The organism is Ruegeria sp. CL7, assembly GCF_056536445.1.
In genome coordinates this window covers 1-55,892 of record NZ_JBQFPQ010000010.1, presented here as the reverse complement: position 1 = coordinate 55,892, position 55,892 = coordinate 1, and the positions used below count along the sequence as shown (strand labels likewise).

The 55,892-nt window shown below is 59.2% G+C and carries 56 protein-coding genes (1 of these 56 running past the window's edge); 34 read left to right on the top strand and 22 right to left on the bottom strand.

From position 1 onward, the window contains the following. On the top strand, positions 1-157 hold the 3' portion of the coding sequence (locus ACR0LI_RS18515) for a TIGR03862 family flavoprotein (protein ID WP_209835445.1). 1,028 nt of this gene lie to the left of the window's left edge; 157 of the gene's 1,185 nt are visible here — the last part of the coding sequence; its start codon lies beyond the left edge, outside the window; its stop codon occupies positions 155-157. 1 nt (position 158) lies between these two features. Here the strand turns inward: ACR0LI_RS18515 and holA are convergent, their stop codons facing one another. From holA to ACR0LI_RS18495, 4 genes are all read right to left on the bottom strand, one after another. Continuing rightward, positions 159-1,187: a DNA polymerase III subunit delta gene (gene holA / locus ACR0LI_RS18510; protein WP_210093829.1), complete on the bottom strand. Its 1,029-nt coding sequence runs from the start codon at positions 1,185-1,187 to the stop codon at positions 159-161. Continuing rightward, positions 1,184-1,675 carry an LPS assembly lipoprotein LptE gene (gene lptE, locus ACR0LI_RS18505; protein WP_171724912.1) on the bottom strand — a complete coding sequence of 164 codons (492 nt, stop codon included), beginning with the start codon at positions 1,673-1,675 and terminating at the stop codon, positions 1,184-1,186. The genes holA and lptE overlap by 4 nt, the downstream gene beginning before the upstream one ends. Further along, complete coding sequence (gene leuS, locus ACR0LI_RS18500; RefSeq protein WP_480718995.1) at positions 1,662-4,199, bottom strand: leucine--tRNA ligase; 2,538 nt, start codon at positions 4,197-4,199, stop codon at positions 1,662-1,664. The genes lptE and leuS overlap by 14 nt, the downstream gene beginning before the upstream one ends. A 72-nt stretch (positions 4,200-4,271) precedes the next feature. Then, positions 4,272-4,754, bottom strand: coding sequence for a DUF3576 domain-containing protein (locus ACR0LI_RS18495; RefSeq protein ID WP_152459265.1), 483 nt, complete (start codon positions 4,752-4,754; stop codon positions 4,272-4,274). A gap of 285 nt (positions 4,755-5,039) precedes the next feature. Between ACR0LI_RS18495 and ACR0LI_RS18490 the strand changes: the two genes are divergently transcribed. Both ACR0LI_RS18490 and ACR0LI_RS18485 read left to right on the top strand, forming a co-directional pair. Further along, the gene (locus tag ACR0LI_RS18490; protein WP_171637765.1) at positions 5,040-6,089 is read left to right on the top strand and encodes a porin; all 1,050 of its coding nucleotides are present in this window, start codon (positions 5,040-5,042) and stop codon (positions 6,087-6,089) included. 101 nt (positions 6,090-6,190) lie between these two features. Next, positions 6,191-6,850: a YggS family pyridoxal phosphate-dependent enzyme gene (locus ACR0LI_RS18485; protein ID WP_209835449.1), complete on the top strand. Its 660-nt coding sequence runs from the start codon at positions 6,191-6,193 to the stop codon at positions 6,848-6,850. Here the strand turns inward: ACR0LI_RS18485 and ACR0LI_RS18480 are convergent. Then, positions 6,834-7,334 carry a L,D-transpeptidase family protein gene (locus ACR0LI_RS18480; RefSeq protein ID WP_171637761.1) on the bottom strand — a complete coding sequence of 167 codons (501 nt, stop codon included), beginning with the start codon at positions 7,332-7,334 and terminating at the stop codon, positions 6,834-6,836. The two genes, ACR0LI_RS18485 and ACR0LI_RS18480, sit on opposite strands and share 17 nt — an antisense overlap. Then, entirely contained in the window at positions 7,331-8,422 is a 1,092-nt protein-coding gene (gene ribA, locus ACR0LI_RS18475) for a GTP cyclohydrolase II (RefSeq protein WP_152459261.1), read from the bottom strand. Before ribA ends, ACR0LI_RS18480 begins: the two co-directional genes overlap by 4 nt. A gap of 162 nt (positions 8,423-8,584) precedes the next feature. On the opposite strand from ribA, the gene ACR0LI_RS18470 reads away from it, so the two are divergent. Further along, on the top strand, positions 8,585-9,271 hold the full coding sequence (locus ACR0LI_RS18470; RefSeq protein WP_171724917.1) for a response regulator transcription factor: 687 nt from the start codon (positions 8,585-8,587) through the stop codon (positions 9,269-9,271). A 216-nt stretch (positions 9,272-9,487) separates the two neighbouring features. Here the strand turns inward: ACR0LI_RS18470 and ACR0LI_RS18465 are convergent, their stop codons facing one another. Beyond that, positions 9,488-10,306: a DUF2189 domain-containing protein gene (locus ACR0LI_RS18465; protein WP_171637758.1), complete on the bottom strand. Its 819-nt coding sequence runs from the start codon at positions 10,304-10,306 to the stop codon at positions 9,488-9,490. Positions 10,307-10,549: 243 nt separating this feature from the next. Here ACR0LI_RS18465 and ACR0LI_RS18460 point away from each other — a divergent pair, with 243 nt between their 5' ends. From ACR0LI_RS18460 to ACR0LI_RS18445, 4 genes are all read left to right on the top strand, one after another. Beyond that, complete coding sequence (locus ACR0LI_RS18460; RefSeq protein ID WP_480486497.1) at positions 10,550-11,338, top strand: exodeoxyribonuclease III; 789 nt, start codon at positions 10,550-10,552, stop codon at positions 11,336-11,338. Positions 11,339-11,413: 75 nt separating this feature from the next. Next, positions 11,414-12,328, top strand: a complete 915-nt coding sequence (gene trxA, locus ACR0LI_RS18455) for a thioredoxin (RefSeq protein WP_171637754.1) — start codon at positions 11,414-11,416, stop codon at positions 12,326-12,328. Between the two features lie 27 nt (positions 12,329-12,355). After that, positions 12,356-12,997 carry an LON peptidase substrate-binding domain-containing protein gene (locus ACR0LI_RS18450; RefSeq protein WP_209835452.1) on the top strand — a complete coding sequence of 214 codons (642 nt, stop codon included), beginning with the start codon at positions 12,356-12,358 and terminating at the stop codon, positions 12,995-12,997. Further along, the gene (locus tag ACR0LI_RS18445) at positions 12,994-13,179 is read left to right on the top strand and encodes a Trm112 family protein (protein ID WP_171119907.1); all 186 of its coding nucleotides are present in this window, start codon (positions 12,994-12,996) and stop codon (positions 13,177-13,179) included. The genes ACR0LI_RS18450 and ACR0LI_RS18445 overlap by 4 nt, the downstream gene beginning before the upstream one ends. Here ACR0LI_RS18445 and ACR0LI_RS18440 read toward each other — a convergent pair. Beyond that, on the bottom strand, positions 13,176-14,438 hold the full coding sequence (locus ACR0LI_RS18440) for an FAD-dependent monooxygenase (protein ID WP_480718994.1): 1,263 nt from the start codon (positions 14,436-14,438) through the stop codon (positions 13,176-13,178). The genes ACR0LI_RS18445 and ACR0LI_RS18440 overlap by 4 nt on opposite strands. A gap of 52 nt (positions 14,439-14,490) precedes the next feature. Here ACR0LI_RS18440 and ACR0LI_RS18435 point away from each other — a divergent pair, with 52 nt between their 5' ends. The 4 genes from ACR0LI_RS18435 to ACR0LI_RS18420 all read left to right on the top strand — a co-directional run bounded on the left by ACR0LI_RS18435 (position 14,491) and on the right by ACR0LI_RS18420 (position 20,681). Further along, positions 14,491-15,819 carry an amidase gene (locus ACR0LI_RS18435; RefSeq protein ID WP_171724919.1) on the top strand — a complete coding sequence of 443 codons (1,329 nt, stop codon included), beginning with the start codon at positions 14,491-14,493 and terminating at the stop codon, positions 15,817-15,819. Positions 15,820-15,927: 108 nt separating this feature from the next. After that, positions 15,928-17,109 (top strand): aminotransferase class I/II-fold pyridoxal phosphate-dependent enzyme, encoded by a 1,182-nt coding sequence (locus ACR0LI_RS18430; protein ID WP_480718993.1) that lies wholly within the window; start codon positions 15,928-15,930, stop codon positions 17,107-17,109. A 14-nt stretch (positions 17,110-17,123) separates the two neighbouring features. Then, complete coding sequence (locus tag ACR0LI_RS18425) at positions 17,124-20,045, top strand: DNA translocase FtsK (RefSeq protein ID WP_480718992.1); 2,922 nt, start codon at positions 17,124-17,126, stop codon at positions 20,043-20,045. Between the two features lie 39 nt (positions 20,046-20,084). Continuing rightward, complete coding sequence (locus ACR0LI_RS18420) at positions 20,085-20,681, top strand: LolA family protein (protein ID WP_170345603.1); 597 nt, start codon at positions 20,085-20,087, stop codon at positions 20,679-20,681. 14 nt (positions 20,682-20,695) lie between these two features. Here ACR0LI_RS18420 and ACR0LI_RS18415 read toward each other — a convergent pair whose 3' ends face one another. Both ACR0LI_RS18415 and ACR0LI_RS18410 read right to left on the bottom strand, forming a co-directional pair. After that, positions 20,696-21,277 (bottom strand): transglycosylase SLT domain-containing protein, encoded by a 582-nt coding sequence (locus tag ACR0LI_RS18415; RefSeq protein WP_152459251.1) that lies wholly within the window; start codon positions 21,275-21,277, stop codon positions 20,696-20,698. 61 nt (positions 21,278-21,338) lie between these two features. Continuing rightward, the gene (locus ACR0LI_RS18410) at positions 21,339-22,220 is read right to left on the bottom strand and encodes an AEC family transporter (protein ID WP_480718991.1); all 882 of its coding nucleotides are present in this window, start codon (positions 22,218-22,220) and stop codon (positions 21,339-21,341) included. Positions 22,221-22,300: 80 nt separating this feature from the next. Here ACR0LI_RS18410 and hspQ point away from each other — a divergent pair, with 80 nt between their 5' ends. Beyond that, the gene (gene hspQ, locus ACR0LI_RS18405; protein WP_050604943.1) at positions 22,301-22,627 is read left to right on the top strand and encodes a heat shock protein HspQ; all 327 of its coding nucleotides are present in this window, start codon (positions 22,301-22,303) and stop codon (positions 22,625-22,627) included. Positions 22,628-22,662: 35 nt separating this feature from the next. Here hspQ and ggt read toward each other — a convergent pair whose 3' ends face one another. From ggt to ACR0LI_RS18390, 3 genes are all read right to left on the bottom strand, one after another. Beyond that, entirely contained in the window at positions 22,663-24,240 is a 1,578-nt protein-coding gene (gene ggt / locus ACR0LI_RS18400; RefSeq protein ID WP_171724923.1) for a gamma-glutamyltransferase, read from the bottom strand. A 216-nt stretch (positions 24,241-24,456) separates the two neighbouring features. Continuing rightward, positions 24,457-24,906, bottom strand: coding sequence for an ATP-binding protein (locus ACR0LI_RS18395; RefSeq protein WP_171637737.1), 450 nt, complete (start codon positions 24,904-24,906; stop codon positions 24,457-24,459). A 21-nt stretch (positions 24,907-24,927) separates the two neighbouring features. Further along, a complete protein-coding gene (locus ACR0LI_RS18390) occupies positions 24,928-25,266 on the bottom strand; it encodes an STAS domain-containing protein (protein ID WP_171637735.1) in 339 nt (112 codons plus the stop codon). Positions 25,267-25,368: 102 nt separating this feature from the next. Between ACR0LI_RS18390 and ACR0LI_RS18385 the strand changes: the two genes are divergently transcribed. The 13 genes from ACR0LI_RS18385 to rarD all read left to right on the top strand — a co-directional run bounded on the left by ACR0LI_RS18385 (position 25,369) and on the right by rarD (position 39,290). Beyond that, positions 25,369-26,541 (top strand): thiolase family protein, encoded by a 1,173-nt coding sequence (locus ACR0LI_RS18385; RefSeq protein WP_171724924.1) that lies wholly within the window; start codon positions 25,369-25,371, stop codon positions 26,539-26,541. Positions 26,542-26,613: 72 nt separating this feature from the next. Then, a complete protein-coding gene (locus ACR0LI_RS18380; RefSeq protein WP_480718990.1) occupies positions 26,614-27,069 on the top strand; it encodes a GAF domain-containing protein in 456 nt (151 codons plus the stop codon). A gap of 141 nt (positions 27,070-27,210) precedes the next feature. After that, positions 27,211-27,960 carry a hypothetical protein gene (locus ACR0LI_RS18375; RefSeq protein ID WP_171637729.1) on the top strand — a complete coding sequence of 250 codons (750 nt, stop codon included), beginning with the start codon at positions 27,211-27,213 and terminating at the stop codon, positions 27,958-27,960. Between the two features lie 333 nt (positions 27,961-28,293). After that, a complete protein-coding gene (locus ACR0LI_RS18370; protein WP_171331727.1) occupies positions 28,294-28,863 on the top strand; it encodes a helix-turn-helix domain-containing protein in 570 nt (189 codons plus the stop codon). Beyond that, positions 28,863-29,486 (top strand): LysE family translocator, encoded by a 624-nt coding sequence (locus ACR0LI_RS18365; RefSeq protein WP_480492413.1) that lies wholly within the window; start codon positions 28,863-28,865, stop codon positions 29,484-29,486. Before ACR0LI_RS18370 ends, ACR0LI_RS18365 begins: the two co-directional genes overlap by 1 nt. A gap of 4 nt (positions 29,487-29,490) precedes the next feature. Next, on the top strand, positions 29,491-29,871 hold the full coding sequence (locus ACR0LI_RS18360; protein ID WP_171637723.1) for a GFA family protein: 381 nt from the start codon (positions 29,491-29,493) through the stop codon (positions 29,869-29,871). 15 nt (positions 29,872-29,886) lie between these two features. Next, positions 29,887-32,334, top strand: a complete 2,448-nt coding sequence (locus tag ACR0LI_RS18355) for a GcvT family protein (protein WP_480718989.1) — start codon at positions 29,887-29,889, stop codon at positions 32,332-32,334. Positions 32,335-32,350: 16 nt separating this feature from the next. Beyond that, positions 32,351-32,593 (top strand): cupin domain-containing protein, encoded by a 243-nt coding sequence (locus tag ACR0LI_RS18350; RefSeq protein WP_171637719.1) that lies wholly within the window; start codon positions 32,351-32,353, stop codon positions 32,591-32,593. Between the two features lie 45 nt (positions 32,594-32,638). Then, positions 32,639-33,691: an alcohol dehydrogenase family protein gene (locus tag ACR0LI_RS18345; RefSeq protein ID WP_216600251.1), complete on the top strand. Its 1,053-nt coding sequence runs from the start codon at positions 32,639-32,641 to the stop codon at positions 33,689-33,691. 11 nt (positions 33,692-33,702) lie between these two features. Then, on the top strand, positions 33,703-34,596 hold the full coding sequence (locus ACR0LI_RS18340) for a homocysteine S-methyltransferase family protein (protein WP_171724929.1): 894 nt from the start codon (positions 33,703-33,705) through the stop codon (positions 34,594-34,596). Between the two features lie 5 nt (positions 34,597-34,601). Further along, positions 34,602-35,579 carry a GlxA family transcriptional regulator gene (locus tag ACR0LI_RS18335; RefSeq protein WP_171637714.1) on the top strand — a complete coding sequence of 326 codons (978 nt, stop codon included), beginning with the start codon at positions 34,602-34,604 and terminating at the stop codon, positions 35,577-35,579. A gap of 89 nt (positions 35,580-35,668) precedes the next feature. Next, positions 35,669-38,122: a GcvT family protein gene (locus tag ACR0LI_RS18330; RefSeq protein ID WP_480718988.1), complete on the top strand. Its 2,454-nt coding sequence runs from the start codon at positions 35,669-35,671 to the stop codon at positions 38,120-38,122. Positions 38,123-38,384: 262 nt separating this feature from the next. Then, entirely contained in the window at positions 38,385-39,290 is a 906-nt protein-coding gene (gene rarD, locus ACR0LI_RS18325; protein ID WP_171119891.1) for an EamA family transporter RarD, read from the top strand. Here rarD and ACR0LI_RS18320 read toward each other — a convergent pair. Further along, a complete protein-coding gene (locus ACR0LI_RS18320; protein WP_480492407.1) occupies positions 39,281-39,991 on the bottom strand; it encodes an SGNH/GDSL hydrolase family protein in 711 nt (236 codons plus the stop codon). The genes rarD and ACR0LI_RS18320 overlap by 10 nt on opposite strands. A gap of 2 nt (positions 39,992-39,993) precedes the next feature. Beyond that, positions 39,994-40,404, bottom strand: coding sequence for a nuclear transport factor 2 family protein (locus tag ACR0LI_RS18315; protein ID WP_171637706.1), 411 nt, complete (start codon positions 40,402-40,404; stop codon positions 39,994-39,996). A gap of 96 nt (positions 40,405-40,500) precedes the next feature. Between ACR0LI_RS18315 and ACR0LI_RS18310 the strand changes: the two genes are divergently transcribed. Beyond that, positions 40,501-41,148, top strand: a complete 648-nt coding sequence (locus tag ACR0LI_RS18310) for an RluA family pseudouridine synthase (RefSeq protein WP_480718987.1) — start codon at positions 40,501-40,503, stop codon at positions 41,146-41,148. A gap of 2 nt (positions 41,149-41,150) precedes the next feature. Here ACR0LI_RS18310 and ACR0LI_RS18305 read toward each other — a convergent pair whose 3' ends face one another. Continuing rightward, the gene (locus ACR0LI_RS18305; RefSeq protein WP_170345624.1) at positions 41,151-41,342 is read right to left on the bottom strand and encodes a hypothetical protein; all 192 of its coding nucleotides are present in this window, start codon (positions 41,340-41,342) and stop codon (positions 41,151-41,153) included. A gap of 106 nt (positions 41,343-41,448) precedes the next feature. Between ACR0LI_RS18305 and ACR0LI_RS18300 the strand changes: the two genes are divergently transcribed. The 4 genes from ACR0LI_RS18300 to ACR0LI_RS18285 all read left to right on the top strand — a co-directional run bounded on the left by ACR0LI_RS18300 (position 41,449) and on the right by ACR0LI_RS18285 (position 44,421). Next, a complete protein-coding gene (locus tag ACR0LI_RS18300) occupies positions 41,449-42,141 on the top strand; it encodes a helix-turn-helix transcriptional regulator (protein ID WP_171637703.1) in 693 nt (230 codons plus the stop codon). A 126-nt stretch (positions 42,142-42,267) separates the two neighbouring features. Then, on the top strand, positions 42,268-42,939 hold the full coding sequence (locus ACR0LI_RS18295; RefSeq protein WP_171230628.1) for a YiaD family glycine zipper/OmpA-like lipoprotein: 672 nt from the start codon (positions 42,268-42,270) through the stop codon (positions 42,937-42,939). Between the two features lie 132 nt (positions 42,940-43,071). Then, complete coding sequence (locus ACR0LI_RS18290; protein ID WP_480718986.1) at positions 43,072-43,614, top strand: NADPH-dependent FMN reductase; 543 nt, start codon at positions 43,072-43,074, stop codon at positions 43,612-43,614. Between the two features lie 15 nt (positions 43,615-43,629). Further along, positions 43,630-44,421, top strand: a complete 792-nt coding sequence (locus ACR0LI_RS18285; protein WP_480718985.1) for an HTD2 family dehydratase — start codon at positions 43,630-43,632, stop codon at positions 44,419-44,421. On the opposite strand, the gene ACR0LI_RS18280 is transcribed toward ACR0LI_RS18285, so the two are convergent. Next, positions 44,413-45,447: an NAD(P)/FAD-dependent oxidoreductase gene (locus ACR0LI_RS18280; RefSeq protein ID WP_480718984.1), complete on the bottom strand. Its 1,035-nt coding sequence runs from the start codon at positions 45,445-45,447 to the stop codon at positions 44,413-44,415. The two genes, ACR0LI_RS18285 and ACR0LI_RS18280, sit on opposite strands and share 9 nt — an antisense overlap. 55 nt (positions 45,448-45,502) lie before the next feature. On the opposite strand from ACR0LI_RS18280, the gene mnmC2 reads away from it, so the two are divergent. Beyond that, positions 45,503-46,168, top strand: a complete 666-nt coding sequence (mnmC2, locus tag ACR0LI_RS18275) for a tRNA (5-methylaminomethyl-2-thiouridine)(34)-methyltransferase MnmC2 (RefSeq protein WP_480486529.1) — start codon at positions 45,503-45,505, stop codon at positions 46,166-46,168. After that, positions 46,165-47,034 carry a DMT family transporter gene (locus ACR0LI_RS18270; protein ID WP_480718983.1) on the top strand — a complete coding sequence of 290 codons (870 nt, stop codon included), beginning with the start codon at positions 46,165-46,167 and terminating at the stop codon, positions 47,032-47,034. The genes mnmC2 and ACR0LI_RS18270 overlap by 4 nt, the downstream gene beginning before the upstream one ends. Here ACR0LI_RS18270 and ACR0LI_RS18265 read toward each other — a convergent pair. Further along, positions 47,008-48,981: a lytic transglycosylase domain-containing protein gene (locus ACR0LI_RS18265; protein WP_480486531.1), complete on the bottom strand. Its 1,974-nt coding sequence runs from the start codon at positions 48,979-48,981 to the stop codon at positions 47,008-47,010. The two genes, ACR0LI_RS18270 and ACR0LI_RS18265, sit on opposite strands and share 27 nt — an antisense overlap. Positions 48,982-49,115: 134 nt before the next feature. Between ACR0LI_RS18265 and dapA the strand changes: the two genes are divergently transcribed. Further along, positions 49,116-49,988, top strand: a complete 873-nt coding sequence (gene dapA, locus ACR0LI_RS18260; protein WP_171637693.1) for a 4-hydroxy-tetrahydrodipicolinate synthase — start codon at positions 49,116-49,118, stop codon at positions 49,986-49,988. A 134-nt stretch (positions 49,989-50,122) separates the two neighbouring features. Here dapA and ACR0LI_RS18255 read toward each other — a convergent pair whose 3' ends face one another. The 4 genes from ACR0LI_RS18255 to pta form a co-directional block, all read right to left on the bottom strand. Continuing rightward, positions 50,123-50,995, bottom strand: coding sequence for a dimethyl sulfoxide reductase anchor subunit family protein (locus ACR0LI_RS18255; RefSeq protein WP_171637691.1), 873 nt, complete (start codon positions 50,993-50,995; stop codon positions 50,123-50,125). Continuing rightward, positions 50,995-51,744: a 4Fe-4S dicluster domain-containing protein gene (locus ACR0LI_RS18250; protein ID WP_171172200.1), complete on the bottom strand. Its 750-nt coding sequence runs from the start codon at positions 51,742-51,744 to the stop codon at positions 50,995-50,997. Before ACR0LI_RS18250 ends, ACR0LI_RS18255 begins: the two co-directional genes overlap by 1 nt. Positions 51,745-51,853: 109 nt before the next feature. Continuing rightward, positions 51,854-54,673 (bottom strand): molybdopterin oxidoreductase family protein, encoded by a 2,820-nt coding sequence (locus tag ACR0LI_RS18245; protein WP_480718982.1) that lies wholly within the window; start codon positions 54,671-54,673, stop codon positions 51,854-51,856. Between the two features lie 90 nt (positions 54,674-54,763). After that, a complete protein-coding gene (gene pta, locus ACR0LI_RS18240) occupies positions 54,764-55,771 on the bottom strand; it encodes a phosphate acetyltransferase (protein WP_209835471.1) in 1,008 nt (335 codons plus the stop codon). Positions 55,772-55,892 lie beyond the last annotated feature (121 nt).

The following is a 55,892-nucleotide window of genomic DNA, read 5'->3' as shown; positions in this document are numbered from 1 at the left end:
TGACGGGCTGATGCTGACGGCCCTGCCGGGTGTGTTCTGCGCTGGGGAAATGCTGGACTGGGAGGCCCCGACCGGGGGCTATCTGCTCACGGCTTGCCTTGCGACCGGGCGCTGGGCCGGTCGGTCTGCCGCCGACTGGCTGGAAAAGGCTGAGTGACCTAGCGGGATCGTGCCAACATCGCCAATCGGATCATCGCGCGTTCCACCAGCGCCATGGCAGGGGCTGTCTGACCGGCCGACCGCAGCGCCAAATCTGTATCGGTCAGAACCGTCAGCGCGGTTTGCAGCTTGGTCGCGCCCCAACCTTGTGCCTGCCGCAGGATACGGTCACGCCGTTTGCCGTAAACCGGTGGACGCAGCTTACCGATGCCCTGCGCAGCACCGCCGGGATCGGACGCGCAGGCATAGAGTGTCCGAAAATGCCGCATCGCTCCGATGCACAGAGTCACGCCGTTGGTGCCCTGCGCCTGCAACCTCCGGATCAGCGGCCCGATCTCACCGGCGCGGCCTTCGGCAACGACGTTGAGAACATCATCCAGCGCCGCCTCGGTCGAGCGCGGGGCGCAGGCCTCAATATCTTCGATCGTCAAATCAGCGCTGTCACCGCGCTTGTAAAGAGACAGTTTTTCAATCGTTTGGGCGAAATCACCGGGGCTGAGGCTGACGGCCAATTCACTGATTGCAGACATGACATCTCGGGGCACGTTTTTCATACCCGACTCGGCAAGAACCCGTTCCACTTCGGCGCGTGAGGGCGGGTCGTCATAAATGCCGACTGCGTAGGCGGCAGGGTGGCCTTCGAACGCCTTGCGGATTTTCGAGCTGGGTTTCAATTGCCCCGAGGTCACGATGATCTGGGCGTCTCCGGGGGCCCAATCTTCGAGTGCGGCCAGAATTGCCGGCGCGGCGGTTTCGGTTGCGTCTTCCACGAAAACGGCACGTGGGCCGGGAAAGAAGCCGACCGCCTTGACCGCGTCCAGCAGCAGGGCGGGATCACCACGCAGATCGCCACCGGGCATGCGGGTCAGGCGCATTTCTTCTTCGGCTTGGGCGCCAAGCAGAGCGGCCAGCACCTGTTGCCGCTTGAGCGCAACCCGCATCGCATCCGCGCCATAGATAAGCAGCCCTGTCTTGTCCGCGTCCGGCTTGGCAAAATACCCCTCAGCCTCGCGCGGGCTCAACTTCATGCAGCCAGACCCGGTGTGGCGTAAAGACGGTTCATGATCTGACCCGACAGAATCATCATCAGCCGTCTCTTGGCATCGCGCTCATCCGCCAAGGTGGAAACGGTCGATCCTGCGGCAGAATATGACACAAAATCCGCCACCGAGCCCGAGGCGATGATCTGACCGGTTGCGTTGGACCGCAGCGTGTATTGCGCGCTTCCGTCGATGGTGTAGCGTTGCGTTTCGTTTGTGGTGGTGATTGCAGCGCCACGCGTCACGGTCGAAACCTGAACGTCCAGCTTGTAGTCGTTGACCGACCCGGCGCTTCGCCCCAGTTGCTGTTCCAGATTTTGGACCAGCAAATAGCTTTCCACGGTGTTGGGCGCCGACACCTCGACGCGGCCATACAAGGCCGAACCCGATCCGCCAGGTGCATAGACGGGCTCGAAGCCGCAGGCGGCCAGCGCCAGCGGCATCAGCAAAAACGTTCTGCGATCAAACGACAACATTCACAATCCGGCCCGGAACGACGATCACTTTCTTCGGCGCATTCCCTTCCAGCGCCTTTTGAACAGCTTCGGTGCTGAGCGCAATTTTTTCAACCTCGGCTTTATCCAGATCCTTGGCCACGCTGATTTCCGCGCGACGCTTGCCGTTGATCTGGATCGGCAAGGTGACGGTGTCATCAACCAGCATCGCCTCGTCGGCGACGGGCCATGGCGCAACGGCCACAAGGCCTTCGCCGCCCTGATGGGCCCAAATATCTTCCGCCAGATGCGGTGTCATCGGCGACATCAGCTGTGCCAGCGTTTTGATGGCCTGCTTTTGGGCCGCAGCACCTGCCTTGGATTTCGCCAGCGTGTTGGTGAAGGCATAAAGCTTGGCGATGGCCGCGTTGAAGCCAAAGCTTTCAACACCCAATGTCACGTCGCGGATGGTTTTGTGCATCTCGCGCAGCAGTTCCTCATCGCCTTCACCCGTGGCATTCGGGTCCATGTCGCCGATCTTGTCGCAGAGGTTCCAGACACGGTTGAGATGCTTGTACGCGGCCTCGGCCCCCGCAGCCGTCCATTCCACGTCCCGTTCGGGTGGCGAATCGGACAGCACGAACCAGCGCGCGGTATCTGCGCCGAAGGCCGAGATGATGCTGACCGGGTCGACAACGTTCTTCTTGGACTTTGACATTTTGGCCGATGGGATGATCTCGACCTGTGTGCCGTCAGCCAGTTTTCCGTCCGTGACCTCTTCGGGCAGGTGATAGACCGGACGACCGTTGGCATCGCGGGTCTGGTAGATCTCGTGCGTCACCATGCCTTGGGTGAACAGCGCGTCGAAGGGTTCGATGGCTTTGTCCGGCAAATGCCCGGTGATGTTCATCGCGCGGGCGAAGAACCGCGAATACAGCAGGTGCAGAATCGCGTGTTCGATCCCGCCGATATACTGGTCTACATTCATCCAGTATTCCGCCTCGGCCAGATCGGTGGGTGTTTCCGCGCGCGGAGCGGTGAATCGGGCGAAATACCATGACGAATCCACGAACGTGTCCATCGTGTCGGTCTCACGCTTGGCCGGAGCGCCGCAGTTTGGGCAGGCGCAATCGCGCCAGGTCGGGTGGCGATCCAGCGGATTGCCAGGTTTGTCGAACGTGACATCGTCGGGCAGACGGACCGGCAGGTTCTCTTTTTTCTCGGGCACCACGCCGCAGGATTCGCAGTGAACGACAGGAATCGGACAACCCCAATAGCGCTGACGGCTCAAGCCCCAGTCTCGCAGGCGATATTTCGTGACCCCTTCGCCCCAACCGGCTTTTTCGGCGAAATCGATGGTGGTGTTGATCGCCTCTTCTCCGGTTGCTTCGGTCAGGCCCGCGAAATGGTTCACCCAGCGGACTTTCTGCTCTTTTGGTGGGACAAAGGCGATCTTGTCGACCGGCGTGTCGTCGTCCAGCGCAAAGAAGGTGTCGATCACCGGCAGATCGTATTTGCGGCAGAAATCAAGGTCGCGCTGGTCATGGGCCGGGCAGGCGAAGATCGCGCCGGTGCCGTAATCCATCAGGATGAAATTGGCGATCCAGACCGGCAGTTCCCAGTTCGGGTCCAGCGGATGCTTGACACGGATGCCGGTGTCCAAACCCAGCTTTTCGCCGGTTTCGATGGCCTCTTCCGTGGTGCCGCCCTTGCGGCATTCGGCAACGAATTCAGCGACTTCCGGGTTTTCGGCCTCAAGCTGTTTGGCGATCGGGTGATCGGGCGAGATCCCAACGAAGGACGCGCCCAGCAGCGTGTCGGGGCGAGTCGTGTAGACAGTGATCGGTTCCCCACCATCCGTGCGCTCGAACCCGAATTGCAGGCCGCGCGACTTGCCGATCCAGTTTTCCTGCATCAGTCGAACCTTGGCGGGCCAGTTTTCCAGCGTGTCCAGAGCGTTCAGCAGTTCTTCGGAATAATCCGAGATCTTGAAGAACCACTGCGTCAGCTCGCGCCGTTCCACCAGCGCACCCGAGCGCCAGCCGCGCCCGTTTTCCACCTGTTCATTGGCCAGAACGGTCATGTCGACCGGATCCCAGTTCACCACGGCATTCTTGCGATAGACCAGCCCGGTCTCGAGCATGTCGAGGAACAGCGCCTGCTGCTGGCCATAGTATTCCGGATCACATGTGGCGAATTCACGGGACCAGTCGATCGACAGGCCCAGTGGCTTCATCTGGGCGCGCATGTCGGCGATATTGCCGTAAGTCCACTCTTTGGGGTGGCCGCCGATCGCCATGGCAGCGTTTTCCGCCGGCATCCCGAACGCGTCCCAGCCCATGGGGTGCAGAACATTGTGCCCGGTGGCCAGCTTGTGCCGCGCGATGACGTCGCCCATCGTATAGTTTCGCACATGCCCCATATGGATTCGGCCGGACGGGTAGGGGAACATCTCAAGCACATAGTATTTCGGCTTGTCCGCCTTGTGGTTGGCGGTGAAGATTCCTGCCTTGTCCCAGGCTTCTTGCCATTTTGCTTCGATTTCGGTGGCCGAATAGCGCGACATTGTGCGGTCCTTCGTGAATGAAAACGCCGGGTAGGAACCCGGCGTGGTATTAGTGTGATTTTCGGCGGAGTGCTAGAACTTGTTGTCCGCGATGCGCAGCTGACGCGCGCGGGACAGAATCGCATCCTCCACCGCACGGGTTGTTGCCGCGCTTACCGGGGCGCCACCGCTGGATTGCAGGGCGACGGACAAAGACCGGGCCGCAAGCGCCGGATCACTGATGTGTACGGTCGCCCTGTATGACCGTCCTCCGCCCGGAGGAGTGCCGTAACCTGTTACGATCACTCCGGTAAACGGATCGACCTCCTGCACAGGCAAGAAGTTCAAAATGTCCAGCGAAGCTGCCCACAAGTACCGGTTTACATTGGTGGTCTGCTCGGCCGTGCTGCGATCGAAAATGTCCCACAGCGTTGTACGTTCAGGATCGTTCAGCTCGCGTTCATCGGAATTACCGCTGGCGGGATTGGGGGAATATGTCGAAGTGCTTCGATTCTGCCCGCATGCCGCAATAGTGGTGGTCAGCATGATTAATCCCAAAATCGTAGGCAGGCGCATTGTCAGCAGGTCCTGTTTCACTTGTTGTGCAGTATTCAGGGCATACTCCTAGCCAAGGACCCTCGCTGCAACAAGCCTATTCTTCTGAAATGTAAGCGTGTCAGCCTGATCCGGGCAAAAACGAACTGTGGCATCCTTGCACCAATCTGACCCCAATGACGTGACCGGGTTTATGCCAAGCTTGCGCAATGGGGGCAAAAAGAGCGAAACGGTGTCCGTGCTGAGACATATGCCGAGGCATGTGTCGAGTAGATAACTCTTTTGAATGAAACCGAGGGAAACAAGATGAAAAAAGTTCTCTTCGCATCGACGGCGCTGATCGCGACCGCAGGCGTTGCGGCAGCTGAGATTAACTTCAGCGGTTACGGCCGTTTTGGTATCGGCTACGTTGAAGACCGTACCGCAACCACAACCGTTAACGGACCTGGTGCAGACGGCCTGATGGGTACAGCCGATGACGTCTCCGCAACTTCGACCGCGCAGTCTGACGACGCTATCCTGGTCTCGCGCTTCCGTCTGAACATCGACGGCATCGCAGAAACCGACGGCGGCGTTCGTTTTGAAGGTCGTGTTCGTCTGCAAGCCGACGAAAACAGCAGCACCGGTGAAGCAAACTCGGCCGGCCTGAACGGCGCACGCTTCTCGGTCATCTACGGCGGTCTGCGTGTTGACGCGGGTAACGTCGCAGGTTCGTTTGACAACCTGGCAAACTACTACGGCAACGAAGTAGGTCTGGAACTGTTCGCAGGTCAGTACTCGGGCGTTGACTACAGCTTCCTGGGTTACTCGTCGACCGGTTCGGGTTCGAACGCTGTGTTCTTCCAGTATTCGGTTGGTGACTTCTCGTTTGGTGCATCTTATGACCAAGCGCAGGTTACAACTGTTGCAGCTGGTGGTACCACTTCGACCACCGCTGACGCAGACCGCTGGGACATCAGCGCAACCTACACCTTCAACAACATCACTGCCGCTCTGGCCTATGGTCAGACCGACGCAGGTGCAGGCAGCGATCCGAGCCTGACCGTTCTGACCCTGGGTGGCGAATGGGGTGACTTCTCGGGTACTCTGTTTGTCGCGGACGACGCAACCAATGTTGCAGCGACCGACGGTACTGCATGGGGTCTGTCGGCCGCCTACAACCTGGGCGCTGCAACCACCCTGCTGTTCACCTATGGTGACGGTAACGCCTCTGCTGACCTTCAGCAGGTTGCTATCGGTGCGATCTACGACCTGGGTGGCGGTGCATCGCTGCGCGGTGGTATCGGCCGCAACGACTGTGACAGCTGCGCAAGCGACACAATCGTTGCTGACTTCGGTGCTCAGTTCAACTTCTAAGCTGATCTGAACCGCAAGGTTTGAGGGCGGGTCTTCGGACTCGCCCTTTTCTTTTGCGTCGACTTGGTGTTTTTCTGCGCCAAAGACAGATTGAGGGCCCCATGTCGTTGCAAGAAATCACCGCACGCATTGCAAATGCCGAAGCCAGATCGGACCGCCCTGCCGGTTCCGTCAAACTGATCGCTGTATCCAAAGTACAACCGAATGAGCGGGTTCAGGCGGTGCTGGAGCAGGGCCACAGGTGTTTTGGTGAGAATCGCGTACAGGAGGCGGCCAGCAAATGGCCCGCTTTCAAAGAGCAGTTCGATGCCGTCGATCTGCATCTCATCGGCCCGTTGCAGACCAACAAGGCCAGGCAGGCGATGGAACTGTGCAATGCGATCCATTCGGTCGATCGCCCCAAACTGGCCAAAACCCTGGCGCGGCTGGCGCAAGAGGTGGGATACTGCCCCGACCTTTTCATTCAGGTCAATACGGGGGAAGAAGCCCAGAAGGCAGGCGTTCTTCCTGCGGATGCGGACGGGTTTATCGCGGAATGCCGATCGCTGGATCTACCGGTACGCGGGCTGATGTGCATCCCGCCGGTCGATGAAGAACCCACTTTGCATTTCGCCCTCTTGGCCAAGATCGCAGCCCGCAATGGGCTTGAGGGGTTGTCGATGGGGATGAGCGGTGATTTCGAGCAGGCCATCGCCTTGGGCGCGACCCATGTTCGTATCGGGTCGGCCATTTTCGGCGAGCGGGTCAAGCCTCAGGAATAATCAGGCGCGTTCCAAGGGAAATTCGCCCTGCAATCCAGTGCAGATGGTCCCGACGGAAGGCAATGCAGCCCTCGGTGGGGTAGCCGGGCCTGCGCCACTGATGCAGAAAAATCGCCGATCCCTTGCCGGGAACGGCATTCGGCCAGTTCCAGTCGGTCAACAGGACCAGATCATAAAGCGGATCAGCCCGGCGCAGTTTCTCATGACTGAACGCATAAGGGGCAAGCACCAAGTGATTATAGTGGCTGTCTTCGACGTCATCAGACCACAAGTCCTGCGGCCCAATCGGGATCGCCCAGAAGTTGGGGGCGACCAGCCGGTCGGGCCGGTAGAGCATGCCGACGATTCGATGGCATCCGGTAGGTGTCGCCCCATCGCCCTCGTGTTTCGTGTTGCTCAATCCGCCTTTTCCAATCGAGCAGGGGAACGTCCTGCCACGAAAGCGAACACCACGCGGGGTGAGCACAAGATCGTCTGGGGTCACAACAGGTGCCCGGATTTCGCGGCTTTCGTGGCCAGGTATCCCCTGTTGTGCGCGGTTTCACCCACTTTCAAAGGAACGCGCTCGGTCACGGCGATCCCTGTGCGTTCCATCATCGAGATCTTGGCAGGGTTGTTGGTCAGCAGGCGCACCGAGTTAAAACCCAGAGATTTCAGGATATCCGACCCGAGTCGGAAGTCGCGCTCATCATCCTCGAAACCCAGCCTGTGGTTTGCTTCTACCGTGTCAAAACCCTGATCTTGAAGAAAATAGGCACGCATCTTGTTGGCCAGCCCGATACCACGCCCTTCCTGGTTCAGATACAGAAGAACGCCAGCCCCTTCGGCCCCCATTTGCGCCAGTGCGCCCCGCAATTGCGGACCGCAGTCGCATTTCAGGCTGCCCATCAGATCGCCCGTGAAACAGGCGGAATGCAATCGGGCCAGCACTGGTTTGTCCCGATCCGGGCGGCCTATTTCGACTGCGTAATGTTCTTCTCCGCCATCTTCGGGGCGGAAAACATGCAGACGGCCGGCCTCGGATACTTCCATCGGAAGACGCGCGGCAACCACCTCGTGCAGGGCGCTGCGGTCCGCCAGATGCGGGGCGGCGCGCGTGTGGTCAATGCAGGTCAGGCCGTGCGATACCGCAAAGGCCCGGCCATCTTCGACCGGCACGACGACCGCGGCAGGAAGAATGCGCGCGGACTTGGCCAACGCAATCGCGATGCGGTGCAAATTGGCGTTACCGTGGCGCTCGGTCATCAACGGCCCTTTCATCGGCGCGTTCAGATCGTCAGAGGGATCAGCAACCGCCTGCACCCAAGTGATATCTGCATCGGCGGGAATTGAAACGCGTGCAAGATCGCCGTCATAGGCCCGCGCCTTGAGTGTTTCGGCCCGCCGCCCGGTAATGGCCACCACCGGGTCTCCGAGCTTTTTCAGATCGGCCAGGCGCTGCGGGTTGAGCGTTTCCGCAGAGATCGCCACAACGCTAAAGCCGCTGTCATCGGTCAGAACCACTGGAACGCCCATGCGCAGATCGGCCCGGGCCCGGGCAAGAAGTTCGGTGATATCGGGAATGAGGCTCATCTATGTTACCCTATAACGCTCAGCCCTTCTCCTAGCTGTTTCCAAAGGAAATGTGAAACATTTCTGCCAACTCTGACACGATGGCGTGAAACCGTTGCAGCAAATCTTGTTGATTGCATATTCCGCGCGCAAGTGATGGAAAAGCGTTTGGAGGATCGGGAAATGGCTCAACTCAAAAAAATCCTGTTGGTGGACGATGACGAGGATCTGCGTGAGGCGCTCAGCGAGCAACTTGTCATGACCGAAGACTTTGACGTTTTCGAAGCGTCAGACGGCCACTCCGCTATGGAGCGCGCACGCGAAGCGATCTATGATCTGGTCATTCTTGATGTGGGTCTGCCGGATACCGACGGGCGGGAATTGTGCCGCCTGATGCGTAAACAGGGCGTGAAGAGCCCGATTCTGATGCTGACCGGTCATGACAGCGATGCCGATACGATCTTGGGCCTGGACGCCGGCGCGAACGATTATGTCTCCAAACCCTTCAAATTTCCGGTATTGCTGGCCCGTATCCGCGCTCAGCTGCGGCAGCACGAACAATCCGAGGACGCGGTATTTGTTCTTGGCCCCTATACGTTCAAGCCGGCGATGAAGATGCTGATCACGGAAGAAGACCGCAAGATCCGTCTGACCGAGAAGGAAACCAACATCCTCAAGTTCCTGTACCGATCAACCGATGGTGTCGTGGCGCGGGATGTGCTGTTGCACGAAGTGTGGGGATACAATGCCGGGGTCACGACCCACACGCTGGAAACCCACATCTATCGTCTGCGTCAGAAGATCGAGCCCGATCCGTCCAATGCGCGCCTTTTGGTCACAGAATCGGGTGGATATAGGCTCGTGTCTTAACTGGTTGTGGATTGATGTGGATCAAAGTGATACTCTGTACTCATAATTAGGTTACTCCCAACCCGTGCATGTCCGGGTTATGACATGTACCTCCCTGTTGGACTGCCGGGCCGAATGGCCCGGCTTTTTTTGCTGCTGAGGGGCGGCTTCCACACGAAGGCAGACAGCAGCACTGACCGATATTCGCCCAATGACGGAGGTGAGCTCTGCCGCGGTTCACCCTTCCGCCGGGGCAACGGCGCGCTGGTAAAGGTGCCACGTGGTGTGGCCAAGGATCGGAAGGGTAAAGATCAGGCCCAGAAACGCTGGAACCAGCGACAGCAGTATGGTGACCGAGATGATCGCCGCCCAGCCGAGCATGACCGCCGGGCTTTCGGATACGACGCGCAAAGAGGTCAACATGGCAGAGATGAAGTTGGTTTCCCGGTCCAGCAGCAAGGGCATGGCGACGACGGTCACCGAAAACAGTACGGCTGACAGGAACGCGCCGACACAGGTGCCAATGGCAAGGAAGATCCAGCCCTGCGGCGTGAAGAAAACGGTGTTCAAAAACCCGTCGAAATCCGAGAAGGATGCGTTCTGAAGGGTGATCGCCAGCCAAAGCCGAACCTGGTAGATCCACACCCAGAAAATGAAAAGTGTGACAAAGGCCATCCAGCCCAATTCGCGTTTGCGTTGATTGGCCATGACGCTGAGGATTTCAGCCCAGCCAAAGCTTTCGCCTTTTTGCAAGCGGCGCGACATTTCATAAAGCCCGGCGGCGGCGAAAGGTGCGACCAGCGGAAAGCCGACAATGGCGGGAATGATCATCCAGATCTGGCCAAGCCAGATCAGGACCCAAACCAGCAGAATTCCGAAAACTGCATAGAACAGACCGAAAAAGCCGCTCAGGACAGGGCGGGCCAGAAAGTCGGAAAACCCGGCTTTCAGCGACGCCCTGATGTCATCCGTCGTGATCTTGTTGACCTGCGGCATGTCCCGCTGCTGCGGCGTCAGGTTTTCCGGTGGCGTGGAACCTGCGGTCTCGGATGCCATGACACACTCCTCCCAAAGCATGGTGCCGGGCCGGTCTGTTCGCGAACAGACCCAGCGGTGAAACAGACATTCCTCATTCGCAGACAAGTCTGCATCAGGCGAGATATCAGGGCAAGGGAAAGCACGAATGTGACGCCCGCCTAACTGCCGGTCTGTGGTCCTGGCATCGGGGCTGCCTTTTCTCGTGGCAACTGGCGTTGTGCCACGTTAACCTGCGCCAATCGCGACAAAGGAATCCCCGACATGCCTTTCACCCTTGCCACATGGAACATCAATTCTGTTCGCCTGCGCGAGCCTATCGTGCTGAAATTGCTGCAAGAAGAAGCCCCTGATGTATTGTGCCTGCAAGAGTGCAAATCACCGGTTGAGAAGATCCCGACCGAAGGGTTTTCCGAACTGGGCTACACCCACATGATCGCGCGGGGGCAGAAGGGTTACAACGGCGTCGCCATCCTGTCGCGCCTGCCGATGGAAGAGGTGGGCGACAAGGATTTCGCCGGTCTCGGACATGCCCGCCATATTGCCGGGCGGTTGGAAAATGGTGTCACGATCCACAATTTCTATGTCCCGGCGGGCGGCGACGTGCCGGACCGGGAGGTGAATGAGAAATTCGGCCAGAAGCTCGACTATCTCACTGATATGCGCGATTGGTTCCGTGCGGAAAAGCCGGCTAAATCCATCCTTGTCGGCGACCTGAACATCGCCCCGCGCGAGGATGATGTGTGGTCACACAAACAACTGCTGAAGATCGTCTCGCACACGCCCATCGAAGTCGAGCATCTGGCCGAGACACAGGAAGCAGGTGGCTGGGTTGATATCACCCGTCAGGACATCCCGGAAGGGCAGCTTTACAGCTGGTGGTCTTATCGCGCCCGGGATTGGGATGCGGCGGACAAGGGGCGCCGGCTGGACCATATCTGGGCCACGGCCGATATCTCGAACGCGGGCCATTCCAGCCGTATTCTGCGGGACGCCCGTGGATGGGAAAAACCCAGCGATCACGCTCCGGTCTTTGCCAGTTTCGACATCTGATCCGCAACTCAGCCCTTGGTTTCCGCGACAAGCGGCTGCATATAGGGCGCAAGTTCGAACGAAAGAGTGATTGCCATGGACCTTCTGAACGGCGGAAACGCCCCAGCAACCGATCTGATCAAAGACGGGACCGAGGCCACTTTCATGGCCGATGTGGTGGAAACCTCGCAGGAAACACCTGTGATCGTCGATTTCTGGGCACCTTGGTGTGGCCCGTGCAAAACCCTTGGACCGATGCTGGAAGAGGCTGTGACAGCCGCGAAAGGCGCGGTGAAGATGGTCAAGATCAATGTGGATGAGGCGCAGACAATTGCTGCGCAAATGCGCATCCAGTCGATCCCGACCGTCTATGCCTTTTTCAAGGGCCAGCCTGTGGACGGGTTTCAAGGCGCGTTGCCGGGATCCGAGATCAAGGCCTTCGTGGACCGCGTGATCGAAGCCGCAGGGGGGGAAAGCCCCGGGGGCCAACTGGATGATGCTGTGCAGGCTGCCGAGGAAATGCTTGCCGAAGGCGCGGCTGCGGACGCGGCTCAGACCTTTGCCGCAATTCTGGGCGAAGATCCGAACCACGCCGCTGCATATGGTGGTCTGGTGCGGGCGCATATCGCCACCGGTGATCTGGAGCAGGCAGAAGCGATCCTGAACGGCGCTCCGGCCGAGATCTCCACATCGGCCGAGCTGGAGGCTGCACATGCGCAGCTGGAGCTTGCAAAGCAGGCAGCAGATGCCGGCCCCGTCGCCGAGCTGACGGCAGCGGTTGAGGCGGATCCGGACAACCATCAAGCCCGCTTTGATCTGGCGCAGGCGCTGCACGCGAACGGCAATGTGGAAGAAGCCGTGGCACAATTGCTGGAACTGTTCCACCGGGATCGTGAATGGAATGAAGGTGCAGCCAAGACACAGCTTTTCACCATCTTCGATGCGCTCAAGCCCAATGACCCGATTGTTCTGAACGGACGTCGCAAACTCAGTTCGATGATATTTGCCTAATCTCTCATCAGAGCTAGAGTCGGGTACATGATGCATCCCGCCGACCTGCCGGAAACGGTATCTGTTTTTCCATTGCCCGGGGCGCTGCTGCTCCCGCGTTCGCGCTTGCCGCTTCACATATTCGAGCCGCGCTATCTTCAGATGCTGGACGACGCGCTGAAAACCAAGGAACGGTTGATCGCAATGGTTCAGCCGAATCCTTCGGTCAATGACGAAGACAAGCTGCACCGTATCGGATGCGCAGGGCGGGTGACGCAGTTTTCGGAAACCGAAGATGGCCGGTACCTGATCACGTTGACCGGTATATCCCGGTTCAGGGTCATGTCAGAGCTGGACTCGTTCACGCCCTACCGGAGGTGCGCGGTCTCGTGGGACGGGTTCGACCGTGATCTGGGAAAGGCCGAGAAAGACAACGGGTTTGACCGCAATGCGTTCCTGACATTGTTGGAGCGTTTCTTTTCATCCCGTCAATTGTCCACCGACTGGGATTCGCTTAAGGACGCAGAGGATGAACTTTTGGTGAATTCCCTGTCGATGCTTCTGGATTTCGACCCCGAGGACAAACAGGCCCTGCTGGAAGCCCCCTGCCTGCGCACCCGGCGCGAAACGTTGGTGACGCTGATTGAATTCGCCATGCGCGGCGGATCAAACGAGGAAAAACTGCAATGACCGACCCTGAACACGCCTTTGATCGCCACATGCTCGAGGCGATGATCTGCCCGCAGACACATACGACCCTGCACTATGACGCCGAAAAGCGAGAGCTTGTTTCAAAAGCGGCGGGTTTGGCTTTTCCCATCCGCAACGGCATTCCGGTCATGCTGGTCGACGAGGCCCGACAGCTGGATTAAATCGGGCGCCCTTGCAACAGCTTGGGCAGATCCCCGGTCAGCCCGGCCGCTTCGCGAACGAAACCGCGACGGAGGCCGGGCAAAGCGCCGACAACCCCCATGCCAATGTCACGTCCAAGCCGCAGCAGCGGGTTGTCGTTGGAAAAAAGCTTGTTGAAGACATCCGTCGCCATCGCCAGCGAGGCCGTGTCGAAACGGCGCCATTCCTGATAGCGCTCCAGAACCATCAACGAGCCGATATCCTCGCCGCGCCGTCCCGCCAAAGTCAGGACCTCAGCCAGAGCGCCGACATCGCGGAGGCCAGCGTTCAGGCCCTGACCGGCAATGGGGTGCATTCCGTGCGCGGCATCTCCGACCAGCGCCATGCGATCGCTGATGAAGGAATTGGATATGGTCAGGTTCAGCGGATAAGTGAAACGATCTCCCGCCAGACTGATTTTGCCAAGAAAATCGCCAAATCGCGGGCGCAGAACTTGCACGTAATCCCCCTCGGGCAGGGCGTTGATGTGCTGTGCGGTGTCGGTGCGTTCGCTCCAGACGATGGAACTGCGATTGCCAGTTAACGGCAGAATTGCCAGCGGACCGGGTGGCATGAAAAACTGATGCGCAATGCCATTATGTGGCAGCTCATGTTCGATGGCGCAGACCAATGCCGTCTGGCCGTAATCCCAACCGGTGCGTTTGATGCCGGCCCGTGACGCGGTTCCGCTGCTGCGACCGTCACAGCCAACCAGCAGGCTGCCGCCCAGGGTTTTGCTGTCATCCAACGTCACGGTCACGTTGGCCGTGTCGGTCTGTTGCGAAACGACGGATTTGCCGCTTACCTGGGTGATGCGCGGCTCTTCGGCCATCGCGTCCAGAAAAGCACGGCGCAGGTGGCGATCCTCGACCATATACCCCATCGGGCCTTCTTCGATCTCGGCATGGTCGAAATGCATGAAAAACGGCGATGGCCCTGTCCCGGCATGGCCATCTGTGACCTTGATTTCCAGCATCGGTTGGGCGTGCTGCGCGACGCGGTCCCAAATACCGATGGCATCCAACAACCGCTGTGAGGCCAGAGCCAGCGCATAGGCGCGCCCGTCGAATGCCGCGTTCTTGCGCACCTTTTCGACCAGTGCATCGATCACCGTGACCGAATGACCGGTTTGTGCCAGTGCCAGCGCCAAAGCAGGGCCGTTCAACCCGCCGCCCACGATCAGAATGTCAGAAGCCTGTGTCATGCCCTGCAATATGCGCGCCCTTTCGGGATTGTCCATGTGCAGTCCTGTCGCTACCGTCACCCACAGCCGAAAAACCAGGAGGGATGAGATGCAGGATTGGTTGACAATGACCGCGTGTGATTTGGGCCGTGGCATTGGCATGGGGCAGATCGATCCGGTCGAACTGACGGAAACCTACCTGTCCGCTATTGACGCTCATCCGCATCGGGACCGCATCTATGCCCGCGTCACCCACGACCGCGCCCGGGCCGAAGCGGAAGCCGCTCGGCAACGCGCGCAACTGGGCCTGCGCCGGTCGCTGCTGGATGGCGTCCCGATCAGTTGGAAAGACCTGTTCGACACCACCGGCACCGTGACCGAGGCGGGTTCGGCTTTGTTGAAGGATCGCGTGCCGGATGCGGATGCGCTGGTGCTGCGCAATGCGACTCAGATGGGCACCGTTTGCCTGGGTAAAACACATATGAGCGAGCTGGCCTTTTCCGGCCTCGGGTTGAATCCGATCACCGAAACCCCGCCCTGCATTCATGACGAGGCAGCAGTGCCCGGAGGGTCGTCTTCGGGGGCGGCGGCCTCGGTCGCGTGGGGGTTGGCGGCGTGTGGCATCGGCTCGGACACGGGTGGTTCGGTGCGTATCCCGGCGGCTTGGAATGATCTGGTGGGGCTGAAAACCACTGCGGGACGGCTCAGCCTGGAAGGTGTGGTGCCGCTGTGCCTGCGTTTCGACACGGTTGGACCTGTGGCGCGTTCGGTCGAGGACGCGGCGCATGTGCTGGCTCTGCTCGAGGGGGGAACACCTGCCGATCTGCGTGGTGCTTCGCTGAAAGGGCGCCGTTTTGCCGATTTGCAGAACATTGCCAAGGACGACCTGCGCGACACACCGCGCAAAGCATATGACGAAGCCGTGGCCAAACTTGCCGACGCGGGGGCCGAGATCGTGCCGTTGGAAGTGCCCGAGTTGAACGAGGCCATGACGTTGACCAGCATCGTATACACGACCGAGGCCTATGGGCTGTGGCGCGATGTCATCGAAGCCAATCCCGAGGCAATGTATCCCGAGATTCTCGAACGCTTCCGCATTGGCATGGGTTATTCGGGCCCCGACTATGTGGCGGCCTGGGCCAAACTCAAGGCATGCCGCAGCGCCTGGGACGCGGCAACCGCCGGGTTTGATGCGGTTCTGGCGCCGACAGCGCCGATTTTGCCGCCCAATCTGGAGCGCTTGCTCAGCGATCATGACTATTACGTAACCGAGAATCTTCTGGCCCTGCGGAACACGCGGATTGGCAACCTGATGGGGCTGGCGGCGCTGAGCCTGCCCACCGGAACGCCCGGCTGCGGGTTGATGATGCTGGGCTATCCCGGCTCGGAAGAGGCGTTGTTGCGGCTGGGTTCGGCAGCGGAAACGGTGCTGGCCTGAATGCCACAATCCCCTGATTCGGAACCTCTTTGTCTGGACGAAGAGGGACCCGGGCTGTAATCTACCAAAAAAACGGGGCGCCAATGACCCCGATATTGAGGCAGTATTATGGATTTCCCCGAGCGGTTTTCGAACCTACCGGCTTATGCATTCCCGCGTCTGCGCGCCCTGTTGGATCACCACCAGCCGGGCGGTGATGTCGTTCACATGACCATTGGTGCGCCGACACATGATTTTCCGGCTTGGGTGACGGATGTCATCTTGGAAAACGCCGCCGGGTTCCAAGGGTATCCCCCGAACGAAGGGTCGGATGACCTGCGCACGGCGATCACGGATTGGATCAAACGGCGATATGGGGTTCAGATGGACCCTGATGCCAACGTGATGGCGCTGAACGGCACGCGCGAGGGGCTATACAACGCGGCCATGGCTTTGTGCCCGGAACAGAAGAACGGTCAGCAGCCGATCATCCTGTGCCCGAACCCGTTTTATCAGGTCTACATGGTCGCCTCGCTGTCGGTGGGCGCGCAGCCTTATTTTGTGCCCGCCACCGCCGCGACGGGCCATCTGCCGGACTATGCCGGCCTGCCTGCGGACGTGCTGAACCGCACCGCCGTGGCCTATATCTGTTCACCCGCCAATCCGCAGGGGGCCGTTGCCTCGCGCGAGTATTGGGCCGACCTGATCCGTCTGGCCGAGCAGTACGATTTCCGTATTTTTGCGGATGAGTGTTATTCCGAGATTTACCGTGAAGAAGCCCCGACAGGTATTCTGACTGTCGCGCAGGATCTGGGCGCTGATCCTGAACGGATCACGCTGTTCAACTCACTTTCTAAACGTTCGAATCTGGCTGGCTTGCGGTCGGGGCTTATCGCCGGTGGTCCAAAGACGATCAAACAGGTCAAGCAGCTGCGCACCTATGCCGGGTCGCCTCTGCCTCTGCCCTTGCAAGCCGCCGCAGCAAAGGTTTGGGCGGATGAGGAACACGTTCGCGAAAACCGCGCGCTGTATCAGGAAAAATACGCCATTGCGGATGAGGTATTCGCAGGCGTGCAGGGCTATATGGCGCCCGAGGCCGGATTCTTTCTGTGGCTGCCGGTCGAGAATGGTGAAGACACCGCATTGAAAGTCTGGAAGGAAACCGGTGTCCGGGTCCTGCCGGGCGCATATCTTTCACAAGGCGATCCGAGAAAGAACCCGGGCGAAGGATTTATCCGGGCTGCATTGGTGGCCCCAAAAACAGAGTTGCAGCGTGGTCTGATCACACTCCGCGACTGCATCTATTCGTGAGGTACGAGGGCAAAATGGCATCATATAACGCGCGCAACCGCGATCCATTGCTGGACAGCACAACGCAGGCAGCCCTGGAGCGACGCAGCAAGGAGTTGATTGGCATCGCCCTGATCCTGCTGGGTTTGGCAGCGGCCGCGATGATCTGGTCCTACACGCCCGATGATCCCAACTGGATGGTGTCCACCGACGCGCCGGTGCAGAACTGGATGGGGCGGATTGGGGCCTCGATCGCCGCACCCTTGTTCATGATCGTCGGCTGGGGAAGCTGGGGCATCGCAATGGTTCTGATTGGTTGGGGTTTTCGGTTTGCGGGCCATTTCGGGGAAGATCGCGCCATTGCGCGTCTGATTTTTGCCCCGATCTGGATCGCCGTCGTCTCGGTGTATGCTGCGACGCTCGTTCCTGATGCAGACTGGCGCGCGACCCACAGTTATGGTCTGGGCGGTTTGTTCGGCGATACGGTCATGGGCGCATTGCTGACGCTGCTGCCGATTTCGTCACATTTTCTGGTGAAGCTGATGTCGCTGGCCATGGCGGTCGGGATGATTGCGCTGGGTATTTTTGTGCTGGGTTTCACCAAAACCGATGTCAAGCGGGGTTTCCGCGCCTTCTTGCTGGGTCTGGTGATGGCATATGACATGCTGATGACCCTGATGGGCCGTGGTGCAGCCTCGGCTGCGCAGGCAGCACGAGGTCGCCGCGCGCAATGGGAAGAGCGCAAACTTGCGCGAACCGCAGCGGCCGAAGCCGTGTTCGAGGATGATCTGGCTTATGCCGATCCAATCTTTGAAGAACCCGAACTGGAAAGTCCCGAACCTCCGGTCAAGTCCGGTCTGTTGGCGCGCATGCCGTCACTTATCAGGCGCCCCGATCCCATGCCCGAGCCAGAGCTGGTCGATCCGGAACCAATCGCGGGTTTCGACGAAATGCCGGGCGAGGATCGCATCCGTTCGAAAATCTCGGCTGCCGTGCGCAATCGCAAAGTGGCCACAGGTGAGTTGACGCCCGAACCCGACCCGAACCTTCCGCTGACCAAAGGCCGTGGCCGCCGCCCGGGGCCGCTGATCCTGAACACAAGCCAGCCCGATGGCTTGCCGGCGGAACCGCCGGTGACAGCAGCAGGACTGCCGCCCGAGCCACCCGTAACAGCGGGTGATAAGCCAGAGTGGCAAGAATCCACGCCGGTTGAAAACGCGCCCGCGCCTATGCAGACCCCCTATGCGCCCGAGCCGGATGTGGAGGATGAGGTATTCGAGGATGTCGAAGAAGCTGTTTTGCAACCGCGCCCGGCGATGAAAATCCCGGTAGCCGAACCGCGCAAGCCCGTGGTCGCGCAACCGGTACGCCGTACACCGCAACCGTCTCGCCGCGCACAGGCCGAGGCACAGCCTGCACTATCCTTTGAAGAGCGGCACTCGGATTTCGAACTGCCACCTCTGGGCCTTTTGTCGAATCCGGCCAGCATTCAGCGCCACCATCTGAGCGATGAAGCCTTGGAAGAAAACGCGCGGATGCTGGAAAACGTGCTGGATGATTACGGCGTGAAGGGTGAGATCGTCAGCGTTCGCCCGGGCCCGGTCGTCACCATGTACGAACTGGAGCCCGCTCCGGGGCTGAAGGCAAGCCGCGTGATCGGCCTGGCCGATGACATCGCACGTTCGATGTCGGCCCTGTCGGCGCGGGTTTCGACCCTACCGGGCCGTTCGGTTATCGGTATCGAACTACCGAACGAAAATCGCGAAATGGTGGTTCTGCGCGAAATCCTGGCCAGCCGTGATTTCGGCGATGGCAACCAGGCACTGCCGTTGGCCTTGGGCAAGGATATCGGCGGCGAGTCCGTCGTGGCGAACCTGGCGAAGATGCCGCACTTGCTGATTGCGGGAACCACGGGTTCGGGTAAATCAGTGGCGATCAACACGATGATCCTGTCACTGCTGTACAAGCTGACACCGGATGAATGCCGCCTGATCATGATCGACCCGAAAATGTTGGAACTGTCGGTCTACGACGGTATCCCGCATCTGCTGTCGCCTGTTGTGACCGACCCGAAAAAGGCGGTGGTCGCCCTGAAATGGGTCGTGGGCGAGATGGAAGATCGCTATCGCAAGATGTCCAAAATGGGCGTCCGCAACATCGCAGGCTATAACGGCCGGGTGAAGGATGCGTTGGCAAAAGGCGAGATGTTCAGCCGCACGGTGCAAACCGGGTTTGACGATGAAACCGGTGAACCAACGTTCGAGACTGAAGAATTCGCGCCCGAAGCGATGCCCTATATCGTTGTCATCGTCGATGAGATGGCCGACCTGATGATGGTGGCGGGAAAGGAAATCGAAGCCTGCATCCAGCGTCTGGCACAGATGGCGCGGGCCTCGGGCATTCACCTGATCATGGCCACACAGCGCCCCTCGGTCGACGTGATCACCGGTACGATCAAGGCGAACTTCCCAACGCGGATTTCCTTCCAGGTGACGTCGAAAGTCGACAGCCGCACCATTCTGGGTGAAATGGGGGCCGAACAGCTGCTGGGGCAGGGCGACATGCTTTACATGGCTGGCGGTGCCAAGATTACCCGCTGCCACGGGCCCTTTGTCTCGGATGAAGAGGTCGAGGAAGTCGTCAACCACCTGAAACAGTTTGGTCCACCGGACTACATTGGCGGTGTTGTCGACGGTCCGGCCGAAGAAAAGGCTGACAATATCGATGCCGTTTTGGGCCTGAACACTGGCGGCAATACGAACGGAGAGGACGCGTTGTACGATCAGGCGGTGGCAATCGTGATCAAGGATCGCAAATGCTCGACCTCGTATATTCAGCGAAAACTTGCCATTGGCTACAACAAAGCTGCACGGCTTGTTGAGCAAATGGAAGACGAAGGTGTTGTTTCGTCAGCAAATCATGTCGGGAAACGCGAAATCCTCGTCCCCGAGCAATAGGATATTTAATAACAAGGGCAGAAGACCTATCTGTACGGCATGAAACAGATTGCTTTTGCCCTTGCTTTGACACTGGCCGCACCCGCCGCATGGGCGGCGGAGAAGCTGCCGCTCTCGCAGATTTCCAATTACCTGAACGGGTTGAAGACGGTTCAGACAACATTCACCCAGGTGAATGACGATGGCTCGCTGAGCACAGGCAAGCTGTGGATGCAGCGCCCCGGCAAGATGCGATTTGAATATGACCCGCCCAACAGTGCCGTGGTGCTGGCAAGATCCGGAAGTGTTCAGATCTTTGATCCGAAATCGAACCAGCCGCCCGAGCAATACCCGCTTAAGCGCACACCACTGTCCATCGTGCTGGCGCGAAACGTGAACCTGAGCCAGGCAAATATGGTTGTAGGTCACAGCTTTGACGGCACGGCCACCGTCGTCACCGCGCAGGATCCCAAGAACCCCGAAGCGGGTCGGATCGAACTGATGTTCACGGACAATCCGGTCGAGCTGCGCAAGTGGGTGATTCACGACAATGCGGGCAGCCAGACGACGGTATTGCTGGGCGCCCTGAATGAAGGCGGTCGCCTTGATCAGAAGCTGTTCTCGGACAAAAAGAGAAGCGGGTCAGGCAATCGCTGACCCGCTTGTACGTATCAATACCGGCAGTTCGCCAACTGTGCCTGATATAGTTGTGCGCGTGCGTCCACGTCATTGGCAACGTTCAACAACCAGGATTTGCTGTTGTAGCTGCCACGGGCGTAGCCTGTATGGCCTTCGTGATAGGCCAGGTACTGATTGCGCGTATCTGCCGGGTGGATACCGTTACGCTCGTAGCTTTTGTTCATGTACCAGCCGATAAAATCCGAGGCGTCGCGGATGCGATCGCGCTTGGCCCGACGTTTTCCTGTTTCGCGCTGATATTGTTCCCACGTGCCGTCCAGTGCCTGACCATAGCCGTAAGCGCTGCTTTGACGGCCCATTGGGATGACGCCCAATACATATCTATGCGGAGTGCGCGCATCATGCCTGTACCGGCTTTCCTGATAGATGGTCGCCATCTGAACGTGAACCGGAACGCCCCATTTGCGCTCGGTGTTCTTGAAGGCTTTGATATAGTCGGGTTTTTCACGCGCAATACTGCACGCATCGTTTAATCTGCTGGGCGGCTGTTTAGAGCCGCCCCCACAGGATGCCAGAAGCAGCACCCCCAGGAGTACGAAAAGAATTCTGCTCATGTGCCTCGTGCCTTTTTTTGTGTATTCTAGCGCAGATTGAGCGCTTAGGAAATCACAATCGCTATAAAATGATAGCCAGAATAGCCGGTAACGCCGCAACGGAAAGCACGGTGGACACCATGACCATGCCGGCGACGGCGTCGGAATCGGCCCCAAACCGTTCGGCCAACAGGTAAGAGGTTACGGCAACCGGCGTACAGATTTGAAGAACCAGAACGCCAAATGCGATCGTATCCAAATCAAACCATCGTCCGATTCCCCATCCCAGCGCAAAGCACACCGCCAGTTTCAGCGCTGACAGCCACAGCGCCCGCCCCAGGCTGTGCGAAGTCAGGCGGGCGATTGCCACACCCAACGTGACCAACATCAGCGGGACGGCCATTTGCCCCAAAAGCTCCAGCGTGTTGGTCAGAAATGTCGGCGTCTGCCATCCTTGCCACAAAAACACTGCGCCAAGGATCGTCGCCCAAGCCATTGGTTGGCGCGCAACCTGTCCCCACGCCCCTTTCCCGGCGACCAGATAAATCCCGTAAGTGAAAGAAAACAATGCGGTAACTGACAGAAAGACAACAGCATATCCCAGACCAATCTGACCAAAGGCAAAGATGCACAGCGGCAGGCCCAGATTTCCGGTATTGCCGAAGATCAAAGGCGACAGATATGTTCGCGGGTCCAGTCTCAGCCCTCGAACGATCAGCCAGAACACAACCACCAGCAGCAGATTTGCGAGCAGTGTCGCCATTGTGAAGCGCGACAGATCATTGCCCGGGATCTCGGTTTGCATCAGGGCAACAAAGATCAGACTGGGCATTGCCAGCATCGTTGCAAAGCGGGTGACGAATTGCAGGCGGTATTCGAAACCCAGCTTAACCCATGTAAAACCAACAGCCGCCAATAGAAAAACCGGCGCCACGATTTCGAACACTGTCAGTATAAGGTTCACAGACTGTTTCCCTGATTTTCACATCAATGATTGGCTTTTCCGCCCGGAAACGGGTAAAAAAAGCGTTGGGGGCTGATACAATGCTAAAGACACGTGCAAAATACGGCTTGGGCCAGGTGGTTCGTCACAAGAAACACCCTTTTCGAGGGGTGATTTTTGACGTGGATCCCGAGTTTTCGAATACCGAAGAATGGTATCAGGCCATTCCGGAAGACAGCCGCCCAAGGAAAGAGCAACCGTTCTACCATCTGCTGGCCGAGAACGACCAATCCTTCTATGTTGCTTATGTTTCAGAACAAAATCTGGTTGCAGACTATTCAGGCGAACCGGTCGAGCACCCGGATATTCCCAATATGTTCGGACCGTTCGAAGATGGTGCATACCCCCTGCATTTCCACCTGAACTAAGTGCGCCGAACCGGCGGGCGTAGGTCTGCCGCAGATCAGTATCCAAGGGCGCAGCCATCCTTGCGTGGGTCGCTGGCACCCTCCAAAACACCGTCTTTTCGGATTCGGATCGCTTGCGCTCCGCCAAGTGGTGTTTCCGGCATCTCAATATTATGGCCGATATCGGACAATTGTTTCGCGATCTCGTCGCTGTAGCCACGCTCCAGTTTCAGAACCGATCCGTCAAAGAAGGCGCGTGGCGCATCGATGCTTTCCTGCAACCCAAGCCCGAAATCGACAAGATTTGACACGAAGCGCGCGTGTCCGGTTGGCTGATAGGCGCCGCCCATGACACCAAATGGCATCGTGACCCGACCGTTCTGCGCCAACATTCCCGGAATGATCGTGTGCATCGGGCGTTTGCCGCCGCCCAGTTCGTTGGGGTGGCCGGGCTGCAATGTGAATCCTGCCCCGCGGTTTTGCAGCAATATGCCGTATTTTCCCGACGCGATACCGGATCCAAAGCTGTGAAAGATCGAATAGATCAACGAAACAGCCATTTGGTCGCGGTCGACGACGGTGATGTAAACCGTGTCCTTGTGAACCGCTTCGGTCAGAGGCGCCGCAGCAGGCATCGCCTTTTGGGGATCGATCAAAGCAGCCAGTCTGGCAGCGATATCCGGATCCAGAAAGCGCTCTACTCTTGCCATGTGGTCGGGATCCGCGATGAACCGGTTTCGAGCGTCATAGGCCAGTTTGGTGGCCTCGGCTTCGATATGAATACGCTCCGCTCCGAATGGATCCATCGAGGCCATGTCAAAATGCTTGAGGATATTCAGTAGCAAAATCGCGGTTGCGCCCTGACCGTTCGGCGGATGTTCCACCAGATCCACACCTTTGTAGGCCCCATGTATCGGCTGCGTTTCAGTACATCTTGTGTGATGAAAGTCCTCAGCGGAATGGACACCACCCCTTTCCGAAAGCGCGGTGATCATATCATCGGCGATTTCACCTGAATAGAACGCGTCGCGCCCGTGGGCCGCGATCTGGCGCAATACCTTCGCCTGTCCCGGCGCACGGAAAACCTGCCCGATCGACGGGGCTTGCCCGTCAATCAGATAGTGGTCGCGGGCGGCGCCCTGAAGTGTTGCGGCACCTGATTTCCAATCGAAAGCGACCCGAGGAGCCACCGGAACACCCGCTTCAGCATAATGAATCGCCGGCTTCAAAATCGCGCCCAACCCCAGGCGACCCTCGGTCTGGGCCAGGTGGCAAAAGGCATCGACGGCTCCGGGAATGGTCACGGCATCCGGCACGCCCAAAGGTACGGATGACAGGCCCTGATCGCGCAACATCTGGGACTGCGCGGCAGCCGGTGCGCGGCCCGATCCGTTGAGCGCGCGTATCCTGCTTTCGCCGGCACGATTGAACAGAACGAAGCAATCGCCGCCCAATCCGGTCATCTGTGGTTCGCAAATCCCCAAAAGAACAGCCCCGGCAATCGCGGCATCCATCGCGTTGCCGCCCTGGCCCAAGATATCGATGGCCACTTTGGCCGCCAGCGGATGCGACGTCGCGCACATGCCTTGCGTGGCAAAAACTTCGGATCGGCCCGGATTATGCAGATCACGCATGGCGAATTCTCTCTCGTTAGAACAAGAGAAAGCTATTCACTGATCAGCGATTGTCCAGCGATTTCAGGATGGGAAGTTCCTCGGCGCCATTCACTGGGTGGGGGCTGTGATATGTGGCGCCGAGGGAAGCTATCTGAGCTACGAGTCACTGTATGGTGGTTGTTTGCGGCGCGACAATGTTTCGAAAATGACCTTATTGTGACCAATTGTGGTCGATCACCCGTTGGGTTCAAAATCAAACCGCAGGGACAGACGATTGCATCCACCGCGCCGCTCGTACCGGATATCACTGGTGAGGCGATGGATCAGGAACCAGCCGAACCCACCTTCGGGGAGGTCCTGTAGATCCGTTCCCATCGGAGCAGGGGTGCCATCCGGAAGTCGGTATCCAGGCAGCGGGCGCCCCGTATCCGAGATCAAGATGTCCAGAAGATCCCTGTCCAGCCGGCAGGTGACCTGAACCTTGGCCGCGGCGATGCCATTGTAAGCGTGTTCCACGACGTTGTTGATGGCTTCAGCCAAAGCAATCTTCACATCGCCGGCTTTATGCGGGGGCAATCCCCGTTCCGCCAGACCGACGCTAAGCTTTGCAATGCCCTCGCTGGCCTCTGATTCCGTCGCAGGGAAGGTCAATTCCAGGCAGGTCTTGTTTTCAATCGGCTCCACGCCATCTATCCCCTGCTGCCGTCAGGCGTCTGTCTCTGACAACGCGTCATCCAGAGTTTCAAAAAGTCTGAAAACCGTATCCATGCGTGTCAGGCGAAAGACTTTTTCGACCACTGGCTGCAACCCGGCCAGATCAAGCCTCCGGTCTTTTCCCAGCTGTTTCATTGAAGCAACGATTGCGCCCAGACCGCTGGAGTCAATAAACTCGACATCGGACAGATCCAGCACAACGCGATGAGCGCTGTCCTCGGTATTGGTGCGCATGTCTTCCTTGAACTGAATGGCCATTGCAGCATCGATCCGGTCGGCATGAACGGTGATGATCTGAGTTTCGCCGGTTGTCTTGCTGGTCAACCCCATGATCCTGCCGCCTTCCAAACTGAAATTGAGTCGTAGAAATACGCTAGACGGCAATTCTTACCATTCGGTATTCAAGAGCCCGAAAGCAGGAGGAAAACCCGGATGAGAGACGTTGTTATAGCAGGGGCCGCCCGTACACCGATGGGCGGGTTTCAGGGCATGTTTGACGGTGTTGCTGCGGCTGACCTCGGGGGCGAAGCAATCCGCGCGGCTTTGCAGCAGGCAGGGGTGCAGACGGTCGACGAAGTGCTGATGGGCTGCGTTTTGCCGGCGGGGCAGGGCCAGGCACCTGCGCGGCAGGCCGGATTCGCGGCGGGATTGGGCGAAGAGGTACCCGCCACGACGCTGAACAAAATGTGCGGTTCGGGGATGAAGGCCGCTATGATGTCCTTCGACCAAATTGCATTGGGTCATGCAGATACGATGGTTGCGGGCGGCATGGAAAGCATGACCAACGCGCCCTATCTTCTTCCCAAGATGCGCGGCGGTGCCCGCATTGGCCACGGTCAGGTGGTTGATCACATGTTCCTCGACGGCCTTGAAGATGCCTATGACAAAGGCCGCCTGATGGGGACTTTCGCCGAAGACTGTGCCGAGGCGTATCAGTTCACCCGTGAAGCACAGGATGAATACGCGCTGCAATCTTTGTCCAACGCGCTGTCTGCGCAGGAAAATGGCGCATTCGATCAGGAAATCACACCCGTTACCGTCCGGACGCGCAAAGGTGAAATTCTGCTGGAGACAGATGAGCAGCCAAAATCCGCCCGCCCCGAGAAGATCCCGACGCTGAAGCCTGCGTTCCGCAAGGACGGTACGGTGACGGCCGCCAACTCGTCTTCGATTTCGGACGGCGCGGCGGCGCTGGTTCTTGCGTCGGCAGAAACCGCCGAAGCGCGGGGCATGACGGTTCGGGCCCGGATTTTGGGGCATGCGAGTCATGCTCAGGCCCCCGGCCTTTTCACGACGGCTCCGGTTCCGGCGGCGCAGAAGCTCTTGTCACGCATTGGCTGGAGCAAGGATGACGTCGACCTGTGGGAAGTGAACGAGGCCTTCGCGGTTGTGCCGATGGCTTTCATGCACGAAATGGGCTTGCCACGAGACAAGGTGAATGTGAATGGCGGCGCCTGCGCCCTAGGCCATCCCATCGGTGCCTCGGGTGCCCGCATCATCGTTACGTTGTTGAATGCGCTGGAAAAACGTAACCTCAAACGGGGCGTCGCGGCGATCTGCATTGGCGGGGGGGAAGGCACGGCCATTGCCATCGAACGCGTTTGACCCTTCATCTTTTTCCAAATACTCCGGGGGTTCGGGGGCCGTGCCCCCGACCATCCGAAGGGGTTGCAATCAATGACTGCCGAGTATGAAACGCTTGCCAAAACGATCGCGGCCCTGACCGAAGGCGAAACGGACCAGGTTGCTCTTATGGCGACTGTCGCCTGCGAGGTTCACCATTCCGACGATCGTTTCGACTGGACCGGGTTTTATCGTGTCACCGAACCGGGCGTTCTGAAGATCGGCCCTTATCAGGGTGGGCATGGTTGTTTGGTCATCCCGTTCGAACGGGGCGTCTGCGGTGCCGCAGCAAGAACGGGCGAAACGCAACTGGTGCCGGATGTCGATGCGTTTCCGGGTCACATCGCCTGCGCCAGCTCAACCCGGTCCGAACTGGTTCTGCCCGTGCGGGATTCGTCGGGACAAGTCATCGCCGTTTTTGACATTGACAGCGACCAGCCGGACGCTTTCACGCAACAGGATGCGCAAAATCTGGAAGGCATTTTGACCGCAGTGTTTGCCGGGCACTGACCGCTGCGGTCGTTGCGGATGTGCATCAACCCAAGGGATTCCCGGGCGAATGAAGGGCGCGGCTGACTTCATCTTGCAGGCTTCGAAGCGATCTCCTATCAGAATCCATAGCGAAGTTTCGTTTTGGGGTGTTTCTCAGGGATGCAAGAGTCTGACATCAATCCGACGGTCGCAGATGAAGCGCCTCGAAAAGGGATCAGACGCGCCCATATGGCGACATTCCCGGATCGCATCGGCGTATTGCCCCATTCGGTGGCAAGCATCGCGCATCAGGTCGACAGAGTTTTCATCTGCCTGAACGAATATCAGGAAGTTCCCGATTTTCTGGGTGAGTTCGACAACGTCACCGCCGTGATCCCCGACCGGGATTACAAGGATGTCGGCAAGTTCATCTTCCAACCGGATCCTGCAGATACCGTTTTTCTGGTCGACGATGATATCGAATATGCGGACAACTATGTCCGTCAGACCATACGCCGGGCGCGGGGCGTCGGACTGGAAAAGCGTGTCTTCGGCTATCATGCCACGACGTTCACAAACCCGACGCCCAAGTCGATACGGCAGCGCACGTTGTTGCGTATGAACCAACGGCTGACCTACTCGACCAGGGTGCACCAGCTGGGAACCGGAACCGTCATGGTGTCCGGGTCGCTGTTCCCGACACTGGAATACATGGAAGGCAGCGAGAAGTTCGTCGATGTGCGTTTTGCCCGTTACTGTTTCGAAAATGGAATCGAAATGTGGACGCTGCCCAGAAATCGCCGCCGCTTTCCCAGCTTGCTTGCCGGGCTTGAGCCGGAAAAGCGCGAAACGATCGCCGACAGTTTCACCCGTCGTTGGCCTCAACATGTGTTGGATGAAGTGAAGGTTTTTGCCGGTCTTCAATTCTAAGGCCGGGCGGGCTTTGCACGATCCAGGCTTTTCCAGATCTGTTTCTGTCGCGAAGGGTTTCGCATGTCGCCGCAGCACGACGGGGCAACGATATGTGCTGTCTTTTTGAAATGAAGCCCTTGTACGGCAAACACTGAAATCCGGCTGCTGCGCCCCTGCGGTTTTTCTGGTGTTTCAGGGGCCTGTGCGCCTTCTGCTCCTCAATTCTGTCTTTCGCACACGATGATGATCGACACCCCATTTTAACCGGGCGTGAAAAAACGCTTGGAAATTTCACCGGCTTGCTTCATCGTGAAAAACGAAGGAAGAATTTCACAAGATTCGGAGCGGCCTGTGAACAGCCAAGCCCCCCAAAGCGCGACCCTTGGTGCTGACCTGAGGGCCTTGCGCAAGGCCCGAGGGTTGACCCTGACCGAGATCGCAACTCGGCTGGATCGCTCTGTCGGTTGGTTGAGCCAGGTCGAGCGCGATTTGTCCGAGCCTTCAATCTCGGACCTGCGCCAGATTGCCGAATGCCTCGGCGTGCCAATGTCGATGCTGTTTGCGCATTCAGCCGCCCCTGCGAACGAATTGGGCTACGTTGTGCGCGCCGGGTCGCGTCGCCCGATGGGGTCGGGCGAAGAAGGGCTGATCGAAGAGTTGCTGTCGCCGGATCTGACTGATGATTTCGAAATGGTGCATTCCACTTTCGAGCCAAATTCACGGATGCAGACACCGGCCAACCGCCCGACTCAGGAAGTGGGCTATATGATTTCAGGTCGATTGAATCTGACGATCGGGTCGCGTGAATTCCTGGTGGGGCCGGGCGACAGTTTTCGGATCAAACATGAACCTTATCAATGGGCCAACCCCTATGAAGAGCCTGCAGTGGCCATCTGGGTCATTGCTCCGCCGGTGTACTGATGTCATTCGAGGCGTGGTCCATTTTCGCGCTGTTCTGGGTGGTATTCGTCACCACACCGGGGCCTAACGCGGTCAACTGCATCTCGAACGGGATGAGCCTGCCGTTTCCAAAGGCCATGATGGGTGTATTGGCCATACTGACGCAGGCTAGCATGTTTTTGATCCTATCCGCGCTGGGCGTCACAGCCCTGATTGCGGCTTCTCCGACCGGGTTTTTCGTGGCCAAGTTGGTCGGTGCGGGCTTTCTGATCTGGTTGGGCCTGCGGGGATGGATGAATGCCGGCAAGCCCGCTCCGGTCTCGGAACGCCCGGCCCGGCACGTTTATCTGCACGCGCTGGCAGTGGCCACGATCAACCCAAAAAGCGTCGCGGGCTATCTGGCCGCGTTTTCGCAATTCGTGCAGCCGGACGTGCCGATCTGGCAGCAGATGGTCGTGATTATGCCAACCGCACTATTAATCACAACGCTCAGCTATACCGGTTTTACCGTGTTGGGCGCTTTGATGGGCAAGGCGGCACTAGGCGCAGTATTCAACATCTGGGTGCGCCGGGTGATGGCGGCCTGTTTCATAATCTACGGCGTGTTGTTGGGAATCAGCACCGCGCCTGCGGCAAGGGGGTAATCTTATGTACAGAGGGTCCTGCCTTTGCGGTTCAGTTGCATTCACCATCGACGGAGACCTTTCACCGCCTTCGGTCTGCCATTGCGGGCAGTGCCGAAAGCAATCCGGCCACGTCTGGGCCTCGACCACGACCCATCAGGACAACCTGAGTTTCTCGGCCCGCGACACGCTGAAGTGGTTCCGTGCATCAGACATCGCACGGCGCGGGTTTTGCAGCAAATGCGGTTCATTCCTCTTCTGGCAACATACCGAAGAGGACACGATTTCGATTGCCATGGGCGCGTTCGATGCGCCCACGGGCCAAAAGCTCTCGAGGCACATCTTTGTGGCTGACAAGGGCGACTATTACGACATCACGGACGATCTGCCCCAACGGGCACAGTAACAGGGACCAAAACTCATGAGTGATTTTCCGACAAAAGCACGCGTGGTCATTATCGGTGGCGGTGTGGTGGGGGCTTCCTCGCTGTATCATCTGGCCAAGAAAGGCTGGACCGACTGCGTTCTGCTGGAAAAGAACGAACTGACCGCAGGCTCGACCTGGCACGCGGCCGGTAACGTTCCGACCTTCTCGACCTCGTGGGCGATCATGAACATGCAGCGCTATTCGACCGAACTGTATTCGCGTCTGGGCGAAGAGGTCGACTATCCGATGAACTACCATGTTTCGGGGTCGATCCGTCTGGCGCACAGCAAGGAACGGATGCAGGAGTTCCAGCGGGCCATGTCGATGGGCCGCTATCAGGGAATTCCGATGGAGATGTGGACGCCGGAGCAGGCCAAGGAACGCTACCCTTTCCTGGAAACTCATGATCTTGAGGGTGTTCTGTATGACCCGACCGACGGTGACATCGACCCGGCACAACTGACGCAGGCGCTGGCCAAGGGCGCGCGTGACATGGGCCAGAAGATCATCCGCTTCTGTCCGGCAACTGGCGTCACCCAGCATGGCGACGGCACCTGGACCGTTCATACCGAAAAGGGCGATATAGGCTGCGACTATGTCGTCAACGCCGCGGGCTACTATGCCCAGCGTGTGGGTGAATGGTTCAAGCCCTATGGCGGTCGCACCGTACCCGCGATGGTCATGAGCCACCAGTACCTGCTGACCGAGGAAATCCCCGAAATCGAGGCCTGGTCGAAGGAAAGCGGCGGCAAGCTGCCGCTGTTGCGCGACGTGGATATCTCCTACTACCTGCGGCAGGAGAAGAACGGCTTCAACCTCGGCCCCTACGAGCCCAACTGCAAGGGGCACTGGATGACCGAGGACGACCAGATGCCCGAAGATTTCTCGTTCCAGCTGTGGAACGACGATCTGGACCGGATCGAGGACATTGTCGCCGATGCGATGGAGCGGGTGCCGCTGATGGCGACCTCGGGCGTGGGGCGCGTGATCAACGGGCCGATCCCATATGCGCCCGATGGCCTGCCGCTGATCGGCCCGATGCCCGGCGTCAAGAACGCGTTTGAGGCGCATACCTTCACCTTCGGCATCGCCCAGGGCGGCGGCGCGGGCAAGGTACTGGCCGAATGGATCGTGGATGGCGCCACCGAATGGGATATGTGGGCCGTCGATCCGCGCCGCTATACCGACTACACCGATCAGGACCACTGCAACCAAAAGGGTATGGAGGTCTATGGCAACGAATACGCCATGCACTTCCCCTATCACGAATGGCCCGCCGCACGCGACAAGAAGCTGTCGCCGGTACATGCCAAGGTCAAGGAACTGGGTGGCGTTATGGGGGCCTATAATGGCTGGGAGCGCGCCAACTGGTTTGCGCAGCCGGGGGACGATACCTCCGAGGAAAGCACCCACACCTGGGGCCGCTCGGGCCCGTGGGAGCAACGGATCAAGGAAGAATGCGAAGCTGTGCGCGACCATTGCGGCGTGCTCGACCTGCCGGGTTTCTCGCGCTTCGTCGTCAAAGGCGAAGGCGCGGGCGAGGCGCTGCGCGGGCTGGTCACCGGCGGCCTGCCCAAGGTGGGGCGGATCAACCTGGTCTACATCGCCGACGATCGCGGCCGCATCCTGACCGAGATGTCCTGCATGCGCCTGGGCGAGGATGAGTTCGTGATGATCACCGCCGCCACCGCGCAATGGCACGACCGCGACATCCTGATGAACGCGATGCCTGCGGGCGTCACGGTCGAGGACGTGACCACCACCCGCGACACCCTGATCGTGACCGGACCGAAATCGCGCGAGATCCTGTCGGGTCTGACCGATGCCGACCTTTCGTTGGGCTGGCTGACCCATCAGGCCGCCACCGTGGCCGGGCAACCCGCCCACCTGATCCGCGTGTCCTTTGCTGGCGAACTGGGCTGGGAGGTGCACGCGCTGAACGAGCACATGCCCGCGATCTATGACGCGTTCCTTGCCGCCGGGGCCAAGCCGTTCGGCATGTATGCACTGAACAGCCTGCGCATCGAAAAGGGCTATCGCGCATGGAAGGGTGATCTGAGCACCGACTACTCGCTGCTGGAAGCGGGTTTGGAGCGGTTTGTCAAACTGGACAAGCCACAGGACTTCCCCGGAAAGGCTGCAATCCTGAACGAAAAGCAGCAGGGTGTGAAAAAGTCGTTCGTCACCCTGACTGTCGACGCAGGTGATTGCGATGCGCCTTACATGTCGTGCATCTGGCAGGGCGATCAGATCGTGGGCGAGACCACTTCCGGCGCATGGGGTTACCGCGTCGGCAAATCCATCGCGCTGGGCATGATCAAGTCAGAACTTGCAAACCCCGGTACCGAGCTCGAGGTTGAAATCTACGGCCAGAAGTGCCGCGCCGTGGTACAGGAGGATCAGCCGCTGTGGGATCCCGCAAACGAGCGGCTGCGCGCCTGACAAACAGGAGGCCCCCATGCGCCCGCGATATTCCAAGATGGGACCTGGTGAAGGTCCCAACTATGACTGGGAAAACGACCATACCTTCGTGAAAGTTTCCGGTCAGGACACGGGCGGAGCCTACACACTGATGGAAGACAACGTGAAGGCCAGCTTCGCACTTGGCCTTCATCGCCACGACAGCCATGCCGGGACATTCTGTTGTCCGGAAGGCGGGGTTGGTTTCCTTGTTGATGTGGATCGCGTTGATGTGGGCTGAGGATCACGAGCCACAGTCCGAAACATTCGGATGATGAGGTCTGAGATGACGATTCCCAATACCATGTCGGGCGTTTACCTGACCGATCACGGTGGACCCGAGGTTCTGGAATGGCGTGATGATATTCCGGCTCCTGAACCCGGGGCAGGGCAAGTTCTTGTTCGGGTCGCTGCCGCAGGTGTGAACAACACGGATATCAACACACGGGTCGGTTGGTATTCCTCGGGCGTCACCGGTGCGACGGATGCCGTTGATCAGAAGGTCGAAGCGGGCGGTTGGGGCGGTGCATTGCACTTTCCCCGCATTCAGGGCGGAGATCTTTGTGGCATCGTGGAACAGGTTGGGCCGGGTGTTGCCTTCAAACCCGGGCAGCGCGTGACCTGTCCGATAAACCTGCCGCGTCCGCGCCCGGGAAACCCGCAGGGCTTCATTGCGCTTGGATCCGAAATCGATGGGGCCTTTGCCCAGTATTGTCTGGTTGAAGCCGATGATCTCTATGACGTCAGCGCCTCGCCCCTTTCGGACGTGGAAATCGCCGCCATTCCTTGCGCCTTCGGGACGGCGGAAAACCTGCTGACCCGCGCAGGCGTGACTGCCGGGCACAATGTGCTGATCACCGGCGCCTCGGGCGGCGTCGGGCTGGCGGCGGTGCAACTGGCCGCCCTGCGCGGGGCGTCGGTTTGGGCTGTAACAGCGGGCACGAAAGCCGAGATCGTGAAATCCCAGGGGGCCGAGAATACGTTTGACCGGAACGACCCGCTGCCGCAGGATAAGTTCGATGTGGTGATCGATGTTGTGGGTGGCCCGGCCTGGCCGTCGCTGATCCTTTCCCTGAAATCCGGCGGGCACTATGCCGTTTCGGGGGCAATAGCAGGCCCGATTGTCGAAGCTGATCTGCGGGACATATATCTGCGCGACATCACCATACATGGGTGCACGCACCAGGCGCCCGAAGTCTTTGCCCGTCTTGTCGAACTGGTGAATACCGGACGGATCAAGCCACTGGTTTCCCGGACCTATCCGTTGAAGGATATTGGTATTGCACAGGCTGATTTTCAGTCAAAGACTCTTCCGGGAAAACTGGTATTGGTGCCCTGAGGAGTAATGACATGGCGGATATCACTCTTTTGGACGGCTCTATCGGGCAGGAACTGGTAAAACGCAGTGGCGACCGGGCGACACCGCTGTGGTCGACGCGCGTGATGATCGATCACCCCGATTTGGTTGCGGAAGTGCACCGCGACTATTTCAGCCGGGGTGCGACGGTCGCGACAACCAATACTTATGCCGTCCATCGCTCTCGCCTGGTGCGGGTGGGGATGGAGGATCAGATGCCCACCCTGATCGACACTGCCTTGACGCAGGCCGAACGTGCCCGCTCGGCAACCGGGGGGCGGATTGCGGGTGCACTGGGGCCATTGCTCGCTTCATATCGCCCCGACCTTAACCCGGACCCTGCGGATGCGGCTGAAAAGTTCGCTGAACTTGTGGCCATGATGGCCGCACGGGTCGATCTGTTTTTGATCGAAACCGTGTCCTCGGTGCAAGAGGCCGAGGGCGCATTGCGTGGCACGGTCGGATGCGGAAAACCGGTTTGGCTGTCCCTGTCGGTCAATGATGACGATGGCAGCCTTCTCAGGTCCGGCGAACCGTTGGCGGACATTGCACCGTTGATGGAGGAGTTTTCGCCCGATGCCGTGTTAATCAACTGTTCGCGCCCCGAGGCGATCCCGGCGGCGCTCGAGGTTCTGTCCGGCATGAACCGGCCTTACGGGGCCTACGCCAATGGCTTCACGCATATTACGGATGATTTCCTTCAGGATGCGCCGACCGTGGATTCCCTGCAAGAACGGCATGACCTTGGCCCCAGGGCTTATGCGGATCAGGTGATGCGGTGGATCAATCAGGGGGCAACGATTGTTGGCGGGTGCTGCGAAATCGGGCCGGATCATATCGAAGAACTGGCGAACCGGTTGCGGGCCGCCGGTCATAACATCGTTTGAAGAAAATGGCGGCAAAATCTACTTCGGACGCTCCAAAGCAGGCCATCCGGCATTTCGACATCCTTGTCGCGCCGGGTTTCGTGCTGTTGGAGCTGGCGTCGTTGGTAGAGGTATTGAGGCTGGCCAACCGCGTATGCCCAAGCCCTCCGTTCTCCTTCACCTATCGCTCGCTCAAAGGTGGCCCGATTGCCAGCAGCAGTGACGCCGTGGTTCAAACAGAGGCAGTGCTGCCACAGCCAAGGGCGGATTACCTGTTCGTAATCGGCAATTCAGACCCGGACCATCCGGATTTGTCGTTGGGGCGGGTGGTGTCGGACTATACCTTCCGGGACGCAAAGGTGTTCCTGCTGGCCGAAGCCGCCAGCCGCTATATCGACGAGCAGGGAACAGCCGACTTGGCAACCCATTGGGAAAACGCATCGTTCCTGCGGGAACGCGGCGCCCGGTTCGAAGCCAAACTGTCGATCGCAACCGAACAGGGCGCGGTTGTGACATGTGCCGGGATGGAGGCCACAACGGATATCGCCTTGGCGGTGATCGGGCGCCATATCTCGGGGCCTGCGAAGATGACCGTGGCCGACATCATGCTGCATGAGAACATCCGCGATTTCGCTTCGATGCAACCGTTCTCGGGGGCCAAGTTGACGGCGACCGGCGATTCGAAGCTGGATCAGTGCATAAAGCTCATGCAGGCCAATATCGAAGACCCCCTGCCTATCAATCAGATCGTCGAATCGCTGCACCTGTCGAACCGGTCCCTCGAGCGCAAGTTCAAAACCTTTTTTGGAACCACTCCCAACGGATTCTACCGGGAAATGCGACTAGCCAAGGCAAATAACCTGTTGCTGAACACCACGATGAGCGTACGCGAAATTGGATTGGCCTGTGGTTTTCCGAACGGGTTTTCGTCCGTGTACAAAAGCTTCTTCGGGGTCACGCCCTTTGTCGTACGCCGGCAAAAGCGAGCCGCATCACATCGGTGAAAACTTCGGATTCTGTGACGCTTTTGATGCATTTGCCGTCGATCTTTCATGGCAATCTATGCCAAACCTGACACAGCGGAGATTTCAGGATGGTTGATCTTCCCAGCAAGGCCCGAGTGGTCATCATCGGCGGTGGCGTCATCGGATGCTCGGTTGCATATCATTTGACCAAGAAGGGCTGGACCGATGTTGTTCTGCTAGAACGCAAGCAACTGACCAGTGGCACCACCTGGCACGCGGCGGGCCTGATCGGGCAACTGCGCGCGTCTTCCAACATGACCAAACTGGCGCGTTATTCCGCAGAGCTCTATCTGGGCCTTGAGGAAGAGACCGGTGTCGCCACCGGCCTACGTCAGGTCGGGTCCGTTTCGGTCGCCCTGACCAGTGAGCGGTTGGAGGAGCTTCACCGAAATGCGGCAATGGCCCGCGCCTTTGGCGTGCCGGTCGAAGAGCTTTCTCCGACCGAAGTCAAAGAGCGATATGAGCATATCAACCTCGACGGCGTGGCAGGTGGCGTTTGGTTGCCAACCGATGGCCAGGCAGATCCTGCTAATATTGCCTTGGCGTTGGCCAAGGGTGCGCGTCAACGCGGTGGGTTGATCAAGGAACGGGTGAAGGTGACCGGGATTTCCCGGCACGGACGGCGCGCGACCGGTGTCGACTGGGTCAGTGATGACGGGCAATCCCAAGGGCATATCGCCTGTGATATGGTTGTCAATTGCGCGGGAATGTGGGGGCGCGAGGTAGGCAAGATGGCCGGCGTGAATGTGCCGCTGCACGCCTGCGAGCATTTCTACATCGTCTCTGAACCCATTGAAGGGTTGAGCCAGATGCCGGTTCTGCGGGTGCCAGATGAATGCGCCTACTACAAGGAAGATGCGGGCAAAATGATGTTGGGCGCATTCGAGCCCAATGCCAAACCCTGGGCCATGAACGGTATTCCCGACAGCTTCGAGTTCGACCAACTGCCCGAGGATTTCGACCACTTCGAGCCGATCCTCGAAGCGGCGTGCAACCGGATGCCAATGCTGTCCGAGGCGGGTATTCACACCTTCTTCAACGGCCCCGAAAGCTTCACACCCGACGACGCCTATCACCTGGGTCTGGCACCCGAGATGGACAATGTCTGGGTCGCCGCCGGGTTCAACTCGATCGGTATCCAGTCCGCCGGTGGCGCGGGCATGTCGCTGGCCGAGTGGATGGATGCCGGTGAAAAGCCCTTTGATCTGGGCGATGTGGATATCGGTCGGATGCAGCCGTTTCAGGGCAATAAGAAATACCTTTATGAACGCTCAAAAGAAACGTTGGGATTGCTCTACGCTGATCACTATCCCTATCGCCAGAAAGCCACGGCGCGGGGCGTGCGCCGGACGCCATTCCATCACCACCTGAATGAACACGGTGCCGTGTTCGGCGAACTGGCCGGGTGGGAGCGCGCCAACTGGTTCGCCAACGAAGGGCAGGAACGCGAATACAGCTACAGCTGGAAGCGTCAGAACTGGTTCGAGAACTCGGCCGCCGAACACCGCGCGGTGCGCGAGAACGTGGGCATGTATGACATGTCCTCCTTCGGCAAGATCCGGGTCGAAGGCCCCGATGTCGAGAAGTTCATGAACTATATCGGTGGCGGCGATTATGCGGTGCCCAATGGCAAGATCGTCTACACGCAGTTTCTGAACCGTTCCGGCGGGATCGAGGCGGATGTCACCGTGACCCGCCTGTCCGAGACCGCCTATCTGGTGGTCACTCCGGCGGCGACGCGACTGGCGGACCAGACGTGGATGATGCGTCATTCGGGGAACTTCAACGTGGTCATCACCGATGTCACGGCGGGTGAAGGCGTTCTGGCGGTGATGGGTCCGAATACGCGGGCCCTGCTGGAAAAGGTTTCGCCCAACGATTTCTCGAACGCGGCAAACCCCTTCGGCACCGCGCAGGAGATCGAGATCGGTATGGGCCTCGCCCGCGCCCACCGCGTCACCTATGTGGGCGAGCTGGGTTGGGAGATCTACGTCTCGTCCGACATGGCGGGCCACGTCTTTGAAACGCTGCACGAGGCGGGGCAGGACATGGGGTTGAAGCTTTGCGGCATGCACATGATGGACAGCTGCCGGATCGAAAAGGGTTTCCGCCATTTCGGCCATGACATCACCTGCGAAGATCACGTGGTGGATGCCGGGCTGGGCTTTGCCGTCAAGGTGGACAAGGGCTGCGACTTCATCGGCCGCGAGGCGGTGATCGCTCGCAAGGAAAGCGGGCCGAAATCGCGCCTGGTGCAATTCCGCCTGACCGATCCCGAGCCGCTGCTGTTCCACAATGAACCGATCATCCGCGATGGCGAGTATGTGGGCTATCTCAGCTCGGGCAACTATGGCCACACGCTGGGAGGCGCGATTGGCATGGGCTATGTGCCTTGCGAGGGGGAAAAGGCTGCCGACGTGCTGGCCTCGAGCTACGAGATCGATGTGTGTGGCGTAAAGGTCAAAGCCGAAGCGTCGCTCAAGCCGATGTATGATCCGAAATCCGAACGGGTGAAGGTGTGACCACGGGTTTTGGTGGGGGCGCTGCCCCCGCCGCCTTCGGCGACTCCCCCGGGATATTTTCGGCCAGATGAAGAGCCGGTCCCTTGTTCATCTGGCCACAAATATCCCGGAGCGCGAGGCAGAGCCTCGCATTTCAGACCTCACCTGAAAAGCGTGGTCTGACAACTCATCAAACATTGTTATGTGACACTTCACTGTTTTCAGAGTTTTCAACCCGTTCATTTCTGCCTTAAACCGAACCGGTATCAACCGGAGACCCGATGTGGCAGACACGCTTCTACCTTCACAGAACACGGACACACCAAAAGGGCTTGCGCTGGCAGTCACGGCCTATGTCCTGTGGGGGTTCTTGCCTCTGTACATGAAAGCGCTGGATCATATGGGCGCGGTCGAGGTTGTGGCGCACCGTGTTATCTGGTCAGTGCCTGTGGCCGGGTTGTTGCTGGTTGTCCTGGGCCGAACCCGGGATCTGAAGGCCGCGCTTGGCAATCCGAAGATGTTGGGTATGGCCGCTTTGACCGCTGCGCTTATTTCCGTGAACTGGGCGATTTACGTATGGGCCATTTCCACGGGCAACGCACTGGATGCGGCGTTGGGGTATTACATCAACCCCCTATTCAGTATCGCGCTGGGGGCAATCCTGTTGAGAGAACCCCTGACAAGGACACAACTGTTCGCGGTCGGATTGGCCGCGCTGGGTGTGGTGGTACTTGTGGTGGAAGCCGGTCGTTTGCCTTGGGCGGCTCTTGGGTTGATGATCAGTTGGGGATTCTACGCGTTCTTCAAGCGCTCGCTGCCGATTGGGCCGAACCAGGGTTTCCTGCTTGAGGTCCTGATCCTTTTGATCCCGGCGCTGGTCTATGTCACGTTTCTGGGTGTGCGGGGCACTGGTCATTTCGGTGTCGCGATGTCGGACACCTTGTTGTTGTCCTGTGCAGGGGTCGTGACGGCGGTGCCATTGCTGGTTTATGCAAATGGCGCCAAACTGGTGCGTCTGTCCACGATGGGCATCCTGCAGTACATCGCGCCGACCATGATCTTCATTACAGCGATAACCCTGTTCGGCGAGAAGATAGACACGGGCCGGATGATCGCGTTCCCACTGATCTGGGCGGCTCTGGTCGTTTACTCGATCCCTATGATCCGGCAGGCGCGCGGTCAGGCCTGAAGCAACAGACGCGCGGCTGCATCCGCCCAGAGCGCATACGCCCGGGGACTGGGATGGTAGCCATCCGGTGCAGCCAATGCCGGGTCGTCCGGCAGGTCGAGTGGCAGATGTTGAACATGCGGAAATGCAGCCGCAACCTCTTGCAACCCCTGATCCAGGCGCGCGGCCTGGCATCCAAGCACCCAGGCCAGCGGCTGTGGTAGGGCCGGAAACCTGTTCATCTGCGGGACAGCGGTTACGACGATGCGACGAGCCCCCAGGTTTTCTGAAAGCAAGCGGATAAGGCGGGTCTGACGGCGCGCAAATTGCTGGCGTGTTACGGCACGGGTGACATCATTGACTCCGAGTGCCGTAACGACAGCATCGAACTCGCCGTCCATTTGCGACAGGCGGTCGATCGTGTCCTGGGTGGTGTGCCCGGTTGTCGCTTCCAGCCGCCATTCGACCGCATAGTGGCCGGCCAGACGGTTGACCAGATGACCGGATAACGCCTGATCTTGCGTGCCTGCGCCCACTCCGGCAGCCGAGCTGTCACCGGTGATCAAAAGCCGCAGACGTGGCCCGCGCCCTGTGCGGCCTTCGCGCGGGCCAGTCGGTTCCGGCAGCAACTGCGCGTTCCTTCGCACCGATAGCCCCTGCGTGGCAAGCACCGGAAGCAACGGAACCCGCAAAATCTGATCGGCAGCTAGGGAACGAGGCATTGTCAGCTCAGCGCGTTTTTGAATTCCAGAAAGCGAGCGTCTGTCATGACCCGCGCCATCATGGCATCGCGCAAGGCACCTACCGTTTTGTAGGGGCGCATGACGACCTCGAAAACCTGGATCAACCCGTCGTCGTTCAACGTAACAAGATCCACGCCGATACCATCCAGATCACCGACTTTGCATTGAAACTCCAATGCCCAGTCTTTCCCGTCGCCCATGACGCGCCGATAACGAAAATCTGAAAACACCTGCCCGACATGCCCCAGAACGGCAGCGACCGGAGCGCGCCCTGTCCAGGTGCTGTAGTATGTGGGCGGCAGGAACTGCACATCTTCGGCCAGGAGCTGATGGATCAAGGTCTCATCGCCCTTTGCGACAACCTCTTGCATGCGTTCAATTGTCGGGTGCATGGCATCTCCTCCGCTTTTGAAGAGAAGGTCACCGAACATCGGCGGGCATGCAAGGACGACGTTGCGGGAGGTCACGAGCTGGGATAGGCACCCTGCATGAGCGACACCTATGATCCCCCTCAAACCCCGCTGGATGTGTTGCATGAAGATGCACAGCTGATCGTGGTGAACAAACCTTCGGGCCTGCTTTCGGTTCCGGGGCGGGGCGCGCATCTTTCAGATTGTCTGTTGACCCGGGTGCAGGATGCATTTCCACAAGCACTGCTGGTGCACCGGCTGGACCGTGACACGTCCGGTGTCATGGTCTTTGCCCAAACACCGCACGCACAGCGCAACCTGAGCATGCAATTCGAGCAGCGTCAGACCCGCAAAACCTATATCGCCCGAGTCTGGGGGCAGCTGGAACCCAAGACCGGCACCGTGGACTTGCCTCTGATCGTGGACTGGCCCAACCGACCCAGACAGATGGTTTGCCACGCGACGGGCAAACCTGCCGTGACGGACTGGCGTGTCGTGAAGACCGAAGGCGATACGACGCGTGTGCGTCTGTTTCCCAAAACGGGCCGGTCTCATCAACTTCGCGTCCATATGCAGGCGCTGGGCCACTCGATCCTGGGCGATCCATTCTATGCGGCGGGCGATGCGTTGGACTTCCCCAGATTGATGCTGCATTCGGAAGAACTGCGTCTGAAACACCCGGAAGGTGGGGTTTCGATGAAGTTTCGGGCCCGGCCCGAGTTCTGATCTCAGGCCGTGCTGGTCCAGAGCATCTTTAGATTTCCCAGCGAAAATCGTCTGGATCGTTTCTTTGATACGGGCTGCTTGCACTGCCGGGCCATGGCGATTTCGCGCTCGATCTCGAAGGCGCGCAGGGTATGGTCCTGAGACCATTGCCCCAGCCTGAGTGTCATCATGACATGGGTGTCGAGGTATGGCATTTTTCGTGCTCCTTCTTTCGATGCCAATTCAATCTGGCCCATCACTCCTGACACCCTCTTGTCAGTGGGGTGTGCTAGGGTGTCAGCATGGTGACAGGAGGATGCAATGCGCCGTTCGACCCGATTGTTTGAAATCATCCAGATCCTGCGGGCTGCGGGCGCTCCGGTCACGGCAGAGGCCCTGGCCGCAAGGTTGGAGGTGTCCGTGCGCACGGTTTATCGGGATATTGCCGAGTTGCAGGCGCAACGGACGCCCATCGAAGGTGAGGCCGGTATCGGGTACGTGATGCGGCGCGGCTATGATCTGCCGCCGCTCAATTTCGATGCAGAAGAAGTTGAGGCCTTGTGGGTTGGCCTGTCTCTTCTTGCGCGTACCGGCGACAGTCACCTTCAAAGGGCCGCCAGCCGGATATGCCAGAAGATCGACGCATTGCATTGCCCAGCGGATTGGTTGCAGGTTGCCCCATGGGGTGCCCCGGCGGATGATCCAAACAAGGGTTGCGTTTCGATCGCGCATTACCGCGAAGCCATCAGGGCAGAGCGGAAAATCCGTATCACCTATGAAGATAGCGAAGGCGAACGCACGGTTCGGGTCGTGCGCCCTGTGGCGCTGATCTATCACATCGAATGCACGATGTTGGCAGGCTGGTGCGAATTGCGCAACGGGTTTCGCCATTTCCGCACCGACCGTATCTGGTCCAGTGAATGCACCGAAGATAGCTTTTCAGGACAAAGCAGGTCATTGCGCGAGCTCTGGCAGGAACAGCAGAATGCAGAAACGTTCGTTGAAGCGGTTTGAATACGTGTTTGGCGGGTATTCGCCGACTTCACCGCATTGTAGCTTGAGCCGCCAAGCCTGCACAGTGATATACTGAGGAAAACGAAGCACGCCCGAATAACGGGTGCTGGAGCAGAAGGTGATATCATGACGATTTCCAAGTTTTTCGTGGCCACAGGTTTGTGTTCAGCCCTTGTGTTGGCGGCCTGTACCGACCCGGGCACGCTGAAAGTACAGGACGACCCGAACCAGAACGCCAAACAGGGCGCCGTTCTGGGTGGGCTGGTCGGCGCTGGAATCGGGGCAATTGCCAATAATTCGAACCCCGGTCTGGGCGCGTTGGCCGGTGCTGCAATCGGTGCTGCCGGGGGCGGCGTGATCGGCAATCAACTGGACAAGCAGGCTGCGGAGCTGCGCCAACAACTGGCAAATGACGGAATTACAATCGTCAACGCAGGCGATCGCCTGATTGTGACGGTCCCGAATGACATCACCTTTGACACCGACAGTTCGACTGTGCGCCCGGCGTTGCGGTCTGATCTGGTGAAAGTGGGCCAGAATCTGGTCAACTACCCGAATTCGAACGTGCAGATCATCGGGCACACTGACAGCGACGGCGACGCAACCTACAATCAGGGCCTGTCAGAGCGCCGCGCGAATGCCGTGGCCGATATCCTTCAGGCCAACGGTGTCAGCTACAACCGTATTCGCACGATCGGGCAGGGCGAAAACAACCCTGTCGCGTCCAACCTGACGCCGGAAGGAAAATCGCAAAACCGGCGTGTCGAGATTGTCGTGGTGCCCAGCGGGAACGCGTAACCACTGCGCGGCGCGAACAGCGGGGCCGCCCAATGGGCGGCTCGGTTTGCGCAATGACTGTGCGTCAAATGGGGTTTGGATCGGGGTGATCTCGGTCTAACTTGCGCCAAAAACAGAAACGGAGCTTTCCCGATGTCCCAACCGACCCTTCTTGGCCTGTCCGGGTCCCTGCGCCAGAACGCGACCAACCGTAAGCTTCTACGCGAGGCGGCACGGTTGTTCGATCCGGCAAGCTTTGTCGAAGCGAATTTGAACCTGCCCCTCTACGACGGTGATCTGGAAGACAAAGAAGGGATTCCCCAGGCGGTTCATACGCTGGCCAATCAGATCGCACAGGCCGATGCGGTGATCATTTCGACACCAGAGTACAACAAGGGTCCATCAGGCGTTCTGAAAAACGCGCTGGACTGGGTCAGCCGAACGCAAGGCAATCCATGGGCCGACAAACCGGTTGCGGTAATGTCGGCGGCCGCTGGTCGTGCAGGCGGGGAACGGGCGCAGATGATCCTGCGGGCCTGTATGGTTCCATTTCAGCCGCGCATCCTGCAAGGGCCCGAAATCCATCTGGCGAACAGTTCGAACGAATTCGACGATCAGGGAAAGCTGCGTTCGGACCGGTACGAAAAGTCTTTGCATGACTTGATGCAGAAACTCCGGGCCGAGGCCGGTTTCTGATCGCGGGTCAGGCAAATGACGCAAGAGCGACAGACCGATCTCTTGGATCCGGCCCGCGCGGCCGCATTTCAGGTCGCGCTGGGTGGTGTGCCAACGATCGCCAGTGGTTCGGAATTGCCGCCCTTCTTCCATCAGCTTTATTTCTGGACCCCTCAACCGGCCGCCGCATTGGGTCGGGATGGGCATCCCAAGGTTGGGGGCTTGATCCCGGATATGGGGTTGCCGCGCAGAATGTGGGCCGGCGGGCGGTTGACCTTTCATGCGCCATTGATCGCAGGGATCACCGCCGAAAAGAAATCGGTTCTTGAAAGTCAAAACGCCAAGGTGGGGCGGTCCGGCCCGTTGGGCTTTGTCACGTTGCGGCACGAGATCTGGCAGAACGGTCAGTTGCGCATGACAGAGTGGCAGGATCTTGTTTATCGCGAAGATCCTGCGCCGGATGCTGAAATGCCCCAACCGCCCCCAGCGCGCACCGATGAGACCGATTGCCGCGAAGTCGGGTTCGATTCAACGTTGTTGTTTCGATACTCGGCCCTGACCTTCAATGGCCACCGTATTCACTATGATCTGGACTATGCGCGCGATGTGGAAGGATATGGCGGGCTGGTCGTGCACGGGCCGCTTCTGGCGCAGCTTCTGATGCTTTTCGCGGTTGACCTGATCGGTCCGCTCGCCTCGTTTTCGTTCCGCGCGACTTCACCATTGATGCATTTCGAAACTGCCCAGTTGTGTCGGAGGGGTGCAAACATGTGGGTGCGCGGCCCTGACGGGCGGCAATGCATGCAAGCCGTCGCCCAGTCACAATGAGGCTTCGGGCCGGAACTCATCAGGGATCGTATCCCGATCTTCCAGCATAAGATCGGCCATGACCTCGGCGATTTTGGGGGCCATGCCGAAACCGATTTTGAACCCGCCATTGGCGATGTACTGCCCCTGATGCAGGGGATGGGCGCCCAACATCGGCGCTCGGCTTTTGCTGCGCGGGCGCACACCGGCCCAGCGTTCAATCACCTCGGCCCCGTGCAACAGGGGCAGGACGCGCGTGGCGCGGTCTATCACGTCGTCCAGAGTTTCGTCCGTGCTGGTCGGGTCCTCATAATCCCGTTCCGAGGTCGATCCGACCGCAAGTGTTCCGTCTGCATGCGGCACAATGTGAATCGCGTCGGCGAATAGTTGCGGCACTTCCCCTGCGTCGAAGCGCAACAGGGCGGCCTGCCCTTTGACTCCATTTCCGACGGTCTTGCCGTAGGCGTCGTTCAGTTCCTGCAATCCTGCAAGGCCCGTGGCGTGGATGACCTGCCCCTTGTCCTCGGCTTCACTGACAATGTGAACGCCCATGACCTCGAGTGCTGCGACCAGCGCGGCACAGGCCCGCCGGGGGTGCATTCGTGCCGTCAGCGTATCGCGAATGACAAAGCCTGTGGGGCTGGGTGGGCACCATGAACCCGCTTGGGTCGCGGTGATGACACGCCATTCCGCCCGACCTTGCCAAAGCTCATCTGCGGTGCCTTCGCGCTGGCGGGCCAGTTCCAGACCACGCGCGTCCGGGATCGGCTGAAGGCGGCCCAGCCGGCCATAGCCGGGTGAAACCCCGCCGGTGTCTTCGATCTGTCGCCAGAACGGTTCAGCCATGATCAGACTGTCGAACTGAAATGCTTTCTTGGCGTTCCAGTTTTCCGGCACATGCGGGGCCAATGCGCCGACCAGACCTCCGCTGGACCCGGCGCCGGGACCGGACGGATCGACAACCTGCACTTTCGCGCCGCGGCGCGCACAAATCCAGGCGATGGACAGGCCGAAAATTCCTGCGCCGCGAACCGTCACATCGACCATTGCCAATTCCCTTTTCCTTGTTCAGTGTCGCGCCGCTTAGCTACAGGATTCCCCAATGGCAGACCAGCGCGCCGAATTGACGTGGACCGAAGATCAGATACCGGTCTCGGATCGCTTCGACGACCCATATTACTCGTTACAGAACGGGCTGGAAGAGACGCGCCATGTATTTCTGGCGGGAAATGATTTGCCTGCGCGATTTGCGCCGGGGTTTCACATTGCCGAGTTGGGTTTTGGCACCGGCCTTAACCTGCTGACCGCCTGGTCGGAATGGGAGGCATCCGGCCAGAAAGGGCCATTGCGCTTTACCAGTTTCGAAGCCTTTCCCATGGCACCGGACGACATGCAGCGCGCGCTTGGGGCCTTTCCCGAATTGCATCCGTGGAGCAGCCGGTTTCTGGCGCATTGGACAGGGCGCACGTGTATGTTGGATTCGCTTCGGTTTGAGGTGGTGATCGGCGATGCACGCAAGACATTGCCGAACTGGGACGGTGTGGCAGATGCCTGGTTTCTCGACGGGTTTTCACCAGCCAAGAACCCTGAATTGTGGGGCGCGGACCTGATGCAGGACGTGGCAAGCCACACTGTCAAAGGCGGTACAGCTGCCACGTATACGGCCGCGGGTTTTGTGCGCCGGGGGCTTGAAAGTGCCGGTTTCAACGTAACCCGCACACCCGGCTATGGTCGCAAGCGGCACATGACACGGGCACACAAAGCATGACCCAGACGAACAATGTCGGTGCGGGCATCGCTTTGATGGTGGGCGCGACAATTGTCTTTGCCTTGCAGGACGGTATCTCGCGCCATCTGGCCGGAACCTACAACACCTACATGGTGGTCATGATCCGCTATTGGTTCTTTGCGGCTTTTGTCATCGCTCTGGCCGCCCGGGCCCCCGGTGGGCTGAAGGCGGCCACAAAGACAAGTCAGTTGGGTTTGCAGATCGTGCGGGGCTTGTTGCTGGCGGCCGAGATCTGCATTGCGGTGTTCGGCTTTACGGTCCTTGGCCTGATCGACAGTATGGCCGTCTTCATCTGCTATCCTTTGCTTGTCGCCGCGCTGAGCGGGCCGGTGCTGGGCGAAAAGGTCGGATGGCGGCGATGGGCCGCGATCGGTGTCGGCTGCATCGGCGTTCTGATCATCCTGCAACCGGGCGCCGGGGTCTTTAACCCATGGGCTGTCATACCTTTGATTTCCGCTTTGCTGTTTGCGATCTATGGACTTTTGACGCGATATGTCGCCCGTCAGGACAGCGCGGCGACCAGCTTTTTCTGGACCGGTGTCGCCGGTGCCGTGGCGATGACCGTGTTTGGCATGTGGTTCTGGGAGCCGATGGCGCGCGGCGACTGGCTCTGGATGGCGCTGCTTTGTGTCAGTGGGGTGTTCGGGCACTGGCTGTTGATCAAGTGCTATGAGATGGCCGAAGCCAGTTCGGTTCAACCCTTTGCATATTTTCACCTGGTCTGGAGCGCGATCCTGGGTATTTCGATCTTTGGCGAAACGTTGCGCCCCGAAGTCGTGGCGGGCGCAACCATCGTCGTGGCCGCAGGTTTGTTCACCTTATGGCGCGAACGCCGCCAGAGATGATCCGATCAGCTCCTGCGAGAAAGGAACCGGAAGGGCGGGTTGCCCCAGGCGGGCACGGTAGACCGGCAGGCTTTCGGTCACGCGCATCACGTAGTTCCGCGTTTCGCTGAACGGGATCGTCTCGATCCAGTCGACGATATCGACCTCGCCTGTGCGCGGATCACCATAGCGTTCCATCCACGAGATCGGGCGCCGTGGCCCCGCATTGTACCCCGCCGCCATCATCACAACGTTGCCGTTGAAATCGGCCGCCAGACCAGAAAGATAGTTGGCCCCAAGCTTTGCGTTGTATTGCCAGTCCGTGGTCAATCGTCCCGTCTGATGGCCGCTGAGAATGCCCAGCTCGCCCGCGACCAGCTTGGCCGTGGCGGGCATTACCTGCATCAGGCCGCGTGCACCCGCACCGCTGACGACGACCGGGTCGAACTCGCTTTCACGGCGCGCGATGGCCAATGTCATTTCCTTGGCCATCGGCAATCGCATATCTGCAACGGGATGGACCGGGTAATAGGCTGCGGGCAGAACGGTTCCCGTAGTTGCCGCCCGTTTGGCGATCATCACGGCCAGATGCGGCTGTTTCAGTTCGATCACCAGATCGCCCAATTGATTGGCCTGTACTGGATCAAGGCTTTCGACCAGATGGGTCAGGAACCGTTCGGACAGGTTTGCTTCTCCGGCTTTCAGCAACAGCAATCCGGCCTCCAAAACGCTGGAATCGGCAAATTCCGCCTGCCGCCAATGCGGCGCGCGCCGCGGATTGGCCAGTTCTGCATCAAACGGTCGTCCGATCCGTTCTGCGGCTAACAGACCGTAGAATGAGGTCTGGTAGTCGGCCCCCATCGCATAGGCGTCATACGCCTTGTCCGCGTCACCCAATGCCGCGTAAGCGCGCCCAAGCCAATAGCCACCACGGCCTTTCGAGATCGGAGATTTCACGGCGTCCGAAAAGTTCTGGAAGTGGCGAATGGCGGTGGCAGGATCATTCAGTTTGCGAAGCGCCAGAAAACCGGCCAGCCATTCAAGATCGGCATAGCCGTAACCCATTTCGGGGGTCATGTGATGATTGGCGGCCACGTCATAGGCGCGCGCCGCACGGCCCGATCGCATCTCAAGCCGTGCAAGACGGCGCCGTCCCTCGGCCCATTTGTCAGGCTCACCCAGGGCGTCAGGCCCGGTAGAGCGTGCCAGCATCAGATCGACGGCGCTGTCATCCAGTTCTTTCTTGTCGCGCCAGACAAAACGATCGAAGGCCAGCCCGGGCGCATCCGCCAGAGACTTGGGAACTGCTGCCACCTTGGTGTCCACACCGGGTTGGCGTTTCTGCAATGCTATCCGTGCTTCGGCCAGTTTGCGTTCGTCTGAACCGACCAAAGGCAACATCTGCCCGGCGCTTACAAGATGACCGTCCCACAGCATTCTGTCCAAGCGCGCCGCGTGATGCGGCTTCAGAAGTTTGGCAAAGTTTTCCAGATAGCTTTTTTGCAGACCCGAACCCATTGGCATGGTGCGCCAAGCGGTCACAATGTCGGCCTCCGCTTCTCCGATGCGTCCCTTGGCTTTCAGAGCGACGGCAAAGTTCAACGCGCCCTCTGCCGTCTGAGGCGGCATGCCGGCATAGAATTTCAGAACCCTGTCTGGATCGGCACCGGTGAAAACAGGCTCGCTCTTGCGGCGCAACCATGCCAGCCCGGGCCAGTCCGGGCGACGTTCGAGAAACACCAACACGTCGCCAGAGCTGCCGAAGCCCTCGCGCAGCCAGTGCCAGACAATGATATCGCGCGATACAGAACCACGCTGGCCGGATACGCGCAACGCTGCGTTCCAGTCGCCTTTGCGCATTTCGGTAAGTCCAGCGCGCAAATCAGCAGCAGCATCTGCCCGTGCTGAATGCGTCGCAGTCACCGAATACAGAATCACAGCAGTCAACAGTGCCAGAAAGCGTGTCATCCCTTGCATTTCCTAACCAACCGAGGATAGAGCCTGTGAGGATAAACCGTGCGTCGCCGGGATCAACTCACAAAGCTGGAAACGTGAGGGACCGCGGCGTAAAAACTGCAAAATGCACCTTGAAGGAGCGTGTCATGTTCAAAGGCTCGATGCCAGCCCTCGTCACCCCGTTCAACAACGGCGAGTTGGACCTGAAGACGCTCAAACATCTGGTGGACTGGCAGATATCCGAAGGCTCGACCGGGCTGGTGCCTGTGGGAACAACCGGCGAAAGCCCGACGCTCAGCCACGAAGAGCATGAAACAGTGATCGAAGAGGTCGTCAAAACCGCTGCGGGCCGCGTTCCGGTCATTGCCGGTGCCGGGTCGAACAACACGGTCGAAGCTGTCCGCTTCGTTCAGTTCGCGGAAAAAGTCGGAGCGGATGCGGCACTGGTCGTTACGCCGTATTACAACAAACCGACTCAGCGTGGCCTGATCGCGCATTTCGAGGCGCTGCATGCGGCCGCGGATATCCCGATCATCATCTACAACATTCCGGGCCGCTCAGTCATTGACATGACACCTGCCACGATGGGTGAACTGGCCAAGCTTCCCCGTATCGTCGGGGTCAAGGATGCAACGGGCGATCTGGCCCGTGTCAGCCAGCAGCGTGCAACTTGCGGCGCAGATTTCTGCCAATTGTCCGGCGAAGACGCCACCGCACTTGGCTTCAACGCACACGGCGGTGTTGGCTGCATTTCGGTCACCGCAAACGTGGCCCCCAGGCTCTGCGCCGAATTCCAGCAGGCGACACTGGCAGGGGATTACGCAAAAGCGCTGGAGTATCAGGACAAACTGATGCCGCTGCATGAGGCGATCTTCATCGAGCCGGGCCTGGTCGGTGCCAAATATGCACTCAGCAAACTGGGCCTTTGCAGCACCGAAGTCCGCTCACCCCTGACCGAGCTGGAAAACAGCACCAAGGATGCAATCGAGGCCGCAATGGCCCATGCTGGCCTGATCTGACTGGTATTTCAGAATACAACGAAGGGCGGCCTCGAACCTCGAGCGCCGCCCTTTCTTTTCCAAATATCCAGACTTCATCTGGCTAAAAATATCCCGGGGGAGTCGCGGCTTGCCGCGGCGGGGGCAGAGCCCCCTCAGCGTTTGCCGTAATACAGCCCCACGACATGTTCGGCCTGCGCAAAGAACAGCCAGCGCGACGTTGCAACACCTGCCAGATGCGAGGCCACGGCCAGCAGGGCGAAGACGTGATTGAACGGCAACAACAACAGCAGAACCGGCAGCACGAATGCCAGAACGAACGAGATCAGCCGCAGTTTTTCGGCGTGTTTGCGCCCGACCACGTGAACAAACTCTCGCAGCAGATAATTGGTGCCGGTATGGGGCGGTTCAAAGGCGCGGACGGAACCGCGTGCGCCAAGCCCGGTGGCTGTACCCAGATCAGTTCCCGATGATGCAAACGCCTGATCCCCTTTGCGCCAGTACAGTATCTGCACCAACGCCGCGATCAGCAGCAGCGGCAGAGCTGCACTTGTCTGACCTGCCAGCAAGGCACCACCGGCCAGGCTGAAGCTGAGGAACATGGCAGGTGTCAGGTTCATGTTCCAGCGTGGGATGGTCTTGAGCTGCGTGTAGATCATCGATGTCGTGAACACTGTGGCCAGCGACAACCCTGCGCCGATCCAGCCCAGAAAACCCCAGCGCTGGTCCAGAAACACCACGCCAATTGCATAGAGCCCCATGACGACCAGCGCGAGTACGGCACACCAACCTTCACGGCTGAGCCAGCTGGTTTTCCATTGAGTGAAGGCTTTCAAGGCCCGTTCCGGATGGCCCAGGTGGAAGGTCGAAGCCAAAAGCCCGCCGACGGCCAGACCATAGGCAATGGCGAAGAACACAAAAGCCACCCAACCCGAAACAGCCGGAAACCCCAGGCCAAGAAAGAACAGCAGTCCAAATCCCAGACCGGACAGGGTGGTGAACAGAATGACGGAGGGTGCGGGATGCATCAGAGTTTCTCCAACGTCTTGTCGAGCCAGCCGAGGAACCCTTTGGGCTCGTCAGCGATGGGGGCCAGCAGGGGGGCCAGTATGTCGATCTGGTCTTCCACGGTGTCCTTGGGGCGCGGGGGCAGGTATTTGTTGACGGGTTTGGTACCCATTTCCGGCATCAGGTCCATGCCACCCCGTTCTGCAACCAGCTGGCTGACATCGCTGTCAGGGTCGCCCAGATCACCAAAGTGCCTTGCGCCCGCAGGGCAGGTGCGAACACAGGAGGGGATACGGTCGACCTCGGGGAGGTTTTCGTTGTAGATGCGGTCCACGCAAAGTGTGCATTTCTTCATCACACCTTCGGCCACATCCAGTTCCCGCGCACCGTAAGGGCAGGACCAGGCGCACAGGCCGCATCCGATGCAATCGCTTTCATTGACCAGGACGATGCCATCCTCGACCCGCTTGTAGCTGGCGCCGGTGGGGCAAACGGTAACACAGGGCGCGTCTTCGCAATGCAGGCAGGATTTCGGGAAGTGGATCAGCTGGGCATGCCCGTCGGCAGGTTGCACTTCGTAGGAATGCACGCGGTTGAGAAAGGTGCCCGAAGGGTTTGCACCGTAGGCGTCCTGATCCGAAAGAGGGGCGCCATAATTTTCTGTGTTCCAGCCTTTGCAGGAAATAACGCAGGCGTGGCAGCCGACACAGGTGTCCAGGTCGATGACCAGGCCCATCTTGCGGTCAGTGGAGTTTGGTAGCTGGGTCATGTCAGTGAACCTCTGCTGTGGAGGGCAGGTGAGGGGGCCAGCCCCCTCTTGAGCCTGCGGCTCAATTCACCCCCGGGATATTTTTGGCCAGATGAAGTGCGGATCCGGGTCATTTGCCTACCTTCCAGGCCAGGTTCTCAGGGCCGGTTCCGACAGGAGATTTGATCGGGTCGAAATTCGGCTGGCTTTGCGCATCGGCAGGTGCGTCGGCTTTTTCGATTTTGACCTTCAGGTCGAACCATGCCGCCTGACCAGTGATTGGGTCCGAATTGGCCCAGCGCATTCCATCATCTTTGGACGGCAGCAATTCGTGAATCAGGTGATTGAGCAGGAAACCTTTGGTCGCTTCTGGTGCGTCTTCCTGCAAGGCCCAGGCGCCCTTGCGTTTGCCGATGGCGTTCCATGTCCAGACCGTGTTGTCGTTCAGCGCGGCCATCTCCATCACCGGCACGGTGATCTTACCGTGGGGAGAGCTGACTTTTGCCCAGTCTCCGTCTTGCAGGTTGTGTTCCCGCATCAGTTTGGTCGGGACGTACAGCGGGTTTTGCCCGTGCAACTGGCGCAGCCATGCGTTCTGTGTGCCCCAACTGTGATACATGGCCATTGGGCGCTGCGTCAGGGCGTTGACGGTGAAGCCTTCATTGCCCTGCTGATCGGTTTCGTACCAGATCGGCAACGGATCCATGGTGTCCTTGATGCGCTGGCGCAGGTGCTCGGGCGGCTGGCGGTCTCCGTGACCTTCGGCAGCCAGCTGGAAACGGCGCATCGGTTCGGAATAGAGTTGGAACAGATAGGGCTGAGGGCTGTCATAGATGCCCATCCCGACGGCCCAGTCCTGATAGGCGGTGTTCCACGGTTTGTAGTAATCCGCGCCTTCCGGGATATGCGCCACATAAAATCCGCCGTTTTCGATATACCGGTTCAGCTGATCCGGATTGACCTCGCCGCGGCCTTCCTTGTCGCCGTCTGGACCCCGGAAGCCGGCCAGCGGGCCGATGCCAGGGCGTCGTTCGTGGTTGACAATGTAATCTGCGTAGTCATTCCACTTTGGGCTGCCGTCTTCATTCGTGAAACCCGGCAGGCTCATACGGTTGGCCAGCTCGATCAGAACCGACTGGAAACCACGCACGTCACGGTCGGGTTTGACCACCGGCCAGCGAATGGCGTCTGCTGCGGCGTCGGCCTCGCAGATCGGGCGATCCAGCAGGGAGATACAGTCGTGCCGCTCAAGATAGGTGGTGTCGGGCAGGATCAGGTCGGCATAGGCCACCATTTCAGAAGAATAGGCATCGGAGTAGATGATGCGCGGGATGATGTAATTGCCGTCTTCGGCCTTGGCCGTCAGCATCTCCATCACACCTTTTGTGTTCATGGAGGAGTTCCACGACATGTTCGCCATATACATGAACAGCGTGTCGATCTTGTAGGGATCACCGGCAGCCGCGTTCGAAATCACCATATGCATCAACCCGTGCGCGGACATCGGGTTTTCCCAGGTGAATGCCTTGTCGATGCGTTGCGGCGTGCCGCAGTCGTCCAGCAGCAGGTCTTCGGGACCACGTGGAAAGCCCAGATGCGGGCCGTTCAGCGGGCGTCCCGGACGCCTGTCGCCATGAGGCGTCGGGTGTGCTTCGACCGGTTTGGGATAGGGTGGCTTGAAGCGGAAACCGCCCGGCACCTCGACTGTTCCCAGCAGGATCTGAAGCACGTGCAGTGCGCGGCAGGTCTGGAATCCGTTGGCATGGGCCGAAATGCCCCGCATGGCATGGAAGCTGACGGGACGACCAATCATCTTCGAGTGCTTTTCACCCCGAAAATCAACCCATTCTTGATTCAGTTGGATCGCCTCGTCAAAAGCGACCCTGGCGATTTCGGCGGCAATAGCCCGGATACGTTTGGCGGGAATGCCGCAGCGATCGGCTACCGCCTCGGGCGCGTGTTCGTTGCTGAGGTATTTCTCGGCCATCAAGTGGAAAACGGGACGGTGCGTTACACCGTCCTTGTCATAGGTCGCCGACAGGTCCGGGCGCACGCCGGGCTTGTCGAATGCGGTTGGCTTGCCCGTCTTGCGATCAATAACCAGCGGCTTGCCATCCTCGTCGCGCAGGAACAGGCCCTTTTCCGCACCCTCGCTTGCGTTCACCAGAACCGGCGCATTGGTATAGCGGCTCAGGTAATCCAGATCGATCTTGCCAGCTTTCATCAGGACGTGGATCAGCGACAAAATGAACAGCCCGTCTGTTCCGGGTGTGATGCCGACCCAGTCATCGGCAACTGCGTTATAGCCCGACCGGATCGGATTCACTCCGATCACCCGTGCGCCGCGCGCCTTGATCTTGCCGATCCCCATTTTTATCGGGTTGCTGTCATGATCCTCGGCGACGCCGAACAGCATGAACAGTTTGGTGTGATCCCAGTCGGGTTGCCCAAACTCCCAAAAAGCGCCGCCCATCGTGTAAATGCCACCGGCCGCCATATTGACCGAGCAGAAGCCGCCGTGGGCTGCGTAGTTCGGAGTGCCGAAATTCTGGGCCCAGAAACTGGTGAAGCTCTGGCTCTGGTCGCGGCCAGTGAAGAAAGCCAGCTTCTGCGGTGCGGTTTCATGCAGTTCGTTCAGCCAGCCCACGGCAGTGCTGAGCGCCTCGTCCCACTCGATTTCGCGAAATTCACCCGAGCCGCGTGGGCCGACACGCTTCAGCGGTTTGCGCAGGCGAGAGGGGGCGTTGACCTGCATGATCCCGGCAGAGCCCTTGGCGCACAACACACCCTTGTTGACCGGGTGGTTCCGGTTTCCTTCGATATAGGCTACCTTGCCATCTTTCATGTGAACGTTGATGCCGCAGCGGCAGGCGCACATGTAACAGGTGGTTTTGCGGACCTCGTCCGAAACTTTCGGAGACGTTTCAAGGATCGGCTGCTGATGGGTCATTGGCGGGTCCTGTCGGTTATGTCGGGAGGATTGTTTCACTTTCCTTCCGATTTGAGAACATCGTTCTGAAGACGACGCGAGTTCTGAGTTTTATTTCCTGATAGCTTGCAGTGCCGTCACGGCGATCATCTGGGTCACGTCTTCGGCGCTGCATCCGCGGGAAAGATCGTTGGCGGGTCGGGCCAGCCCCTGCAGAACCGGGCCGATTGCGGTGTAACCCCCCAGTCGTTGCGTGATCTTGTAGCCGATATTGCCCGCGTCGAGATTGGGAAAGATCATCACGTTGGCCTGACCGGCGACCGAAGATCCGGGCGATTTGCGATCCCCGACCGAGGGCACGAAGGCCGCGTCGAACTGAAGCTCGCCGTCGACCTCGAGATCCGGGGAACTTTGACGCAGTGTTTCAGTGGCCTCGATCACCTTGTCGACATCGGGATGCTTTGCGCTGCCTTTGGTCGAAAAGCTGAGCATGGCGATCTTGGGGTCAACCCGCAGCAGTGCGCGCGCCGATCTGGCCGAGGCGACGGCAATTTTGCTCAACTCGTCAGGGCTGGGATCGATGACCAGGCCGCAGTCCGAATAGAGCATCGCCCGCGCTCCGGGTTGAGCGTCTTCCGGCGGGTACATCAGGAAAAAGGATGATACCATTCCGGCATCGGGGGCCATGCCGATCACCTGAATGGCCGCGCGTACAATGTCTCCGGTCGTGTGAACGGCTCCACCTACGGTTCCAGTGGCCCGCCCGCTGCGTACCAGCATGGCGGCATAGACTGGCGGTGTTTCAACGGCGGCTCGGGCCTTGGCCGGATCGACGCCCTTGTGTTGGCGCAGTTCAAAATAGGTTTGAGCAAACTCTTCGGTCAGGTCCGAGGTTGCCGGGTCGTGAACCATGACGCCGTCAGAGCGAGTGGCGTTCTGGTTTTTGAGGGCGGCGTCGACCTCGGCTTGTGGACCGACCAGAATGACATCGGCCAGTCCGGCTTGTTGGGCGGCCAGCGCCCCCGCAACAACGCGGGGATCACTGCCTTCGCATAAAGAAATCACAGGGCGCGAGGCCGGGGCGCTCTGACGCAACAGTTCAATTGGTGTCATTGTCATGCGCTGTGGCCTCGTCCTTTGATTACGCTTCCTGAGCTTTCATGTCGTCGGCGGAGATTCCGGCGACGGCGACGGGTTTTTTCATCGCGTCGCGGCGGAAAGGCTCGCCGAGCTCCTGGTT

What these genes read in the sequence shown, in the direction of transcription:
- holA (WP_210093829.1), bottom strand. Translation starts at nt 1,187, where the DNA reads ATGAAGTTGAGCCCGCGCGAGGCTGAGGGGTATTTTGCCAAGCCGGAC.
- lptE (WP_171724912.1), bottom strand. Translation starts at nt 1,675, where the DNA reads ATGTTGTCGTTTGATCGCAGAACGTTTTTGCTGATGCCGCTGGCGCTG.
- leuS (WP_480718995.1), bottom strand. Translation starts at nt 4,199, where the DNA reads ATGTCGCGCTATTCGGCCACCGAAATCGAAGCAAAATGGCAAGAAGCC.
- ACR0LI_RS18495 (WP_152459265.1), bottom strand. Translation starts at nt 4,754, where the DNA reads ATGCGCCTGCCTACGATTTTGGGATTAATCATGCTGACCACCACTATT.
- ACR0LI_RS18490 (WP_171637765.1), top strand. Translation starts at nt 5,040, where the DNA reads ATGAAAAAAGTTCTCTTCGCATCGACGGCGCTGATCGCGACCGCAGGC.
- ACR0LI_RS18485 (WP_209835449.1), top strand. Translation starts at nt 6,191, where the DNA reads ATGTCGTTGCAAGAAATCACCGCACGCATTGCAAATGCCGAAGCCAGA.
- ribA (WP_152459261.1), bottom strand. Translation starts at nt 8,422, where the DNA reads ATGAGCCTCATTCCCGATATCACCGAACTTCTTGCCCGGGCCCGGGCC.
- ACR0LI_RS18470 (WP_171724917.1), top strand. Translation starts at nt 8,585, where the DNA reads ATGGCTCAACTCAAAAAAATCCTGTTGGTGGACGATGACGAGGATCTG.
- ACR0LI_RS18465 (WP_171637758.1), bottom strand. Translation starts at nt 10,306, where the DNA reads ATGGCATCCGAGACCGCAGGTTCCACGCCACCGGAAAACCTGACGCCG.
- ACR0LI_RS18460 (WP_480486497.1), top strand. Translation starts at nt 10,550, where the DNA reads ATGCCTTTCACCCTTGCCACATGGAACATCAATTCTGTTCGCCTGCGC.
- trxA (WP_171637754.1), top strand. Translation starts at nt 11,414, where the DNA reads ATGGACCTTCTGAACGGCGGAAACGCCCCAGCAACCGATCTGATCAAA.
- ACR0LI_RS18450 (WP_209835452.1), top strand. Translation starts at nt 12,356, where the DNA reads ATGATGCATCCCGCCGACCTGCCGGAAACGGTATCTGTTTTTCCATTG.
- ACR0LI_RS18445 (WP_171119907.1), top strand. Translation starts at nt 12,994, where the DNA reads ATGACCGACCCTGAACACGCCTTTGATCGCCACATGCTCGAGGCGATG.
- ACR0LI_RS18440 (WP_480718994.1), bottom strand. Translation starts at nt 14,438, where the DNA reads ATGGACAATCCCGAAAGGGCGCGCATATTGCAGGGCATGACACAGGCT.
- ACR0LI_RS18435 (WP_171724919.1), top strand. Translation starts at nt 14,491, where the DNA reads ATGCAGGATTGGTTGACAATGACCGCGTGTGATTTGGGCCGTGGCATT.
- ACR0LI_RS18430 (WP_480718993.1), top strand. Translation starts at nt 15,928, where the DNA reads ATGGATTTCCCCGAGCGGTTTTCGAACCTACCGGCTTATGCATTCCCG.
- ACR0LI_RS18425 (WP_480718992.1), top strand. Translation starts at nt 17,124, where the DNA reads ATGGCATCATATAACGCGCGCAACCGCGATCCATTGCTGGACAGCACA.
- ACR0LI_RS18420 (WP_170345603.1), top strand. Translation starts at nt 20,085, where the DNA reads ATGAAACAGATTGCTTTTGCCCTTGCTTTGACACTGGCCGCACCCGCC.
- ACR0LI_RS18415 (WP_152459251.1), bottom strand. Translation starts at nt 21,277, where the DNA reads ATGAGCAGAATTCTTTTCGTACTCCTGGGGGTGCTGCTTCTGGCATCC.
- hspQ (WP_050604943.1), top strand. Translation starts at nt 22,301, where the DNA reads ATGCTAAAGACACGTGCAAAATACGGCTTGGGCCAGGTGGTTCGTCAC.
- ggt (WP_171724923.1), bottom strand. Translation starts at nt 24,240, where the DNA reads ATGCGTGATCTGCATAATCCGGGCCGATCCGAAGTTTTTGCCACGCAA.
- ACR0LI_RS18390 (WP_171637735.1), bottom strand. Translation starts at nt 25,266, where the DNA reads ATGGGGTTGACCAGCAAGACAACCGGCGAAACTCAGATCATCACCGTT.
- ACR0LI_RS18385 (WP_171724924.1), top strand. Translation starts at nt 25,369, where the DNA reads ATGAGAGACGTTGTTATAGCAGGGGCCGCCCGTACACCGATGGGCGGG.
- ACR0LI_RS18380 (WP_480718990.1), top strand. Translation starts at nt 26,614, where the DNA reads ATGACTGCCGAGTATGAAACGCTTGCCAAAACGATCGCGGCCCTGACC.
- ACR0LI_RS18375 (WP_171637729.1), top strand. Translation starts at nt 27,211, where the DNA reads ATGCAAGAGTCTGACATCAATCCGACGGTCGCAGATGAAGCGCCTCGA.
- ACR0LI_RS18365 (WP_480492413.1), top strand. Translation starts at nt 28,863, where the DNA reads ATGTCATTCGAGGCGTGGTCCATTTTCGCGCTGTTCTGGGTGGTATTC.
- ACR0LI_RS18360 (WP_171637723.1), top strand. Translation starts at nt 29,491, where the DNA reads ATGTACAGAGGGTCCTGCCTTTGCGGTTCAGTTGCATTCACCATCGAC.
- ACR0LI_RS18355 (WP_480718989.1), top strand. Translation starts at nt 29,887, where the DNA reads ATGAGTGATTTTCCGACAAAAGCACGCGTGGTCATTATCGGTGGCGGT.
- ACR0LI_RS18350 (WP_171637719.1), top strand. Translation starts at nt 32,351, where the DNA reads ATGCGCCCGCGATATTCCAAGATGGGACCTGGTGAAGGTCCCAACTAT.
- ACR0LI_RS18345 (WP_216600251.1), top strand. Translation starts at nt 32,639, where the DNA reads ATGACGATTCCCAATACCATGTCGGGCGTTTACCTGACCGATCACGGT.
- ACR0LI_RS18340 (WP_171724929.1), top strand. Translation starts at nt 33,703, where the DNA reads ATGGCGGATATCACTCTTTTGGACGGCTCTATCGGGCAGGAACTGGTA.
- ACR0LI_RS18335 (WP_171637714.1), top strand. Translation starts at nt 34,602, where the DNA reads ATGGCGGCAAAATCTACTTCGGACGCTCCAAAGCAGGCCATCCGGCAT.
- ACR0LI_RS18330 (WP_480718988.1), top strand. Translation starts at nt 35,669, where the DNA reads ATGGTTGATCTTCCCAGCAAGGCCCGAGTGGTCATCATCGGCGGTGGC.
- ACR0LI_RS18320 (WP_480492407.1), bottom strand. Translation starts at nt 39,991, where the DNA reads ATGCCTCGTTCCCTAGCTGCCGATCAGATTTTGCGGGTTCCGTTGCTT.
- ACR0LI_RS18315 (WP_171637706.1), bottom strand. Translation starts at nt 40,404, where the DNA reads ATGCACCCGACAATTGAACGCATGCAAGAGGTTGTCGCAAAGGGCGAT.
- ACR0LI_RS18310 (WP_480718987.1), top strand. Translation starts at nt 40,501, where the DNA reads ATGAGCGACACCTATGATCCCCCTCAAACCCCGCTGGATGTGTTGCAT.
- ACR0LI_RS18305 (WP_170345624.1), bottom strand. Translation starts at nt 41,342, where the DNA reads ATGCCATACCTCGACACCCATGTCATGATGACACTCAGGCTGGGGCAA.
- ACR0LI_RS18300 (WP_171637703.1), top strand. Translation starts at nt 41,449, where the DNA reads ATGCGCCGTTCGACCCGATTGTTTGAAATCATCCAGATCCTGCGGGCT.
- ACR0LI_RS18295 (WP_171230628.1), top strand. Translation starts at nt 42,268, where the DNA reads ATGACGATTTCCAAGTTTTTCGTGGCCACAGGTTTGTGTTCAGCCCTT.
- ACR0LI_RS18290 (WP_480718986.1), top strand. Translation starts at nt 43,072, where the DNA reads ATGTCCCAACCGACCCTTCTTGGCCTGTCCGGGTCCCTGCGCCAGAAC.
- ACR0LI_RS18285 (WP_480718985.1), top strand. Translation starts at nt 43,630, where the DNA reads ATGACGCAAGAGCGACAGACCGATCTCTTGGATCCGGCCCGCGCGGCC.
- ACR0LI_RS18280 (WP_480718984.1), bottom strand. Translation starts at nt 45,447, where the DNA reads ATGGTCGATGTGACGGTTCGCGGCGCAGGAATTTTCGGCCTGTCCATC.
- mnmC2 (WP_480486529.1), top strand. Translation starts at nt 45,503, where the DNA reads ATGGCAGACCAGCGCGCCGAATTGACGTGGACCGAAGATCAGATACCG.
- ACR0LI_RS18270 (WP_480718983.1), top strand. Translation starts at nt 46,165, where the DNA reads ATGACCCAGACGAACAATGTCGGTGCGGGCATCGCTTTGATGGTGGGC.
- ACR0LI_RS18265 (WP_480486531.1), bottom strand. Translation starts at nt 48,981, where the DNA reads ATGACACGCTTTCTGGCACTGTTGACTGCTGTGATTCTGTATTCGGTG.
- dapA (WP_171637693.1), top strand. Translation starts at nt 49,116, where the DNA reads ATGTTCAAAGGCTCGATGCCAGCCCTCGTCACCCCGTTCAACAACGGC.
- ACR0LI_RS18255 (WP_171637691.1), bottom strand. Translation starts at nt 50,995, where the DNA reads ATGCATCCCGCACCCTCCGTCATTCTGTTCACCACCCTGTCCGGTCTG.
- ACR0LI_RS18250 (WP_171172200.1), bottom strand. Translation starts at nt 51,744, where the DNA reads ATGACCCAGCTACCAAACTCCACTGACCGCAAGATGGGCCTGGTCATC.
- ACR0LI_RS18245 (WP_480718982.1), bottom strand. Translation starts at nt 54,673, where the DNA reads ATGACCCATCAGCAGCCGATCCTTGAAACGTCTCCGAAAGTTTCGGAC.
- pta (WP_209835471.1), bottom strand. Translation starts at nt 55,771, where the DNA reads ATGACAATGACACCAATTGAACTGTTGCGTCAGAGCGCCCCGGCCTCG.